Below are 57,671 nucleotides of genomic sequence, written 5' to 3'. Positions count from 1 at the left end.
ACTGACGTAGTCGCCAGTGATCAGCGTACCGGTATGCTCCGGCTCGAAGGTATTCATCACCCGCAGCGGAATCTCGTTCTGACGCAGACCTTTACCGGCCCGCGGGTGAATCGCTTCCATCCCCAGGTTAGCCAGTTGGTCGGCTACGTCGTAGTTGGTGCGCCCCAACGGAACCACCTTGTCTTCACCCACGATGTTCGGATCGGCAGAACTCAGATGGTATTCCTTATGGATGATTGCTTCCCGGGCATTGGTGATCACCGCCGTGCGGCTGAACGTCATCTCGCTGTAGCCCCGGTCAAAGGTACGCATCAGGCCTTCCTTGCACTGGGCATAACCGGTCACGATGGGCAGTTCCCGGCTCAGGTCGATGGCGTCGAAGGCCTGCTTGAGCTTTTCATCCAGCGGCAGTAATTCACTGTCGCGCCAGCCGGTCAGATCGACAAAGCGGGCGTTGATGCCTTCCTGCTGCAGCTTCAGGGCAGTATTGAATGCACTGTGGGCTTCACCGATCCCTGCCAGCATCTCCCGCACGGTGAGCAGGTGTTCTTCCAGCTGGAACTGGCCGTAGGAGCACAGCCGCTGCAGGTCGATCAGGCAGCCCCGGACACCCTCGATGCGATCAGTAATAAACTGGTCCGCCTGCTGCTTGAGCATCGGATCGGCAAACAGCTCACCGTTGATGTCCGTCAGCAGTTGAATCAGTTTGGTGAGGTCGTCGCCCCAGGCCCAGTCGGATTCGGCATCGGCAAACAGGGCATAGACCCCCGGCTCGCCGGTTTTCTTGTGTTCCAGCAGCTCGTTGGTCACGCCGCCGTAGGCAGAGACCACAAAAATCCGCTGGTAGAGGTCGCTCTTCTTGCGCTTGCCAATAATGATATTGTCGCGCACGGCCTCATAGTTACTCATGGAAGTACCGCCGATTTTCTCGACGGTATGTTGTGCCGTTGTCATGTCGTTGCCTTTGCTATCCTGCGGAATGTAAGTGTGGGATGGCGGGCGTCTTACGACGCCTCGCTAACACCTTCCTGCATGATCTCATCGACACTCTCGGCCAGGATTTTCACACCCAGGCGCAGATCATCTTCGCTGGTGGTCAGCGGCATCAGGCACTTGATCACCTCATCGTTCGGACCACTGGTCTCGATGATCAGACCGTGCTCAAACGCACGCTTGGTAATCGGCCCGGTCAGATCTGCATGCTTGGCCTCGATACCGCGCATCAGGCCCCGGCCTTTCATCTTGAACTCACCCGGATACTTGTCGCAGATGGCCTGCAGGGCATCACCCAGCACCTTGGTCTTGGCCTTCACTTCGTTGGCAAAGGTGTCGTCCTTCCAGTAGGTTTCAATGGCCGCACGGGCAGTGACAAACGCCATGTTGTTACCACGGAAGGTACCGTTGTGCTCACCGGATTCCCACACGTCCAGTTCCGGCTTGAACAGCACCAGTGCCATCGGCAGACCATAGCCGCTCAGGGACTTGGATACGGTCACAATGTCCGGCTTGATGCCGGCGAACTCAAAGCTGAAGAACTCGCCGGTACGGCCGTTGCCCGCCTGGATATCATCCACAATCAGCAGAATATCGTGCTTCTGGCACAGCTCGGACAGACCTTTGAGCCACTCGGCACGGGCGGCGTTCAGACCACCCTCACCCTGTACGGCTTCAACAATGACAGCGGCCGGCAGCTCAACACCGGAAGAGCTGTCTGACAACACCTTGTCCATGATGGCCAGAGTATCAACGTCTTCACCCAGGTAACCGTCGTAGAACATGAAGTCGACATGCCCCAGGGGTACGCCCACGCCACCACGGTGATGCTCGTTACCGGTGGCCGCTACCGCACCGGTAGTGACACCGTGGAAACCGTTGGTGAAGGAAATGATGTTGGTACGGCCTTTCACCTTACGGGCCAGCTTCATGGCCGCTTCCACACAGTTGGTACCGGTGGGGCCAGTGAACTGCATCTTGTAGTCCAGACCACGGGGATCAAGGATGTGCTTTTTGTAAGACTCCATGAAGTCGTGCTTGGCGGTGGTGAACAGGTCCAGGCCCTGGCTCACGCCGTCCGCTTCGATGTATTCAAGCAGCGCTTTCTTCAGGATGTCGTTGTTGTGGCCGTAGTTCAGGGAACCAGCACCGGCCAGAAAGTCCAGGTATTCCTTGCCATCTTCGGTGTAGAGGTGCGCGTTCTTGGCGCGGTTGAAAATCACCGGAAAAGCACGGGAATAAACGCGAACTTCAGATTCAGTAGACTTGAAAATTTCCATTGTCTTGCCTCTTAGCATGTCAGGTTCGAGGTAAATGCGCGGTGGCCTGCTGGTAAAACGTGTCGGTCGCAACAGACCCGCCGAGCGTTGCTTTAAGCCGAATGGCAGGCCCACCCCGGGCGGCCTGCCGGCTACTACAATCTCGTCAGTGGTTCACGCCTGAAGGCGTGAACACAGGCTCTCAGACAGGGTTCGTGAAAGGCCCGATGCGCAGCAGGAATTCGGAATCGTGCTTGCCGCCAAAATGGGTCTCTTTCTCGAAATGCTCGTGGTAGGTGAGCTCGGCTCCCAGATCACGGGCGAAAGAGCGGAACAGCGCCCAGGAGGCCTCGTTGTCTTCGGTAATCGTGGTTTCCAGGTGCGTGACATTGCTGCACGCGTCCCGGCCAACGATTTCCTTCAGCATCCGCTTGGCGAGGCCCTGTCCACGACCTTTCTCGTGAACCGCCACCTGCCAGACAAACACGGTCTCGGGCTGTTGGGGAGGGATGTATCCGGAGATAAAGCCGACCAGATCGCCTTCCTTCTCCGCGGCCACGCCGGTCTCGGCAAAGTGGCTGCACTGCAACAGGTTGCAGTAAATCGAGTTGGGGTCCAGCGGTGGGCATTCCGCAACCAGCTGGTGAAGCCTGTAGCCATCATCCTTCGTGGGTTTGCGCAGGGTGATGGCGGTGGTATTCGATCCTTCTGATGTCATAACGTGATCAATTCGCTGCCAAAAGTTAGTGTTGAATTATATAGACCACAAAATATATTTCAAGTCGATGGAAAACCGCCCCAGAAGCGCCCGCATCGACAACTCTGAAAATAATAGACCTGATTGAAACATCTGCCAGTGACAATGGCATTAAATCTTGGAAGGGAATACAAGCCACGCATGACGCCATACTGGCTGCGACACAGAGGGCTTCAAGGGCATCTGTGTATCCTCGCCCCTACCGTAAAAAACACGTAGACCAACCTTCAACACCGCCAACAACTACTTTCAACACTAAAAACCTAGCCCTCAACAACGCCGTTTTAACCAGCAGGCAACCACCTTGTCAGAGCGGAATCTTTAGGCCTCCAAACATACGAACTCACCGACAAGAGACGGTATCATCGCCATACTCGTAATGAACAAAGGCTATCAGCAAAGGCGATTGCTCCATCACCTCGTGCAGGATGAACCCCGCCGTTGTCTTTATTGCGCAAACAGGGCAATCATTCAGGTGCGGAACAACTCGCCCCAAAGCGGTAACAGGAAAAACACCGGTGATGCCGCAACATAATGCGCTCATCCATACTCTCCGCCAGCGTGCCCCCGAGGTCATACTGAGGGTCATCGTCCACCAGCGTGCACGCAAACACCCGAACCTGATCACCTTTCTTCACCAGCATGCGCGTGTATGTGCACATGAAGTGCGCCCGGGATTCCCGGGTGGGGTACTTTTCCATACAGGCTTCGGTAATCTCCGGGCTGCCATCTTCCGAACCGGGCGTACCCAGATTCGGAAAGGCGGTAAACGCCAGGTTCTCCGGAATGCCCCTCTCCCGGAAGATCTCACGGAATGCGGCTTCCACCTCGGACGGGATTTCCTCCGGATCCGTCTGGCGGGCAATGGACACCTTGAAGCCCTGTTCGATCAGCCAACGGATGCCCTGCAAGGCCTCATCAAAGCTGCCCTCGCCGCGGTCCTTGTCGTGCCGGACGCGGTCGGGAAAATCCAGGCTCACCCGGAAGTGGATCGGATAGGGGTTATCCAATAAGGGCAGCACCTGGTGCTGGCGCCTGTGCAGCGGCTCAGTGGCGTTGGTGAGCACAAAGCAGGGGCGGTACTGGCTCGCGTAGTCCAGGATATTGACGAAATCCCGGATCACGAAGGGCTCACCACCGGTGAAGGAAAACTGCTCCACGCCCATGTCAATGGCTTCGTGGATAAACGGCTTCACGTCAATGAGCTTCATGCCCGGGATGCGGCCATCACCGGGGTGGGAACCCTCCAGGCAAAACGGGCAGGCCAGGTTGCAGGCGGTACCGGTGTGGATCCACAGCTCTTTTAGTCTGTCGGCATCGATGTATCCCCGGGGATCACCGTTGCGGGTGTGGGTCCAGCTATCACGGGCGCGGGGTTCCAGGACTTCCACGGCCGGAATGCGTTTTCCGCGGGCCGGTCTGGTTTCAGTCAGGGGCATAGATGCTCCTCGATGTATTCGTGTTTTTCCCACGGCGCCAGCCGTGCAGTTTCTCCAGCAGCTTCAGGATGCCCTCGGGGGCATGAGCGCGCTTCCATTCACCGGCTGCGTATTTGGCCGACTCATTCCAGGTCGGGTACGGGTGAATGGTGCCCAGGATCTTGTTCAGCCCCAGGCCGTGTTTCATGGCCAGGGTGAATTCGGCCAGGATTTCCCCGGCGTGGCTGCCAACCACAACGGCGCCCAGGATCTTGTCCTTGCCCGGCGGGGTAAGCACCTTGATAAAGCCATGATCCTCACTCTCGGCAATGGCCCGGTCCAGGTCGTCCAGGCCGTAACGAGTAACCTCGTAGGCCACGCCCTTTGCCTTTGCCTCAGCCTCACTCAACCCAACTCTGGCCACTTCCGGCGAGGTAAAGGTGACCCAAGGCATTACCCGGTAATCCACCTTGAAGCGCCTGAACTGCCCGAACAGTCCGTTAACAGCCGCGTACCAGGCCTGGTGGGCCGCAGCGTGAGTGAACTGGTACGGGCCGGCCACATCGCCACAGGCAAATACATTCGGGTACCTCAGGCTCATGTCCTCTTCCACCGGTACCGTTCCATTTGGCAGGGTTTCCACACCAATACGCTCCAGATTCAGGCCGGCGGTGTTGGCTGCGCGGCCAACCGCCACGAGAACCTGATCGAAAGGAATGCGTACCCGCTCACCTTCATGCTTACAGTAGGCAACCTTCTCTCCTTCCTCTATACGAAACTCGGCGGCAGAATGTTTCAACCGAACGTCCACGCCGTCTGCCCGAAACTGCTTCAGCACCAGTTCAGAGACATCGGCATCCTCTTTCGCCAGCAGGCGCTCACCCATTTCCACCTGCGTCACCTGACTACCCAACCGCGCAAACGCATGAGCCAGTTCCGAGCCAATCGGGCCACCACCGAGCACCAGCAGCCGCTCGGGTAGCTCCTCCAGCTGCCACAGGTTGTCCGAGGTCAGCGGCTCCATGTCTTCCAGACCAGGAATTGTAGGTACCGCCGGCTTGCCACCGGTGGCAACGACGATGCTGCGGGCGGTGAGGCGCTCGGAGCGGCCATCGTTGTGCCTTACTTCCAGTTCCCAGGGCGACACAAAGCTGGCTTCACCGGCAATGCAGTCAACACCCAGTTTTCGATAACGCTCGGGAGAATCGTGGGGCTCAACTTTCGCAATCACCTCCCTGACCCGGTTCATGATGTTTTTGAACGAGCCTTTGACCGGCACCGATTCCAGCCCGTACCGATTGGCATGGCGCAGCGTATCCGCCGCCCTGGCGCTACGAATCAAGGCTTTGGAGGGGACACAGCCGGTATTGAGGCAATCGCCGCCCATCTTGTGCTTCTCAATCAGCGCCACCTTGGCTTTCACGGCGGCGGCGATATAGGCCGACACCAACCCGGCAGAACCGCCACCGATGACCAGCAGGTTGTAGTCAAAATGCTCAGGCTTCTGCCAGCCGGCATACACCTTGCGCCGGCGAATTAAGCCCACTACAAACTTGGCAATCAGCGGGAACGTCGCCAGTAGTGCGAAAGACAGCACCAGGTTAGCCGAGAATATGTCATCGGTAGATTGGATCTGACCCAGTTGGGTACCCGCATTCACATAGACAAAGGTCCCGGGCAACATGGCAATCCAGCTCACCAGCGCATAGGTACGCAGCTTCATGGCCGTGAGGCCCATGGCCAGGTTAATCAGGAAGAACGGGAACACCGGCACCAGGCGCAGAGTTGCCAGGTAGAACGCCCCATCTTTTTCAATGCCCCGGTCCATTTTCGCTACGATTTCCCCGTAGCGCTTGCGCAGCGTGTCCCGCATGAGAAACCGGGCCACCAGGAAGGCCAGAGAGGCACCGATGGTTGAAGCAATGGAGACGGCAGCCAGGCCATAAAGATTTCCGAAGAAAGCGCCGCCCGCTAGGGTCATGATCGTAGCGCCGGGCAGGGACAGGGCTGTTACTGCCACATAGATCAATGCATAGCCCGTTACGGCTAGCACCAGGTTGCGGTCAATCCACTGTTCGATTGCACCCTGATGGGACTGCAGATTTTCCAGGGTAAGCAGTTTATGCCCGTCGAAACCCAGGAAGATCCCTACGAGAGCGGCGATGGCCAGAAGAAGTAATAACTTGCTGCGATTCATATCCATGCCTGTGTGTGGTGTATAAACCATACGCTGTTATAGCAAAGACACGAACACACGCCGGATGTTGCAGCGTTAATAGATATTTTTTGCGCGACTGCTTCAGGGGACGATCTTTAGGCTCCGCTCCATGGCCTGGCGTAACCTGTCAGCCATGGAACTTAAACCGTTGGGCCAGGAGATGACGACCATTCTGGACGCGTATCGAGTCCGGAATTGAGGGTCACCTGGCCGGGCCGTTGATTTGCTCCAGAAACGCAGCCGGCAACGCATCGATCACAGGGCGGGCGTCACCGGCCAGCTCCGGGTTCGGCGCCTCCGGTTCCCGGCTCAGGGTAACCGGCGATTCAGACCAGTGCAGCAGCTCCAGCCGACCACTCTCCTGCTCCACCAGCGCAGTGCAATGCTCCACCCAGTCACCATCATTGCAATACAACCCATCCTCACTGCGCAGAAAGCCCGCCGAGTGGATATGGCCGCAGATAAAGCCGTGATAGTGGCCTTTCTCCGCCGCGGTCAGCGCCGCCAACTCGAAACGGCGGATAAAGGTTCTGGCCTTGCCAATCCGGCTTTTGATCCAGGCCGCCAGCGACCAGTAGGGCTTGCCCTGCAGCCTTCGCAGGGCGTTGAACCAGCGGTTCAGACGCAACAACAACCCATGGGCGCGGTCGCCGACCAGCAGCATCAAAGGGCTGCAGCGCACCACCTGGTCAAACTGGTCGCCGTGGCAGACCAGAAACTGACGACCATCGGCGGTGGTATGCACAGCCTTGTACTGCAATTCGATGCCGGAAAAGGTCTGGCCACAGAAACGCCGGAAAAATTCATCGTGATTGCCCGGGATGTACACCACCCGGGTTCCCGTTGCGGCCAGCTCCAGCAGCTTGTGGATAACCTGCCGGTGGCTGTCGGGAAAATGAGCCCGTCGCTGCATGGCAATCAGGTCGACGATGTCGCCCACCAGGTAAAGGGTCTGGCACTGAATGTTATTCAGGAAATCCAGCAGATAGTCCGCCTGGCAATCGGCGGTACCCAGATGGACGTCGGATATGAATACACTTCGATACTGTCGCATGGTGCCTCCGGTGAGAACAGGCCTGCTTTCAGGATCCTGACATCACCTTGGCAACACCCGGTGACACCGGGGTGACAGCACCAAGACAATTTGATGAAAGCGGAGCCGATGTGGCCGGCTCCGCTGGCTGCAACTACTTGCGAAGGGCGGGATTAAGCGTGTAGGTGCCGGTTACCCGGGCACTGGCCAGCACATGTCCGGCCATGGCCTGACGCACGTCGTTGCCGTCAAATTCACCCTCCAGGCCCAGGGTGTCTACATCCAGAGCATGCACTTCAAAGTGGTAGTGATGGATGATTTCATCATTCCAGGGCGGGCAGGGGCCGTCATAACCGGCATAGGTGCCGGCCATGTCCGGATTGCCGGCCAGAAACTGGGTGTAATTGTTCACACCACGGACACCAATCGGGCCAGGTCCATAATCCTTGCCCTTGGGACTGACACCGTCGCTGTCTTCACCTTCCGGGATCCGCTTTGTGCCAGCGGGAATATCCACCAGCAGCCAATGGAAGAAATCGACGCGTGGCAGGTCGGCCGGTACGGTCTTGCCTTCCTGATTGACGTCGTCGGCGACGCTGGGCACATCCGGGTCAAACATCATTACCACAAAGCTTTTGGTGCCCTCCGGTGCACCATCCCAGACCAGCTCCGGATTCCGGTTGGGACCAAAACTCATGTGGTCCTGCTCACTGAACACACCGAAGGCAAACTTTTCCGGTACCGGCTGGCCTTCCTCAACACCTCGAACCTGCAGTTTCACGTCGCTTTCTCCTGTCTGTTCTTCAAGTGGATGAGAAGTTTGTAGCAGCGCCAACGGCTCTGTGTCCAGCCCGACAATACCAACGATGGAGCCAATAGGTACTTGGGCTCAATTGTCTCGCTCCAACATCGGCGGTAGTATACGCCCCTGTATTAGCTCCCTAATCATAGACATTCAGGCCAGTGACGACAGCCAAGCGCTTTCATCCGAGAGCGTTTGGCTCTCATCACTTAAAGGTCTGAAACGTTATGGAAAACCTTCATCACATAGTCGTGGTCGGCGGCGGAGCCGGCGGTCTGGAACTGGTCACCAGTCTGGGCAACAAGCTTGGCAAAAAACGCAGAGCCCGTATTTCCCTGGTCGACGCCGGTCTTACCCATGTGTGGAAACCCCTGCTGCATGAGGTGGCCTCCGGCTCGCTGGACGCCAGCGCCAACGAAATCAATTACCGCGCCCATGCCCGCAAGCACCATTACGAGTTTCAGCTCGGCCGCATGAGCGGTCTGGACCGGGCCAATAAAGCGATCGTGATTGCCCCGTTCCGGGATGAAGAAGGCCAAGAAGTAGTGCCGGAACGGCGCCTTCATTACGACACCCTGGTGATTGCCGTTGGCAGCACCGCGAACGACTTCGGCACCCCCGGCGCACAGGACCACTGCCTGTTCCTGGACAGTCTGAAGCAGGCCCGCCGCTTTCATAACCTGATGCTCAACGCCTTCCTGCGCAAAAACCACGAAGCCCTTCAGGGCCAGCCCCATGCCCTGAACATCAGCATCATTGGTGCCGGAGCCACGGGCGTGGAACTGGCCGCCGAACTGAGACTGGCATCCCGCGAATTGCCCATCTACGGCATGAACCACCTCAAATCTTCCGATGTTTCCATCAGCGTGATCGAGGCGGCCGACCGCATATTGCCTGCGCTGCCCGGGCGCCTTTCCGCCGCAGCCACCCGGGAACTGGAACGCCAGAAGGTCAAGGTATTGACCGGACAACCTGTAAGCGAGGTGCGCGAGAACAGTCTGATCATGAAGGACGGCACTGAACTGCCCTCGGAAATGACCATCTGGGCCGCTGGCATCAAAGCACCGCCGTTCCTGGCGGAACTGGACGGCCTGGAGACCAATCGCGGCAATCAGCTGCTGGTGGAACAGACCCTGAAAACCACCAAAGATGCGGATATCTTCGCGTTTGGTGACTGCGCCGCCTGCCCGCAGCCGGAATCCGACCGGCCGGTGCCACCACGTGCCCAGGCCGCACACCAGCAGGCCGATGCCCTGTTCAAAACCCTCTGCAACCGGCTGGAAGGCAAAGAAGCCGTTCCCTTCGTGTACAACGACCATGGCTCACTGATCAACTTCAGCAAATACACCACCGTCGGCAACCTGATGGGTAACCTGTCCGGCCGCAGTATGTATATCGAAGGGAAAGTGGCCAGGCTGTTCTACGTGTCGCTGTACCGAATGCACCAGGTGGCCTTGCACGGTTTCCTGCGAACCGGCGTGATCTGGCTGATGGACAAGATCAGTCGGGCCATGCAGCCACGGTTGAAGCTGCACTGATTCAGCCCCAGTAAAACATCCCCGACTGTTTCCCGAGGATGGTTGCGGCAATGTGCCGGTCGCTGGCTTTGTTGGCGAGGCCATAGCACACGTGCAAGGGCAGGAGGTGCTCTTCCCGGGGGTGACAGAACCGGGCATGGGGCGCTTGCTCCCAATCTGTCAGGCGCTTCGCCCGCTCCCGCTCCGACAGGGAGCTGTCGCCGCAGGTCTGCTCTAGCCAGTCCTCAAAGGCCAGATTACGGGCCTGGATTTCCGGCGTCTGTGCAGCAAAGAAGGCCCGCATGTTGTGGAACGAGAAGCCGGAGCCAAGCACCAGCAGGTTATCGTAATCCAGTGCCCGCAATGCCCGGCCAATCGCAAGGTGCGTGCTGGCATCCAGAGTGTTGACCAGTGAGAGCTGAATGCAGGGAATCGTTGCCTCCGGATACATCAGTTTAAGCGGCACAAACAAGCCGTGATCAAAACCCCGCTGGTCATCCAGGCGGGCCTGGATACCAGCCTGATCCAGCGCCTGGGCGACCTGCTGCGCCAGCACCGGCTCACCCGGGCAGGGGTATTCGATCTTGTAGGCTTCCGAAGGAAAACCGTAATAATCGTAAATCAGCGACGGCGTAGTACCTGAGGTAATGGTCGGGATCGCCTCCTCCCAGTGGGCACTGATCACCAGTATCGCAGAGGGTTTGCGCAGGTCAGCCGCGAGCTCTGTTAACCGGTCCACCATATCCTGGTGCCCGGGATCTCCCAGCAGCGGCATGGGGCCGCCACCGTGGGAAACAAACAGTACATCGGTCGCTTTACTCATGGCGTTCTCCCCGGTTCAGCATTCTTTCTGTAACAGGTTATCGACAGCGAACCGGCCTGCGCCCTGAATCGCCAGAGCGACGGTGGCGGCAAACAGCGTGAGTGCATACTCGTAACCATTATTGGCCATAAACAAGCCATTACCGATATGCACCGCGAAAATGGCCACCAACATGGTGAAAGCCGCAACCACCGCCGCCGGACGTGTCAGTAGCCCGAGCACCAGTGCCAGACCGCCAAAGAATTCGGCACCACCTGCCAGCAAGGCCATCAGGTAGCCAGGCTCCAGGCCAATACTGGCCAGCCATTGTCCGGTACCTTCCAGCCCGTATCCGCCAAACCAGCCGAACAGTTTCTGGGCACCATGCGCGGCCAGGATCAGACCCACCGGAACCCTCAGTGCCAGTGCAGCAAAGCCACCATTGGATTGGAGTAATGCCTTTGTGAATTGAGCGTTCATAATCATCACCTCAAGTCTTTCTCTGATTGGTTTGTCCCGAAGCCCCGGCTTCAGGCTATGGGTTCACTTTACTATCACCAATCTCAAAGACTAAGATGACTCTTGTTGCTATATTATCGTCATTTTATTGATAATCATCAGCACAACTCCGATCAGGACACCGCTATGGATCGTATTGAAGCCATGCGCACCTTCGTGACAGTGGTCAACGAAGGCAGCTTCACCCGAGCCGCTGACCGCCTGGACACCTCGCCACAACTGGTCAGCAAATACGTGTCTCAACTGGAGACACACCTGGGCGTTCGGTTGCTGAACCGCACCACGCGCAGGCTCCACCTGACCGAAGCAGGCAGGCAATATTACCCGCGGGCCCAGCAGGTGCTCAGCGATATTGATGATCTGGAAAACCAGCTCGGCGACCTGCAAACCGAGGCCCAGGGCCTGCTGCGCATCAGTGCCCCGGTTTCTTTCGCCATTCGCCACATGCCGGCCCTGCTGACCGAGTTCCAGCGAATGCACCCCGCCGTGGGTATTGATCTGCAACTCAATGACCGGAAAGTCGACATAGTCGAGGAAGGCTTCGATATCGCGCTGCGCATCGGCCGCCTGCAAAGCTCTTCCCTGATCGCCAAGCGGGTGGCGCCGGTGCGGCTGGTGCTGTGTGCCTCTCCAGCTTATCTGGCACGATACGGCAGCCCCGGCAAACCGGAAGACCTCCGGGACCATCAGTACCTGCGCTACAGCTACATGGACCCGGATTCCAACCATCCCCCGCAGAAGTGGCTCCAGGACAACCGCAGTGACAACCTGCAGGGAATGGTCAGCAACAACGGCGACGTGCTTGTCGAGGCAGCCATTGCCGGGGCCGGGATTGCCCTGCAACCGACCTTTATCGCGGGCCCCGCCATTCAGGAAGGCAAGTTAATGATCGTCCTGCCGGAACATGAACCGGAGCCGCTGGGGCTATACGCCGTCTACGCTCACCGCCAGTTACTGGCAAGCAAGGTCCGCAGCTTCATCGACTTCATCGACGGCTATTTTGGTGATCCGCCCTATTGGGACAGGTTTGAGTAGTCGTGCTCAGGCATACGGTCAACATCAATCCTTCAAAGCTCTCTGCTTCCATAGATAAAACAGCACAGGAATCACCAGCAACGCCAGAATAACGGCAGATATCATGCCGCCAACCATCGGTGCCGCAATGCGCCCCATCACTTCCGAGCCAGTGCCGGTACCCACCATGATGGGCACCAGCCCCCCGATAATGGCTGCCGCTGTCATCATGATCGGCCGTACCCGCAAACCGGCACCGTGGAGCACCGAATGGCGAAGGGTTTCGCGCCTCGGAGTCAGGCCCTTCTCCTCGCAGGTTTCCAGCATGGCGGCATAGGACTGGTTCAGGTACACCAGCATGATCACGCCGATTTCCACGGCGACACCCGCCAGTGCAATGAACCCGACCCCTACAGCCACCGAGAAGTTGTAACCCAGCAGATACATCAGCCAGATGGCACCGATCATGGCAAAGGGCAGCGTGCCCATGATGATCCCGACCTCCGCGAAACGCCGGAAGTTCAGGAACAGCAATATCACAATGATCGCCAGGGTTAGGGGCACCACATAGGTGAGTTTTTCCTTGGCTCGCAGCATGTACTCGTACTGCCCGGACCAGGTCACCGAGTAGCCCGCGGGCAGGTCAAGCGCTTCGTTCACGGTGGCCATGGCCTGTTCGACGTAGCTACCGACATCAACCCCCTCAATATCGACAAAGGTCCAGCCGTTCAGCCGGGCGTTCTCACTCTTGATCGCCGGCGGACCGTCCTCCACACGGATATCAGCCACATCCGCCAGCGCAATCCGCTGGCCAGAGGCGGTCACAATCGGTAATTGCTCCAGCTTTTCCGGGGAATCCCGGTAATCCTCGGGGTAACGAAGATTCACGGGGTAACGCTCAAGCCCTTCGATAGTCCGGGAAACATTGATACCGCCAATTGCCGATGCCACCACCTGCTGAACATCTGCAATGTTCAGTCCGTAGCGTGCGGCGCGCTCGCGATCAATATCGACCTTGATGTAGCGGCCCCCGGCGACCCGCTCGGAGTAAACCGACGCTGTGCCGGGTATGTCCACCATGATTTCCTCAAGGCGTTTGCCAATACCCTGAATGGTAGCCAGGTCCGGCCCCGCCACCTTGATGCCGACCGGCGTCTTGATCCCCGTTGCCAGCATATCGATGCGGGTGATGATCGGCATCACCCAGGCATTGGTCAGGCCGGGGAACCGAATCAGATTGTTAAGCTCCTGCTTCAGTTTTTCCGTGGTCATGCCTTCCCGCCATTCGTCCCTTGGCTTGAGCTGGATAAAGGTCTCGATCATCGTCAACGGCGCCGGATCGGTTGCGGTATCGGCCCGGCCCACTTTACCGAAGACAGTTTCAACCTCGGGTACCGTGGCAATCAGCTTGTCCGTCTGCTGCAGCAGCTCCCGCGCCTTACCGATCGAGATGCCCGGATAGGTGGTGGGCATGTACATCAGATCGCCTTCATCCAGCGGCGGAATGAATTCACTGCCGATTCTGGTGGCAGGCCAGACACCAACAACCAGAGCCAGAACTGCCGCCAGCACAGTTGTTTTCGGGAAGCGAAGTACCAGCTTCAGAACCGGCATATAGGCACTGACCAGCAAACGGTTCACCGGATTCTTGTGCTCCGGCAGCACTTTGCCCCGGATGAAATATCCCATGAGCACCGGCACCAGGGTCACCGCCAGAGCGGCACTGGCTGCCATGGCATAGGTCTTGGTAAAGGCCAGGGGCGCAAACATCCGGCCTTCCTGTGCTTCCAGTGCGAAAACGGGCACAAAACTGACGGTAATGATCAGCAGGGAGAAAAACAGGGCAGGCCCGACCTCGGAAGCGGATCGGGTTACCACTTCCCACCGGTTTTCCGGCGTTAACGGCGTCCGCTCCATGTGTTTGTGCATGTTCTCGATCATAACAATGGCACCATCGATCATCGCCCCGATCGCAATGGCAATACCGCCCAGTGACATGATGTTGGCATTGATGCCCTGCCAGTGCATGACAATAAAGGCCGCCAGGATGCCCACCGGCAGGCTGAGAATCGCGACCAGCGAAGACCGCACGTGGAACAGGAAGACAATGCACACCAGACCCACCACCAGGAACTCTTCCAGCAGCTTGAAACCCAGGTTATTGACGGCCCGTTCGATCAGACCGGAGCGATCATAGACCGTTACCACCTCAACCCCCTCGGGCAGGCTGGATTTGAGGTCCTTTAGTTTGTCCTTGACGCCATTGATGGTCGCCTGGGCGTTCTCACCGAAGCGCATGACCACCACTCCGCCAACGGTCTCGCCCTCACCGTTCAGCTCAGCAACGCCGCGGCGCATCTGGGGGCCAACCTCAACAGTCGCCACGTCTTTAAGCAAAAGGGGCGTGCCATTGTCGTCCAGCCCCAGAGGGATCGAGAGCAGATCATCACGGGACTGGATGTAACCTGAGGTGCGCACCATATATTCCGCTTCAGCCATCTCGATCACGGACGCACCCACTTCCTGATTACCCCGTTTTATGGCGTTCTGGATATGGGCCAGCGGGATCCCCAGGGCGCGGAGTTTTTCCGGGCTGACCTTGACCTGATACTGTTTCACCATGCCGCCCAGGGCGGCCACCTCAGAAACACCGGGCACCGTTTGCAGCTCGTATTTCAGGAACCAGTCCTGCAGACTGCGCAGTTCGCTCAGGTCGTGATTTCCGGTGCGATCCACCAGGGCATAGAGATACACCCAGCCCACGCCAGTGGCATCGGGCCCAAGCTGGGGACGAGCCGAGTCCGGCAGGCTGGGCGCCACCTGGGAGAGATACTCCAGCACCCGCGAGCGCGCCCAGTACATGTCGGTGTCTTCATCGAAGATCACGTAGACGTAGGAATCCCCGAAGAACGAGTATCCCCTGACCGTTTTCGCACCTGGTACCGAGAGCATGGCGGTGGTCATCGGGTAGGTCACCTGATCTTCCACCACCTGCGGGGCCTGCCCCGGAAAGCTGGTTTTGATAATAACCTGGACATCCGACAGATCCGGTAAGGCATCCACCGGCGTTTGTTTCAGGGAATACAGGCCGAGCCCCGTGATCAGCAACGTGGCCAGCAACACCAGGAAGCGGTTACCAACCGACCAGCGAATAATGGCTGCAATCATCACTCGCCTCCGCCATGGTTCATGGTGCTGTGATCCATGGTGTCGTGCTCCATGGCATCCTGACTCATCGGGCTCTGGTCCATAGCGCCATGGTTCATAGCGCCGTGATCCATGCCTTCGTGATTCATGCCGCCGTCATCCCGGGTCTGAGGTGCCGACATCCGTTGGAAATCAGAGCTTTTGCTGGATTCTGAATCGATCAGGAACTGGGCCGATGTAACGACAGTATCACCAGGCATCAGGCCATCGAGTATTTCCGCATACTTTTCCCCCACGCGCCCAACGCTGACGTTTACCGACTTGAAAGCTCCCTCCTCCAGGGCCAGAACGAGGCGATCACTCTGGCCGGTGCGGATAACCGACTCCCGGGGCACCAGAAACTGCCGTTTTCCCCGCTCGCCCTGGACCTCCAGCCGGGCAAACATGCCCGGCATCAGGGCACCATCCTCGTTATCAAACCGCATCCGGACCCGGGCCGTCCGGGTTTTGGGGTTCACTTCCGGATAGACGTAATCCACACTGCCACGCCACTCACGGCCGGGCATGTAATCCAGGGTCATCTGCACCCGGTTGCCTGCCTCCACAGCCGAAAGCTGGCTTTCAAACACTTCACCGATCACCCAGACTTCATCGAGCGCAGCGATCGACAGAACCCGGTCTCCCGGTTTGATGAACATACCCTCGCGCACATTCAGGTTCTCAATCACACCCGAGCGGGGCGCGTAAACCGTCATCGTCCTCTGAATGTCCCGGCTCTGGTGTAACCGGCTGATCAGACTGGCCGGCACATTCAGCGCCGCCAGCCGCTCTGTAGCAGCCTCCACCAGTTTCTGGTTGCCACGGTTCATCGCCAACAGCAGCTCCTCCTGGGCATTCACCAGGGTGGGCGAATATAAGGTGTACAGCGGCTTGCCCTGTTCAACAGGCTCTCCCTCGGCTTTGACAAACAGCGTTTCAATCCAGCCATCAACCCGGGGATGAACGTGAACCATCTGGTCTTCATCGTAGGCCACATAGCCCACAGTGGTGATGTTATTGGGCAGCCGCCCCTGAATCACCGGCTCCGTGCGAACCCCCAGATTATTGACAACCGTCGGTGAGATACGGACCGTGCCCGCCGTATCGTCTGCCGATCCGCCGTCGTCATACACCGGAATCAGATCCATACCCATGGGTGATTTTCCCGGTTTGTCACTTTTGAAATTGGGGTCCATGGGAGCGACCCAGTACAGCGGTTTTTTTGAATCGGAGCTGGTCTGTTCTGCAGAAGATAGCGCGTGGGTGTCCGTTGCAAACCAGTAGGTGGCCACCGCACCGGCGAGACCGCCGAGCAACACAAAGCCCAGAGGGCGAACCAAGTTAGCCATGATGATCAGTCCTGATAACGGGTCATTGAAAAGGTAGGGATCTCGGAAGATTCAGCCGTCAGGTAGCGGAAGTTCGCCATATTCCCGGCCCGCTCGGCTTTCATCTGAATCAGTTCCACCTGGGCATTGAGCTCGGCAATTCGCGCGCGCACTGCCTCGGCGAAGTCGCCGTCGTCGTTGTTGTAGGCCGTCAGTGCCGCACTTGCCTGCGCTTCCATTTGTGGCAGAAGGGTCTTTTCATACAGCGCTATGCGCTCATCCAGGCGCTGAATTCTGACAACGGCAGCCCTGGCTTTGGCGCGAAGCCCACGGAGCTGCAGGATACGCTCGGTTTTCGCCGCCTCCAGTAGAGCCACATACGCGTTGAGTTTTCGGTCCTGACGGTTGCCGGTGAAAAGGGGCAGATCAAAGCCAATCCCCACGGAAAACAGATCGGCCCGGTCCTCGCCGTTCGGAGCCCGGTCCCGATATCCGTATTGGGCCGATATCGACCATTCCGGTTTGTAGGACTGGCGGGCCAGATCAACGTCAACACTCTGGGCTTCAATCAACTGATCGGTGGCGCGCACGGCAGGATGTCGGGGCAGTGAATCAGTAGCGGTTTCAGCCCAGGCAGAAGGGAGTTCTGCCAGCAGTTCGCGGGGGACATGGTCGGTGACGGCCAGCTGTGCCTGATTCAGACCAATCCACTCGGCCAACGCTTCCCGATTCGATGCCTGTTGCACCTGCAGTGCTGTCAGCCGGTCCTCAAGCCTCGTCAGCTCCAGCGAAGCCCGGATAACATCCTGCTGCCTGGACCCCATGGAGGCAGAGGTGTAGCCCGCCTCAGCAACATCTTCCAATTGCTCAAACAAGCCTCTGTTGCTTTCAATCAATCGGATACTCTGCTCGGAGCGCCAGACCCCCAGCCAGAGTTGCGTGACGGTTTCCGCCACCTGTGCCCGACGATTCTCGCGCATGAACGGGTGAACCCCGGCCATCTCCTCTTTTCTGGCACTTGCCAGCTGACGGCTGTTGCCACGTGGAATTCGCTGGGTAAGACCGACGGTAGCCTGAGTCATGGCCTCCTGGCCCATATCAAAAGTATCTGTGGGCAGATTCGCGGCACCGATGGTCATTCTCGGATCCGGCAGGGCGCCATCGGCAATCGATTCTTCCAGAAGCGCATCCTGAATCTGGACACTCTGGCGAAGCCAGGGATCGTTCTCGGTAGCAACATCAATAGCATCAGATAACTCAAGCCTGAGCTCGGCGAAGCTGGGCAGACTGGAAAAAATCAAAGCACCTAGAACAACGGGTTTTACGAGGTGGGGAAGAAAGGACAACGCGACATCTCCATCAATTGTTTTCCTCCCGCGATCTTATTTTATTTATCTGAAACCAAACTGAATAAATGAAAAAACCAAAAAATTGACTTTTATCAATACCGACCATCCTGATTAAAAATTATTTTTTCAAACAAAATTTTATTTCAGGATAAATTCAGGAATCAATGTTTTCATAAACTCACCAACTAACCTGGAGGTGTATTTATGAAACGCATGATCGCGTTAATCGCAGCATTCACTATTTCCACATCCCTCTTTGCAGGCAACATATCAGATGAAAAAGACATGAAGAGCATGGATGGAAAAAACATAAATAATTCATCGTTTGAAGACGTACTTAAGAATGAAGACATGCAACGTCTGCATAGAGAAATGACACGCTATTCCATGTCGGAGTCGGGTTTTGAAGCTCGCAAAAAAATGATGAACAAACAAGGGCGTGCCTACCACGAGGCTCTGAAAGAAAAGCGAAAAAATACCGCAGGGTGACCCTGCGGCAAAACTTACTAGTGGAGACGCAAACTCTTTCTGGCTCGATTTCCTGAGCCAGCCAACACCGAGCTCAAGAGCAAGTACATCATAGAAAACTGAAACGTAACTGAATCATCAGATAACTTTAAACTACAGGATATTATTATGAATAAATCAGTCTTGGCAGTTTCAATCACCTTATTCTTTTCCACTATAGCGACGGCTAATACTGGCTTGGCAGACAGGATAAATGAAACTCGCAGTTACCCTGATATAACTGGAAGCAGACTTACCCATGACGCATCACCTGGTGGCAATAATCCGGATATGATAGGAGAAGAGATGAAAGGCATGATCAGTCCGGATATGAAAAAGATGATGACGATGATGTCGTCTATGTCCGAGCGTGAGTTGAATATGATGCATGAGGCTCACATACAGATGATCAGGGAACGGGCTAACGCGCGCCACTCCGACCACCACAGCCGGGATCAGTAAGCGGTATTATCAACGGCCTCAGAGATAGCACTCTGAGGCCGATCACCTATTTACTGTTGAGGCCCGAGCTTGATCACCCGCAGCCGCAGCGCATTCACAATCACGCTGACCGAGGACAGGGACATGGCCGCCGCTGCAAAGATCGGCGACAGCAGTATGCCGAAAAACGGATACAAGACCCCGGCCGCTATCGGAACGCCAGCGGAGTTGTAGACGAAGGCGAAGAACAGATTCTGCCGGATATTGCGCATGGTCGCCATCGACAAATGGCGAGCTTCCACAATACCCATCAAGTCACCGCGAAGCAGGGTAATGCCAGCACTTTCAATAGCCACATCGGTGCCGGTGCCCATGGCGACACCCACATCCGCCGTGGCCAGCGCAGGCGCGTCGTTCACGCCGTCGCCCGCCATCACGACAACCCGACCTTCGCCCTTCAGGCGCTGAACAATCTTACCCTTGTCTTCCGGCAGCACTTCCGCTTCCACTTCGTCGATATGCAGCTTGCGGGCAACAGCCTCGGCTGACGTGCGGTTATCGCCGGTCAGCATGACTACCCGTATGCCGTCCTTCTGCAGGGCGGTGATGGCGGCTTCGGTGGTTTCCTTGACCGGATCGGCTATCGCGAGCAAGCCTGCGACGTTGCCGTCGACGGCCGCAAAAATCACCGTAGCGCCGTCTTTCCGGAGCTGGTCGGCCTCGCCGTCATATTTTCCGGTGTCGACATTCTCGGACTCCATCAGGAGTCGATTGCCGAGGAGTACCCGCTTGCCATCGATTCGACCGGTGACCCCTTTTCCGTTAGGCGAATCAAAGTCCTCTGCATCCGGGAGCTCCAGATCCATACCCTTGGCTTTATCGAGGATGGCGTGGGCCAATGGATGCTCGCTGCCCTTTTCCAGACCTCCGGCATAGCGCATCAGATCGTTGTCACTGAATCCGTTTGCCGCGACAAGTCGGGTAACCTGCGGCTTGCCCTCTGTCAGCGTACCGGTTTTATCCACCACCACGGTGTCTACCTTTTCCATGCGTTCCAGCGCTTCGGCATCCCGGATCAGCACACCACTCTGGGCACCGCGTCCAACCCCAACCATGATAGACATGGGTGTTGCCAGCCCGAGTGCGCATGGGCAGGCAATGATCAGAACGCTAACGGCAGCAATCAGGCCGAAGGCCATGGGCGGCGTGGGACCAAAAACAGACCATGCGATGAAGGCGATGATCGCAATCAAGATGACTGCCGGCACGAAGTAAGCGGCAACCTTGTCTGCAAGCCCCTGAATCGGCGCCCGGCTGCGTTGCGCACTGGCCACCATCTGAACGATCTGGGACAGCATGGTATCGCGGCCAACCTTGTCGGCGCGCATGATGAAACTGCCCTGCTGGTTAATACTGCCGCCGATCACCTGGTCGCCGGATTTCTTGCTGACGGCCAGAGGCTCCCCGGTCACCATGGACTCATCCACGTTGGAACTGCCTTCGAGCACTTCGCCGTCCAACGGCACCTTGTCGCCGGGGCGCACCCGCAGACGGTCACCAACCTTGACCTGATCCAACGACACATCGGATTCGCTGCCATCGTCATCCAACTTCCTGGCTGTCGCAGGCGCCAGATCCAACAAAGCCTTGATGGCGCCGGAGGTTTTCTCTCTGGCACGCAGTTCCAGCACCTGACCAAGCAATACCAGCACAACGATGACGGCCGCCGCCTCAAAATACACCGCCACCGAGCCGTCTTCCTGCCGAAAGGCACCCGGGAATATCTGTGGCGCTAACGTGGCCACCAGGCTGTAGATCAGCGCCACGCCAGTACCAATGGCGATAAGAGTAAACATGTTCAGGTTACAGCTAACGACGGATTTCCAACCCCGGACGAAGAAGGGCCAACCGCACCAGAGCACCACCGGCGTTGCCAGCACCATCTGAATCCAGTTGGACGTCTGAGGAGCAACAATGTGATCAAGCCCGGTCAGGTGCCCGCCCATTTCCAGGAGAAAGACCGGTAACGTCAGTACCAGGCCAATCCAGAAGCGGCGAGTCATGTCCCTGAGTTCTTCCGAAGGCCCGTCATCCAGGCTCACCTGCTCGGGCTCCAGGGCCATTCCACAGATGGGACAGTCCCCCAGCCCTTGCTGGCGAATCTCCGGATGCATGGGGCAGGTGTACATGGTGCCCGGCGCTACTGGCTCTTGCGGCTTCTTTTCCTCACCGAGATACTGTTCTGGGTCCTCATCAAACTTGGTCTGGCAGCGTGACGAGCAGAAGTACCAGGTTTTACCACCGTGCTGGCTGCGATGTTCCGCGGTATGCGGATCTACCGTCATCCCGCAGACCGGATCCTTGACGGTGTGTTCGCCGGCTTCTTTATCGCTGTGATGATCGTGGTGATGGGCGTGATGATGCTCAGCCATTTTGGTCTCCTGTTTTATCGGCGGGCCAGTCTGCAAATGCAATGAAATACAACAGAACCAGATTGACGATAGGGATCAGTATCAGCACACCCATCCATCCCGGATACCCCGTGCGCTGGCAAATACGCCAGGCCGGAATGACGACCACAATGGCAATCACCAGCATCCACAGCCAGTGGCCTGCCCACATGGTGTTCCCGAACATGTTATCTCCCATCATGGCAATAGCCCCTCTTCCTGATTCTGGTTAATGGTGATGATGCGCATGACTCTCTTCCTGTTTCGCTTGCGCGGATTCTGGCGATCTTTTCAGGAAAATCTGCTCGGAAACTGCAATCACAATCATGGTGACCACTGCCACGCCAATGACGAACGGGTCCGTATTCAGTTTTACCCAAACAAAGCCGCCCAGAGCCAAAAGATCCAACACGATGGCTGTGGCTGGCACCCAGGTGTTGGCTTTGATGTCTTTGCGTAGATAGCGCAGCACACCCCAGTGAATGGCAATATCCATAATCAGGTAAAACACGATACCCAACGCGGCAATTCGTGACAGGTCGAAGAAGGCGGTGAGGATCAGCCCCAGGACAACGGTATACACCAGTGTGTGTTTCTGAATGCTGCCGGGCATGCCGAAATGCCGGTGAGGGACCAGTTTCATCTCCGTCAGCATCGCCAACATGCGGGACACAGCGAAAATGCTGGCCAGAATACCGCCCGCCGTGGCCATCATGGCAATAGCGACGGTAAACCAGACGCCGTATTCTCCCAGAGCGGGACGCGCAGCCGCCGCGAGGGAGTAATCCTGCGTTTCGATGATCTCAGCAAGTGACAGATTGCTGGCGACGGCGAATCCTACCAACGTGTAGATCACGACGCAGGCAGCAATGGAGATAACGATGGCGCGCCCGACATTTCGCTTTGGGTTGATTACTTCCGAACCACTGTTGGTAATGGTCGTAAAGCCTTTGAACGCCAAAATGCCCAACGCGGTCGCACCCAGGAAGTTGCCCAGCGCTCCGGCTTCACCAGGCTCCGAAAAATCAACCGAGATTGAGTCGGCAATCCAGACCCCGACCAAACCGAAAATCAGTATGCCGCCGATTTTCAGAATCCCGATAAAGGAAGCCACCCCCTGAATCATTCGATTGCCCAGCAGGTTGATCAGAAAGGCCGTCAGAATCAGCCCCACGCCGAGAATGGGCACTATGCGGCCACTGTCATCCCCGCCGAATAGTTGCATGGTGTAAGAGCCAAAGGTCCGGGCCAGGAAACTCTGAGCGATCACCATGGAGAAGTACATCAAGAGAGCATTGAAAGCCGTTGGCAGTCGGTTTCCGTATGCCTTGTGCAGGTACATGCCGATACCGCCGGCGGACGAGTAAGCATTGGAGATCTTGATGTAGGAATAGGCGCTGAAGCTCACAATCACCGCCGCAGCGAGAAAGGCCAGCGGGAAAAGCACACCGGTCATCTGGGCCATCTGCCCGGTCAGCGCGAAAATACCGGCGCCAATCATGACGCCGGTACCCAGCATGACCGTCCCTGGTAAAGTGAGACTGCCTTCCTGGTAGCGAGTGGTCCGGTCTTCCTCCCTGCTCATTGAACCTCCTGTTATTTTTTCATGGGTGGAATCTTGGAACAGCAGAACGGCTCATGCTTGGCATTGGCCCGCACGTTATCGTCGGTAAACCGGTACCAGGCCAGCTTGCGCCGGGCCCACCATCCGGACTTCAATCGACCACCGTAGGCCTGGATTACTTCCAGTAGTTCATCGACGGTCCAGTGGCTTCCGTCGTACGCCACCTGTAACAGACCATTCTTCTTACGTTCCGCGAAATCAACACACGGGTGGTGGTTAAGATCGTGAATGAGATCCTCCCACCGGGTTTCTTCAAGCCCCTCGATAGCCACTTTCCGGCGCAACAAAAACTGCTCCTGATTGGTTGCTTTGTGTGCTTTGGTCATCAGTGACATCTCCCCTTCAGGTCGTTTCACCTCCCAGCAGAACACGTAAAACTGAACTCTTACTGAAAAAACAGCGGGCTTTAGCAAGATTTAAGTTGCATCAAATACCGCACTAAAAAGGCCATGAGTTGTCCCATGGCCCATCAACATCAGAAAGCGATCCGGGCGCCGATCACGGCAAACCAGTCTTCCGTACTTCCAGCAGCGGTCTCAGCCAGATCAGCGGTATCACCGTATTTCCGCTCATGCACCACGCCGAAATAGGGTGAGATGGCACGGTCAATAAGGTCATAGCTCAGCCGCAGGCCTGTTTCCGTAGAAACCAGTCCTTTGCCGATACCGATCTCCTCGTCCTCGCTGAATGCCACGGTTGCATCCAGTGTTGCTGTCAGAATCCAGTGGTTGGTGAACAGCAGTTCGTACTCTGCATCCAGCGCGGCCGAGGTATCACCCTCTTTGCTTACATACAGGCTGGCATCGATCTCGAACCACTGCGGCGCCAGTCCAGTAACACCGAAAACAGCGTAGGTGCGGTCCGGGCCCTCCGGCGTATCGAAACGAACACCTGCTTTGGCATCAAAGAACCTGGAAACGGGGATCTGACCTACCAGCTGATGTTCCAGCGTTTCATAGGCCTGCTCCTCAATCTCGTATTCGCCCGCCGAGAGCAGCCGCACTTTGAAATCATCCGTACCGTAGAAGGCATCGGCGTTCCAGACGCCCAGTTCCTCATCGTCATCACTGTATCGGTATTCAAGTTCTTCAAACTGAATACCCCAGGTTGTCAGCGGTTGCTTGCGGCCAGAGGTATCTGCAATCATTCCCTGTGCCGCGGCCATCGCCGGCAATACAAGGAAGACCAACAAACTGACGGCCCCAGAGAATCGCACCCCACTCATGCCTCACCTCCATCTTCAACCATCGCCCCTGTTTTCGCCTGCTGCGAATCTGGGCCCCCCTCGACGATGACTTTTCGGAACATACCGGCAGCTGCGTGATAGGACAGATGGCAGTGGAATGCCCACTGGCCCGGTTCATCGACCTCCGTTTCCATATACACCGTGGTACCCGGGTTCACGTTAATGGTGTGTTTGATCGGGTTCCACTGACCGGCGCCCACGTCAAGAATCGACCACATGCCGTGCAGATGCATGGGGTGCGTCATCATGGTTTCATTGACGAACTTGAACCGGACGCGCTCCCCGTATTTGAGACGAATCGGATCAGCCTCTTCATACTTAACGCCATTAATGCTCCAGCTGTAACGTTCCATATTGCCGGTCAGGCGGAGCTCAATTTCCCGGGTCGGTTCACGCTCCTCGTATAACGGATTCTGCGCCCTCAGATCGGCATAGGAGAGGAACTTACCGCCATTGGCCGCGGTCGGCACAAGGCCACTGCCTCTGGCGTAAAACGGATCATTTTGAGCCTGGTTATCCATCATCATGGAGCCATGATCCATGCCAGACATGCCGGAGTGATCCATCCCCGACATCGACGAGTGGTCCATGCCGGCCATATCGTCCGAGCTGCCCATATCCATATTTCCATGATCCATACCATGCATATTCCCCATATCCGCCATGGTCAGGCGGGCAGGTTCTCGCAGTGGCGGCACGGCCGCTTCCATTCCCGCTTCAGGAGCCAGTGTTGCCCGGGCGTATCCGGAACGCCCCATGGATTCGGCGAAGATGGTGTAGGCCAGTTCATCTCTCGGGCGCACGATCACGTCATAGGTTTCCGCGACGCCGATGCGGAATTCGTCCACCGTCACCGGTTGCACGTTATTGCCATCCGCCTGCACCACCGTCATATCCAGGCCCGGAATCCGGACATCGAAATAGGTCATGGCGGAGGAATTAATGAACCGCAGCCGAATGCGTTCACCCGGCTCAAACAACCCCGTCCAGTTCTGCTCCGGGCCTTTGCCGTTAATCAGGCCCGTAAACCCCTGGAGATCCTCTACATCCGCTTTCATCATGCGCATATCACCCCAGGCCAGGCGATCCCGGACGGTGTTCCAGAACCCCTGTTCGGAGCTATCGGAGAAAAACTCACCAACGGTCTGCTGTTTACGGTTGTAGTAGTCCGGCATCATTTTCAGGTTGCGCATGATTCGATCGCCGGAATGCGGATGCTTGTCCGTTAGTTGGACCACGTATTCCCGGTCGTACCGGAAGGGTTCCCGGCCTTCAGGTTCGATCACGATCGCACCGTAGGCACCATCCGGCTCCTGAAAGCCGGAGTGGCTGTGAAACCAGTAGGTCCCAGCCTGCTGAATGGGAAACTCGTAGGTAAAGGTCTCACCCGGTTTGATACCCGGGAAACTGATACCTGGCACGCCATCCTGTTGATAGGGCAGGATAAGCCCGTGCCAGTGGATGGAGGTCATTTCATCAAGGTTATTCTTCACATTGATCCGGACAGTCTCACCTTCCTTGAATCTCAGTACCGGCCCGGGAGACTTGCCGTTGTAGCCGATGCCCTGCTTTACAAAATCACCGGTATCTATCTCTACGCGATCAACCGTCAGGTCGTACTCGCCAGCCAACGCCAGTGCGGGCATCAGCAGGCACAGCACTACTGCACCCAAGCGAATGTTCATGTGTTTTACTCCAAACGCACTTTATCGGGGCTGACAGGAGGGTGTAGCGTCAGCCCATAACGTCATGGTTAAAGCCATCTACCGGCTTATTCGAAATTCACGTCACCGTACATGCCAGACTGGTAGTGCCCTGGTACGTTACATGCGAATTCGATATTGCCCTGGTTGGCAAACGTCCAGACCACTTCCCGGCTCTGGCCCGGCTCCAGCAGGACGCTGTTGGGATCCTCATGTTTCATCGAGTGGCCGTTGCCCATGTCCATGTTCATCATGTCATGATTCAACTTGTTACCCTGGATCACGCCATGCTCGACCATCATTCTCATTTCTTTCTGGTGGGCCTCATGCATACCCGGAGTCCCGATGTTGAACTCGTGCACAAGGTTGCCCTTGTTCTGCACCACAAACCGAACGGTTTCGCCCGGCTTCACACGGATTTCTTCGGGTTCGTAGTAGTTGTCGTGCATTTCAACCGTTATGATCCGGCTGGCTTCTGAGGCTTTTCCCGGTTCGCCAATGGAAGCACCATGGCCGTGACCACCGCCATGGGTGCCAGCCGCAAACGCCGATACCGACATCGAAAAAGCCAGGCCGGCCACAATCAGGTTTGATGCATTCATCCGTTTGTCTCCTGTGGAATAATGGTTTTGAGAACACGGCTGATTCGTACCGAATCTTGAGCAATGTCCAGAATCAGTCGACACTTTCTCTCACCAACCTGAATTCTTTCTGAAAAACGGGCACTTTCTTGCGTTCAGGCACAATTCAGGTTGATCGACGACACTAGCGGCTGAAACAAGCACCGTTAAGGACGGATACATGCGTTTATTGCTCGTTGAAGACGACCGTTTGCTGGCCGAGGGGCTGGTCAGACAGCTGGAAAAAGCGGGGTTTAGCATCGACCACACGTCCAGTGCCCGTGAGGCCCAGATTCTGGGGGAGCAGGAGGATTATCGCGCCGCTGTTCTCGATCTCGGCCTGCCGGATGGCAACGGGCTGGAGGTTTTGAAACGATGGCGATCGAAGCTCGTCGAGTGCCCGGTATTGGTCCTCACCGCCAGAGGCGACTGGCAGGACAAGGTCAATGGACTGAAAGCCGGGGCGGATGACTATCTGGCAAAACCGTTCCAGACGGAAGAACTGATCGCCCGCATCAATGCACTCATACGCCGCAGCGAAGGACGAGTGCACGCCCAGGTTAAAGCCGGTGGCTTCGAACTGGACGAAAATCGCCAGAGCCTGCGGACAGACGAAGGAGCAGAACACGCCCTGACGGGTACTGAGTTCCGCCTGCTACGATGCCTGATGAGCCGTCCGGGCCACATTTTTTCCAAGGAACAGCTCATGGAGCAGCTATACAACCTGGATGAGAACCCCAGCGAAAACGTGATTGAGGCGTATATTCGGCGCTTGAGAAAGCTGGTCGGCAACGAAACGATCACCACACGCCGTGGCCAGGGATACATGTTCAATGCCCAACGTTAAAAGGCCAGCATCCGTCAAAGGCATGCTGCTGGTGTTATTGCTGCCCGCCGGCATTGCTCTGATGGGCGTAGCCTGGTTTGTCCACGGCCTGCTGCTGGATCGAATGTCCCGGGAATTCCTGGAAAGCCGCCTTAAAGACGAAGCCGCCTTTCTGGAGCACCAGATTCGCGAGGTCGGCGGTCAAGTCGAAACCCTGCAGACCGGTGATTACTTCCAGGATGTCTTCCATCATGCCTTCGCCATACGCACGCCCGATCGAGTCATCGTATCGCCAAAGGCCTGGGAATCCTTGCTGACGCCACTGATCCACCGTGAGCAGAATGGCTTGCTTCGTTTTGAGGGCCATCAGACGCCAAATCATCCGTCCGATATCCTGGCATTCCGTCACGCTTTTCAGGTGAACGGGGCACCGATCGTGGTGGTTGTATCCGAGGATCTGGCGGCCCTGGAGCGCAGTCAGGCGGAATTGCACGCCTGGACAGCCGTGGTGTCGGTGTTGTTGATCGCACTTCTGGTTGCCGTCATCTGGTTTGGCATCACGCTCGCCCTGCGGCCAGTGGTGACACTGAAAGCGGCGTTAAAACGATTGCAGGATGGCGAGATTTCCCGGATCAATGCTCCGTCACCCGAAGAATTTCAGCCGCTTGTGATGCAGCTGAACCAGTTGCTTGACTCCCTCGACAAGCGGCTGGAGCGTTCCCGGGATGCGCTCGCAAATCTGTCACACAGCGTCAAAACGCCCATCGCAGCGGTCCGGCAGATACTGGAGGATATGGATCGCCCATTATCAGGTGACTTAAGGCGGCAAATGGCAGCCCGCCTGAGTGATATCGACAAGCAATTGGAAGCGGAAATGCGCCGCAGTCGCTTTGCCGGGCCCCAGGTCGGGAAAAGCGCTTATCCCGTCAAACAGGCGCGGGATCTTTTGTGGATGCTGGGGCGGCTGTATCCGGAAAAATCCTTCGAACTATCAAGCTCACTGCCGGAAGACACCCGCTGGCCGATAGAGGAGCATGACTTGAATGAAGTGCTAGGCAACCTGCTCGATAATGCCGGCAAATGGTCGTCGCGGTGCGTAGAACTCTCGCTGAAACAAGACAACAACAGCAGACAAATCGTTGTTTCTGATGATGGTCCTGGAGTCAATGGCGACGACTTGTCCAGTCTGGGTCAACGAGGGCTGCGACTTGACGAGCAGACCCCTGGCCACGGTCTGGGCCTCGCGATTGTCCGGGAGATCGTCGCTCGCTATGAGGGCAACATTAGTTTTTCGACGGGTCCCGGCAGCGGCTTGCGCGTAACCATCGAGTTTTAAGGGACACTCGCCTGTGTGCGGGTATCGGTTTGGAGCGGGCGATGGGAATCGAACCCACGTCGTAGGCTTGGGAAGCCTCTGCTCTACCATTGAGCTACACCCGCATAGGCTCTAGCCCTTGCAGCACAAGGCTTAGAGGTAGCTATGGCTGTCTAATAAAAACCGGCAAAGCGTCTCGTAAGTGCCTGTTTTTACGTTGTCAGTGACAATTATATTAGACACGTTTTCGGGCCTTGCGCAAGCCAGATTCAAGTCCTCCAGTTAGCTCACTCTCTCTTCCCCCACAGGCGCTTTCACCACCGCTTAACTTCACGCAGGGGAGGCATTTCGGAGATGGCCCTAGAAGTAGGCGTACCTCTGCAGTAAGGGGAACGTTCAATGGCATTCCCGCCACAAGCGCCGTGGCAAAGCATAGAGCACAATCACGGCCCATGACTCATCCTTGCTCACCAACCACGACCAGCATGAGCATCACTCAAAGCCCCGGAGATGCCGCCTAGCAGGCCTTACTCGAAACACCTAGGCGAACCCATAGCCTTACCCAAATTGGCCACCAAGGACGCCTGAAGGCCCGAATCCGACAAGACAAGCTTGCCCCCTTAAACTCGTGCCACTGATGCCCCCCACCCAGCGCTAGACATGACATGTGCGCTGAGTGTTATACACTCTCAGCCGCACTAATCGATTCGCCCCACCCCAGAGGGACAGTATGAACAACACGGAACAGCAATTCCTTGACGACCTTGACGATAAGCTCTGGAAAGCCGCTGACAAACTGCGCTCCAATCTCGACGCGGCCAATTACAAGCACGTAGTGCTGGGTCTAATCTTCCTCAAGTACGTTTCCGATGCCTTCGAGGAACGTCAGGAAGCCCTTCTGGAGCTGTTCCAGAGCGATGACGAAGAGAACATCTACTACCTGCCTCGCGACGACTTCGACAGCGATGATGATTACCAGCAGGCGCTACAAGACGAGCTGGAGGTGCTCGACTATTACCGGGAAGCAAACGTCTTTTGGGTACCCAAGGCGGCTCGGTGGAACACGCTGAAAGAAAAGGCCGTACTGCCCGTGGGCACGGTGCTTTGGCAGGATGACGCTGGCAATGACGTAAAGCTGCGCTCCGTGTCGTGGCTCATCGACAACGCGCTTGAGGAGATCGAGCGCAGCAACAAGAAGCTCAAGGGCATCCTGAATCGCATCAGCCAGTACCAGCTGGATAACGACAAGTTGCTCGGCCTAATCAATACGTTCTCAGACACCTCCTTCACTAAGCCGTTGTACAACGGTGAGCGCCTGAACCTGCACAGCAAGGACATCCTCGGCCATGTTTACGAATACTTCCTTGGCGAATTTGCACTGGCTGAAGGCAAACAGGGTGGCCAATACTACACACCGAAAAGCATCGTCACTCTGATCGTAGAAATGCTTGAGCCCTATAGCGGTCGAGTCTATGACCCCGCCATGGGGTCCGGGGGGTTCTTCGTCTCCAGCGACAAGTTCATTGAGGAGCACGCCAAAGAGCAACACTACGACCCCGCTGAACAGAAAAAGCACATCTCTGTATACGGTCAGGAGTCCAACCCGACCACTTGGCGTTTGGCTGCCATGAACATGGCGATCCGGGGCATCGACTTCAACTTCGGCGAGATTCCCGCCGACACGTTCCTAAACGATAGGCACCCTGACTTGCGGGCTGACTTTGTCATGGCCAACCCCCCCTTTAACATCAAAGACTGGTGGAACGAGTCACTAGCTAATGACGCTCGCTGGAAGTACGGCACACCTCCTAAAAGCAACGCTAACTTCGCATGGATGCAGCACATGCTATACCACCTTGCTCCGACAGGGAGCATGGCACTGCTGTTAGCCAACGGGTCTATGAGTTCCAACACCAACAACGAGGGTGAGATTCGCAAACGGCTCATCAAGGAGGATTTGGTGGAGTGTATGGTCGCTCTTCCGGGCCAGCTGTTCACCAACACCCAGATCCCGGCCTGTATATGGTTCATGACCAAGGATAAGTCTGGGAAGGACGGAAAGAAGCGTGACCGCCGCGATGAGATTTTGTTCATCGACGCACGCAGCCTTGGTTTCATGAAGGACCGCGTACTGCGTGACTTCACCGTTGGCGACGTTCAAAGGGTCGCAGACACTTTCCACGCTTGGCAGTTGGGCGATGGGTATGAGGATCTGGCAGGGTTCTGCGCGTCTGTTGACATCCAGCAGATTGAAAAGCATGACTTCGTGCTAACGCCGGGCCGCTACGTCGGCGCAATGGATCAGAAAGATGATGGCGAGCCTTTTGTTGAAAAGATGATGCGACTAACCGATCAGCTACGAGAGCAGTTTGCCGAGAGCGACCGGCTGGAGACCGAAATTAAGCGGAATTTTCGGAGGCTAGGGTATGAGCTCTGAGTGGCGGCAGGTATCTCTAAAGGATGTGTTAGCGACGATAATAGACTACCGAGGCAAAACCCCCCCAAAATCGAAGGGCGGAGTTCCCGTATTAACTGCCGCAAACGTAAAAGGTGGTCGTGTGATCACGGAAAAGGTTTCGTTTATATCGCAAGAAACCTACGACAAAGTGACAACCAGAGGATTGCCCCAAGAAGGAGATATCCTCATAACAACTGAGGCCCCGGTAGGCGAGGTCGCCCCGTTTCCCAATGACCGAACCTATCATATTACACGTCGCATCATGGCGCTTCGATGCGACACGAAAATCGCCGATCCCAACTTCTTACTTTACACCCTACTTGGCGAAGGGTGCCAACAGCAATTGAGAAATCGCACTCGCGGGTCAACCGTACCCCGAGTCCTTAAAACCGATATAACAAACCTCAATTTTCTTTTACCACCTCTAGCCACCCAAAAGGTCATCGGCGGTTTTTTGTCCTCTTTAGACAAAAAAATACAGCTTAACCAACAGATCAACCAAACCCTCGAAAAGATGGCGCATGCGATCTTCAAGAGCTGGTTTGTGGACTTCGACCCAGTCAAAGCGAAGATTGAAGCACTAGATGCAGGTTGCACTGATGGTGATGTCCAGCTAGCTGCCATACGAGCAATCACGGGCAAGGACGCGGAGCAGCTGTCCCAGATGGAGGACGAGCACCCCGAGCAGTACGCTGAGTTACTTGCCACTGCCGAACTGTTCCCCTCGGCCATGCGTGACAGCGAGCTCGGTGAAATACCGGAAGAGTGGGATGCGCAGGCTCTGTCGCGCATGGTCGACCTAATCGGGGGCGGCACGCCAAAGAAATCAGAGCCCAACTATTGGGGTGGCGATATCTGTTGGTTTTCAGTTAAAGACGCTCCGCGTGGAGGTAACGTGTTTGTCGTCGATACAGAGGACAAGATTACTGAAGCAGGGCTGAGCGGTAGCTCTGCCAAGCTATTGCCTCTTGGCACAACGATTATCACAGCGAGAGGAACTGTCGGAAAGCTTGCCCTCACCGGTATCGCTACTGCCATGAACCAGTCGTGTTACGGCGTAGTCGGGAGTGACGGTACCGGCCCATACTTAAACTATCTGAGACTATATCGCGCTGTAGACACGCTGAAGCGAAACACTCACGGGGCGGTATTCGATACGATAACTCGGACCACCTTTGAGACCGTCATACAAGCTCAAGCCCCTCTTGAATTAAGACGGCGGTTCGAGGAGAGGATCACGCCAGTTTTTGAGATGATCAAAAAAAACCTCTATCAGATCAAAACTCTAACTGATTTGCGCGACGCACTCCTACCCAGATTGCTCTCAGGTGAACTCACCCCGCTGAACACCGATGAGCCACCGCTCCAGCCACAACGAGGAGTGGCTCATGTATAGCTCCAACCGATACCCCCAATGTTTTCAGCACCGGAGGTCGCATGAACAAGGATCTAACTAGTTCACAGGTCGCCCGGAAAAATGTTCTCAACAATCCCTATGCGCTTTCTCAGCTGGAAACTCACCTTGAGCTTGGGGGATTGCAGTTTGAGGGAGAGACCGTGTTCACCAAGCTGCAGGCTGCCGAGATACTGGCTGTTGACGAGCGCACGGTAGATCGATATCTGACCAACCACAGCGATGAGTTACAAGAAAGCGGCTACCGGGTTCTTCGGGGTAAGGCTCTTAAAAACATTAAGTTAGCTTATGTCAACGACACGAATGTCGTCGACATAAGTTCGAAAACACCCTCGCTTGGGGTGTTCAACTTTCGAGCAATACTGAACTTGGCGATGCTAGTAACCGAAAGCGACCGAGCGAGGGCCATTCGTAGTCGAATGCTGGACGTTGTTATAGACGTTATTGCTGAGAAGGCAGGCGGGCACACCAAGTACATTAATCAACGCGATCAAGACTATCTCCCCGCCGCCTATATAGAGGACAGTTACCGTAAACAGTTTACTGATGCGCTCAGGGACTGCCTGTCTATGGGACATTTCAAGTACGCCGTATACACCGACAAAATCTACAAAGCAGTCTTCTGCGAGAACGCAGCGGAGTACAAAAAGGTCCTTCGTCTGGCGACCAAAGATAAAACTCGAGAAACCATGTATGCCGAGGTCCTCAAGGCTATTGCCAGTTTTGAGCACGGCCTAGCGGTGCAGATGCGGAAGGAGTCTGAACGGCTCGGCAGGATGCTCAGACCCTCAGAACTTGACGCAATGTTAGCAGAAGCAGAGAACAACCCTTTTCTAAAGCCCGCGATTGAAGATGCGCGAGTCCGCATGGCCAGCCGTGATCTGGGCTTCCGGGACGCTCTACACGACAAGCTAGAGCATTACATCCAGTCTGTGCCAGAAGGTGATTTTGATAGGTTCCTTGGCGAAAAGAGTCGAGCGCTTGAAGAACAGCTTGCTGACGCTGAATCTCTCGAGGTACTCAAACGACTGAAGGATCGCTGACATGGACGTCACGGTTCTCTACTTCGATGTAGACCACGCGATACGCGAACATGACTGGATAATTGAGCATTCCGGGGGACTACCCGGCCTAAAAGACGCGGACGCTGGCCAACTTTCCAGCGTGCTGGAACACATACAGAATGACCTGTACTACCCCAGCTTCGAAGAAAAGCTCTGCCATTTGGTTTTCGCCGTCAACAAGTTTCATGCCTTCAATGACGGGAATAAACGTTCCAGCTTGGTCTTAGGGGCTTACTTCCTCGAGCTCAACGGCTACGACTACTGCGTGAAGAAATTCGTGCTTGAGATGGAAAACATTGTAGTCTGGCTCGCAAAGGGGCAGATCTCTAAGGAGCTGTTACTCCGGCTTATCACGTCACTGATTATGGATGACGACTACCCCGAAGAGCTCAAACTTGAGCTGATAGAGGCTGTGGGATAGGAATAGAACGGATGAACGAGGATCAACTGGAACAGGCCTGTCTTGGGTGGTTCGCCGATAACGGATGGGAAGTAGCCCATGGGCCAGACATCGCCTGTGACGGCCCGACACCTGAACGCGCAAATTACCGGCAGGTGCTGTTACTGGGGGATCTTGAAGCGGCTTTACGCAGGATTAACCCGCACCTTCCGGACCCCGCCATCGAACAGGCGATGGCACGAATCGCCAATCCCGACAGTCTGGATCTGGTCACCAATAACCGCACCTTTCACCACCTCTTGCTGGAAGGGATACCGGTCGAATACAAGCGCGAAGAAAAGGTCATCCACGACCACGCGTTCTTGATCGACTTTGAAGGCCTCGACTCCAACCGTTTCCGCACCATTAACCAGTTTACGATCGAGGGCACTAAACAGCTCCGGCGCCCAGACGTACTCTGCTTCATCAATGGTGTCCCCATTGCTGTGCTTGAGCTCAAAAGCCCGAGCAGCGAGAACGCGGATATCTGGGACGCTTTCAACCAGATCCAGACATACAAGGATGAGGTGCCGGAGCTGTTTGCGTTCAACGAGGCCTTGGTGGTTAGTGATGGCTGGAACGCTCGCCTCGGCTCTCTGACGGCCTCTCAGGAGCGTTATCTGCCATGGCGCACCTTGAGGCATGAAGATGACAAGCCCGCGCTTGATTGGCAGTTAGAGACGCTCGTGAGAGGCTTCTTCGACCGCGAGCTTCTGCTGGACTACATTCGCTATTTTGTTCTGTTCGAGAACGACGCCGACCGGCTGATCAAGAAGATTGCCGGTTACCACCAGTTCCACGCTGTCCGAGAGGCGGTCAAGGCAACTGTGATCGCCGCAGAACACACAAATGGAGTAGGTGAGCGCCGAGCCACCTATGGAGAGCGAGTGGTTCCGGGCAGCAAAAAGGCCGGGGTTGTCTGGCACACGCAGGGTTCCGGCAAGAGCATCTCCATGTGCTGCTACGCTGGTAAGCTGCTCCAGCAACCCCAGATGAACAATCCGACCCTGATCGTGGTCACGGACCGTAACGATCTCGACGGTCAGCTGTTCGCCACCTTCAGCGCCGCGAAAGACCTCCTCAAACAGACGCCCGTGCAAGCCGAAGATCGCGACATCTTGCGCAAGCTGCTAGCGGAGCGAGAATCCGGTGGGATCATCTTCACCACTGTGCAGAAATTCGCCCTCTCCGAGGATGAGTCTGGTCATCCGATCCTGAACGATCGCCATAACATTGTTGTAATATCTGACGAAGCCCACCGCAGTCAGTACGGCCTCAAGGCCACCCTGAAGCAGGACGGGAGCTACAAGTTCGGCTACGCCAAGCACATGCGTGATGCCTTGCCGAACGCCTCCTTCATTGGCTTCACCGGCACCCCAATCTCCAGCGACGACAAGGATACCCGAGCTGTTTTCGGTGACTATGTGTCGATCTACGACATTCAAGATGCCGTGGACGATGGTGCCACCGTTCCCATCTACTACGAATCACGACTGGCCAAGCTGGACATCAACCGGGAGCTAATCGCAGAGCTATCCGATCAGGTCGACGAAGTCGTCGAAGATGAAGACGACGTTGGCGCCCGAGAGCGAACTAAAGGCGAGTGGAGCCGACTGGAGAAGCTGGTGGGCTCAGGCCCGAGACTCCAGCAGGTCGCTGAGGATCTGGTTAACCACTTTGAGGCGCGAACAGCGACCATCGACGGCAAGGCGATGATCGTTGCCATGAGCCGGGACATCTGTGTGCAGTTGTACAACTCAATTGTACAACTGCGGCCCGAGTGGCATGACTCTGACCCGGAGAAAGGGGCCATCAAGGTTGTGATGACTGGCTCCGCCTCGGATAAACCCGAGTTGCAACCCCACATCTACAACAAGCAAACCAAGAAGCGCTTCGAGAAGCGCTTCAAAGACGCAAGCGACCCCCTGAAGCTGGTCATCGTCCGTGACATGTGGCTGACCGGTTTCGACGCTCCCTGCTGCCATACTATGTATGTAGATAAGCCCATGAAGGGGCATAACCTCATGCAGGCTATCGCTCGCGTGAACCGGGTATTCAAGGACAAGCCCGGCGGGTTGGTGGTCGACTATATCGGCATCGCCAACGAGCTCAAGCAGGCGCTAAAAACCTACACAGACTCCAAGGGCAAGGGCGCCCCAACCCACAGTGCTGAGGAGGCCTACGCGGTACTTCTGGAGAAACTGGACATCATCCACGGCATGTTCGCCAATGGCCCGCACGGTGATGGGTTCGATTACAGTGAATTCGAGACTAACCCGCAGAAGCTCCTTGTCGGAGCCGCCAACTACGTCCTCGGCCTTCCAGACGGAAAGAAGCGTTTCCTGAACACCGTATTGGCCATCACCAAGGCTTACTCTTTGTGCGGCACCCTCGACGAGGCTCGGGCCCTGCAGAAAGAGATAGCGTTTCTGTCTGCCGTGAAGGCGGCCATCACCAAGAGCACCAGTGTTGACCGCAAGCTGACACAAGCCGAGAAGAGCTCAGCCTTGAAGCAGATACTGGACAACGCCATTGTCGCTGAGGGCGTGGATGACGTCTTCGCACTCTGCGGCCTCGACAAGCCGAACATTGGGTTATTGTCCGACGAGTTCTTAGAGGACGTACGGCAAATGCCGTACAAGAATCTTGCCGTTGAGTTGTTGGAGAAGTTGCTGAAAGACGACATCAGGGCGAAGACCGGCAAAAACGTTGTACAAGAGAAAAAGTACGCAGACCGGCTTCAGGAGACCCTGCGAAAGTACAACAACAGGGCCATCGAGACCGCTCAGGTAATCGAAGAGCTCATCGCCATGGCCAAGCAGTTCCAAGAGGAAATGGCCCATGAGGCCGCGCTTGGTCTTAACCCCGACGAGATCGCCTTCTACGACGCATTGGCCAATAACGAGAGTGCTGTACGGGAGCTTGGCGACGAGATCCTGAAGAAGATCGCCATTGAGATTACGGACAAACTGCGGAAATCGACAACCGTTGACTGGCAGGTGCGGGAGAGCGTGCGGGCTCGACTCCGTGTCCTTGTCCGGCGAACGCTGCAACGATATAAGTACCCGCCAGACCAAGCCCCAGAGGCAATAGATCTGGTGATGAAGCAGGCAGAGGTTTTATCGAATGGGTGGAGCCGGTAGGAGTTGTACAACTCTCCCGAGTTCGGCTGGGAGGTCGAAACTTAAGCATGAGAGCCTCATCTGGACGAGTTGTACAACTCGAATACTCGCTGGCGAAGTGCGTGTTTGAAGATTCACGTCAGAAGTAGCGAGTTGTACAACTGTCTCGGTATGGACTTTCCTTCGAGAAAACAAGCATCGGCCTACGGCAAGGTCCCGAAAAGAATAGTGGCAGGTAGGAGCTGCTATTTTCCGAAATTATACCAATCAACTTCGGTAGCCAGCGCCACTATCGCATCGGCAGCGTCGTCACTCATATAATCCGAAAGGTCTACGTCAATCTTCTCGGCTTGGCGGTGAAAGTGTAGTAAGTCGTTCTTCATTTGATTAAAACTCACCCGAGACCGAAAGAGAAATTCTGCGCGCTCGTCATCAGATGCGTCGATCACCGCCTCCTTGAACTCGATTACAGTTTCCTCGAAGCTGTAACCAGCCTTCTCGTATATTTCGATTTGTGCGTTGATCATTCCTGAGAGGTTTTCTTCAGGCAAGTGGCTGGAGTTTCCAAGCAACACATTGAGCTCCACGTCACTTGCAGCAGCCGCGAGCTTAGCGCGGGCTTCATCGGTATAAGGGAATGGATCAGAAGAACCACAAGCCGATAGTGAGACCATCAAAAAACTTGCCAAAAACACCTTTTTCATAGTTGCATCTCAAGCTGATGTTAAACAGAGGACGGCTGACCTAACCTATTGAATTAAGTCGAATTCGGAATAGTAGCGGACTAACCATCAAAGAGCTGTAAAAGGAATGCAGGTTTTGCCGTATTTTACAGTTGCCCATCAGAGCTGTGTGGTGAAAGCATCCCCCGGTCAGGTCGCACAGAGTTAGCGACTTTCAACACACGTGGCACTGAGCTGACGCAGAGGCTGGCAGGGTCGTTTACTGGGGAGGGGGTAGGAACTAGTTGTACAACTAGTCCCTACGTCTGGGGTGTACCTTTTCAAAGGACCACTTGTGCTCAGCTTGACTCCACGGTAGCAGATACCTGAACAATAGCTCGCTCACCCTTGGCCACGCTGGAGATCAGCTTGCGGGAGCACTTCAGAGTGCCTTGGATGTCGTTATAGCTGAAACCACTTTCGAGCATTTTCGCAATCCGCTCACGCTTCTCAATGTCCGGGGCACGACCACGGTATCTGCCCTTAGCTTTTGCACTCGCAATTCCCTGCTCCTGCCGGCGGCGCCTGTCCTCATAATCTTTGCGGGCCATAACCGCAAGAATATCAAGCAGCATGGAGTTCACAGTCTGCAATATCGATGTCGTGAATTCATCCGATATGGAGTCCTGCTTCAATGCGCAGTATGAAGTAGGAACATCCTTAGACACTATGGAAAGGCGCTTCTCAGAAAGCCTGTTCTTTAAAGTGTCCCAGTCGCGCTGATTCAAGCGCGCGAGACGGTCGATTTGCTCCACCACTATAACGTCCCCGGGATGCGCATCTTCCATCAGTCGCATCAATTCAGGACGATCGAGTTTGGCACCGGATTCGTTTTCCATATAGGTGTTTACAATCCTATGCCCATACTCCTCAACAAACTGCTCCAATTCCGCTTTCGCGCGGCTAGCGTCTTGTTCCGCCGTCGAAGCACGGAGGTATGCTCTGATCATCATGCTTACACACTCTCAGTCTCAATCTCGTCTCATACTCAATGGCCGCCGAGCCATTAGTTCATTTTATATGGTTTCTTAATTATGGTTCATTTTGGATGGTTCCGCAACCGCTAAAACCCGAATAACAGGCCCCTTTCGGTTGGTTTCTTTGAGGTATACCCTAACTGAACCAAGCAGACATGCAGGCAACGGAGCGGCGGAAGGAGACTGCGTCAACTGCCCCGCAAGGCATTACGCACATACAACCGTGAAAGGGGCGCGGTCACCAGCGAATAGGCCGTGACAGCAGTGGCACGGTACTGCCTTGTGCCACAGGGGTATCAAAAGTTCCGTTGTACAACTTCGGTTTGCAGGCATACCGCCGGATAATCTCTGTCGCAACGGAATAGAAGGTCGCACCCGTAGCCCCGGGGGCCGAGAACTCAACCACTCCAAACCCCGATAACGACACAACCAGCTCCAACGCAGCACAACACGTTGCTGGTGCTCCGGAGACACGGTAGTCTGCTGCCAGCCCCTACGATCACATAGGGTGGGGTAGTCCCGCTTAAACATGAAGGGAGAAGGGCCTCGAAGTATCGGCCTTTCTGTGTGACAGGTGATTGCCTGTGTCACTGACTGTACGCGGACAATCCGAACCGCTGTCAGGGACACCTGAGGTTCCACTTGGGAAGAGCACAATGAAAGCAAAGTTACCAGTTGCTCCCACCACGGAGCCGACAAATGGAAAAACCGCAACGCTACAAGAGAACCCTCCGGAGTCCTGCACCGCGATACACCGACTGATCGAGCTCGGCTACGATGCCGAGTATGCACGGCGACTTGTGCACCTTGACTACACTATCGACGCTGCGGCGCAGCGATGCCGAAACTCGAAAGACACTCAGCCGGGCGAAGAGTTCGTTGAGCTTTGAAGGCCATGTTGAATGGCTGATGCGGCGACAACACCTCTGCAACAGCAGTTGTACAACTATCAGATCGTGTGCGGGCGACAACACGTTGTACAACTCTAACAACCAGAGTTGTACAACTTAAACGATCAAGTCGTTGCCCACCACGCGAAGCATACCTAATACTTTATGCGGCTAACGCTATGGCGGGTGGCTTGATTCTGCTCGTTGAATAATCGTTGACCGTCGGCTTACGCCCCCCTTTACTGTGCTCTTTTGCGATGTATGACAGCCGGTAGAAGCATTTCTCATACTCGGTAAGGTTGGCACGACGGATACAGTGGAAGGGGCGCGGACAATGCCCCAGCGACATCCCTAGTTTCGCGGCTTGTTCGGTCAGGTGTACCTGTAGCTTTGCAGGATGGTGGATCTTGTTACCGTCCAAGATCAGAGCAACGTGGTAATGCTGGCCAGCAGCACTCGCCTGCTCCCGACCCCACAAGAACCCCATACGGCTGATTGGGTACTTACGTTTGACCATTTTCCTTACGGCGCGGATGAAGTCCGACATGATCTTGTTGTCTTCCGTGTACTCCTTGAGGCGCAGATCAAACCTGTAGACGAACAGGCGGCTATGCCAAGCCCCCATCGCATCCAGCTGACCCTTGCATGCCTCCAGTATCTCAACGTAACAGCCGGAACTCTTTGTGGTATTGATTGGGAGACAGACACCATCCAGCGTGATCTGTTCTTCGTGCGTTACGGTCTTCACCTTTTCTCATCTCATGCTCTGATTAATGGTCACCCCCTCGCTATAGATATTATTAATATCCGTCTCCTGAGGCTGCAGGCACCCAAATGCTAGTAGTCTGCGGCGTACTGGAATTGCCAATCTGAGAGTGTCGGTTTCTGTGGGAACAATTTCGGTTCCCAGCGCGGCTAAAGTGCACAACCGCTCAAATGGTGTCAAGAAAAAATTCTCTCAAGATACTGATTATAAAGCACTTTTAGTTGTACAATAAATCCTAAGCGCCTGCAGCGCAGGTGTTTATGAACGGGCATTTTTTTGTGTCTGGTGAATGTAGATACGTTAGGGCATCTGGCCACCCCGTCAGTGCTTCGTGCGAAAAAGTTTTGCGAAAGGAGGTTGCGTCCGCTCCGTTTTCGCATTAAATTCCGTTCCGCAGCTCGCCCTTCAGCCAACATTCAAAGGCTCGAACCGCGATCTCCCGGGACGAATTACGACATACGCACGCCGACCGCCCTAGCCGCATCCGCACGCCGCACTCTGCACTTGTATACGCAACTTCTGGACGACAGCCCGTACGCGCACTGAAACCGAAGAGCCGACTCCTCTCGACCTCAGTTTTGCGCAGGCACCCGAATACCAAGCTTCCAGCTTCCAACACTGGCAGCTTGTTAACTTGGGGAGTCGAGAATGAGACGAGACAGTGTTTACCAAAATTTACTCACCAGCGGACCTTCGTAAGGGGCGTCCTCTCGCTGAAGTTGTTACTCAGCCATCCCTTCGTGCAACTCATCCGGCAAGGGGAGCAATGGCATGCTGATCCTTGATCAAGAGGAGCTCGTTAAGCTCACCGGAAAAGCCAAGAAGCTCGCGCAGCGTAAGGCGCTGCGTAGTATGGGTGTGAAATTCGGAGAGCGCTTGGACGGCACTCCAGTAGTAACCATCGATGCGGTGCGCGAATTCATCGGAATTGGTTCAGCCCACGGCAAGATCGAGTCTGTAACGTTCAACTGGGGGGGCATGCAGCATGGGCCGTAAACGTAAAGCACCCAACTCCCAACTGCCTCCTCGCTGGCAATACAAGAACGGTGCCTTCTACTACCTTCCTCGGGCCGAGGAGCGTGCTGAGTTCGATGGTAAGAGCTGGTTTCGGCTTGGCACGAGGCTGCCAGAGGCCCTGAGAGCCTATGCCAACCGGAAAGAGATCGCCACTGGAGAAACTGTCGCCTCCGTTGCTGACAAATACGTCACTGAAAAGGTAGCAACGTACAAGCCAAACACTCAGCGCAATTACTTGCGGGCTGTAAAACGGCTTCGGGCAGTACTTGGCCACAACAAGGTTGCCCTCATCACCCCTCAAAGTACCTACCAATACTTGGAGCGTGTGCGCTCAGAATATGGCATGAATGAGGCAAATAACGACCTCAAAGTTCTCAACCTGATCCTCGATTGTGCTGTTCGCTGGGGCGTCATTAATCGCCATCCGATAAAAGGGCATGTGAAGTACTTCGGCAAACGCGATGGGCTCAGGAAGGAGCGTAACCGGTACGTTGAAGACTGGGAACTGGAGGAGTGGACAAAAGTTGCCCCTCTGAAACTGCGAGCGTTCGCCGCGTTAGTCATGTTGACGGGTGCGAGGAAGAACGAGATCTTACGGCTAGAACATGGTGGAGTAACCGAGAAATACTTGGTCGTCCCCGGCAAGAAGACAGAGAGCATTCCGGAACAGGTTTACACGATGACTCCTGCGCTTAGTAAAGCGATCGAAATGGCTATACAGAGCCAAGTTGTTCCGTCTAGGTTTCTTCTGGCTAACAAGAACGGAGACTGTTTCTATAACAGCGAGGACAAAAGCCCCACTTTTGATAGGTCGTGGCGGCGCTCGATGGTACAAGCCATTAAGCAGACCAAGCTGGAAGAGTCCTTCACTATGCATGATTTGCGAGCTAAGGTCGGCTCAGATGCCGAAACAGAAACTCGTGCGCAAGAACTCCTTGGACACACTACCCCTGACATGACACGCAGGCATTACAGGAGGAAGAAACGCACGATCCTACCGACCAGCTAAGATGCGAATTTATTAGACAATTCGTCTTTTATTAGACGGGAGAGCAGAGAAAAATCTTACAAATCATTTGGTTAAAATTAGGGAGAAGCTCTACCATTGAGCTACGCCCGCCTGCATAATGATTGCCACAGCAATATAAGCCCGGGCCCTGCGTTCGGGCAAGCCCCTTTGGTCTGGAGTCTGATGGATCCCACACTTACCCTGATTGGCGCCTTGATGCTGGTGATCAGCATCGTTCTCAGCCCGCTTTCCAGCCGCGTTGGCATGCCCGTGCTGCTGATCTTCCTGGTCGTGGGCATGATGATGGGGGAAGACGGCCCGGGTGGTATCGAATTCGACAACTTCGAGCTGGCCTTCCTGATCGCCAATCTGGCGCTGGGTGTGATTCTGCTGGATGGCGGCATGCGTACCCGGGTGGAAACGTTCCGGGTGGGGCTGCGGCCGGCACTGGTACTGGCCACCCTTGGCGTTGGCCTGACCGCCGGTGGCGCCGCACTGGTTGCCTGGTGGGTGTTCGACCTGCACTGGCTGATGGCGTTGCTGGTCGGCGCCATTATTTCCTCCACCGATGCCGCCGCCGTCTTCTCGCTGCTCCAGGGCCGGGGCCTGCATCTGAACGAGCGGGTCAGCGCCACGCTGGAAATCGAATCCGGCAGTAACGACCCCATGGCCATTTTCCTGACTCTGCTGCTGGTTACCCTGATTGGCAGTTACGAAGAGGGGGCATTGGCCAAAGGCCTGATGATGCTGGTACAGCAGTTCGGCATCGGCACGGTGGCCGGCCTCCTTGGTGGCTTTGCCGTGGTTCAGCTGGTCAACCGGATACGACTGACCCCGTCGCTTTACCCGTTGCTGGTAGCCGCTGCCGGCATCGCCGTGTTCTCCGCAACCAACGCCATCGGCGGCAGCGGCTTTCTGGCGATTTACCTCACCGGGGTGGTGATTGGTAACCGGCATGTTCGGATGATGCCGATGATTCTTCAGGTGCATGATGGCCTGGCCTGGCTGGCACAGCTTTGCCTGTTCCTGATGCTGGGCCTGCTGGTTAATCCATCGGATCTGGTGCCGCTGGCCGGTGGCGGTCTGATTCTGGCACTGGCGCTGATTTTCGTGATCCGGCCGGCCACCGTGCTACTCACGCTTTGGCCTTTCGCGTTCAATCGGCGGGAGTTGGGGTTTATCAGTTGGGTGGGCCTGCGTGGCGCAGTGCCGATCGTGCTCGCCCTGTTTCCGATTATTGCAGACCTTCCGGATGCCCAACTGGTGTTCCATGCCGCCTTCTTTATTGTGCTGGTATCGCTGCTGGTACAGGGCACCACCATGGCACCACTGGCCCGCAAACTGAAACTGGAAGTGCCTTCAGGGGAGGATCCATACCGCCGGCTGCCACTGGACGTGCCCGCCGCCGGTGACCACGAACTGATGCTGTTTCCGCTGCGCGGCAAAAACTGGGAAAGCCCCCGGGCCCTCGGCCAACTACGGCTTCCCGACAACACCGCCGTTGCCGGTATTTTCCGGGATCGAAAATGCCTGCAACCGACCCGGGAACTGGAAGTCTCGTCTGGCGATGTGGTGGCCATGTTTGCAACGCCGGCGTTGTTACCGGATCTGGGTAAAGCCCTGAGCGGTCGCCAGGCGCCGAAGCATCTGGCTGAGCGGGCATTCTTCGGGGACTTTGTGCTCAATGGTGATGCCCTGCTCGGGGATGTTGAACAGGTGTACGGCATCGAATTTGATGAGCTGCCGCCCGAACTCTCCCTGGCTGAGTGTTTTGCCAGGCGCACCAAGGGCCACCCGGTGGTTGGTGACAAGGTTGTGCTGGGGCCCGTTACCCTGGTCGCCAGGGCCACCGACGCTGACCGGGTGACCAAAGTAGGCATGAAAATGGATTCCTGAATGGGATCCCGGTCAAGAAAAGCCAAACTCTGTAACAGAACCCCTTATCACCCCGTTACCAGGCTATGGTATAAACAGCATGAACAAAGTTTAACCATTTACCGATTTGTGCGAGTTTCATGATTGTTCGAGTTCTACTGACCATCGCCCTGATTGCCTCTCCTCTGCTGGCGTCAGCCTCTGAGCTTCTGGCCCGGGCCGACACCCGCATGATGCCGAGCGCACCGGAACCGGCGTTAATGGAAGGCCTGCTGGAGATTACCCAGGTACTGGTCAACAAAGGAGAACGTCGCCTTTACCTGCTCAGCGGTGATGAAACCATACGCCAGTACCGGATTTCCCTCGGAGACAATCCCGTCGGCCACAAGCTGTACGAGGGGGATGAGCGCACACCGGAGGGTGATTATGTGCTGGACTGGCGCAATGCCAGCAGCGACTTCTATAAATCCATCCACATTTCCTACCCTAGCCCCCGCGACCGGGAACTGGCTGAAGCCTGGGGTCTTGATCCAGGCGGCAGCATCATGATCCATGGCCTGCCCAACAATGCCGGCGACATGGCCTTTGCCTACACCGGGCTGGACTGGACCAATGGCTGCATTGCAGTGAGCAACGAAGCCATGGATGAAATCTGGCAACTGGTCCAGAACGGAACCCCCATCCGCATCGTTCCGTGATTCTTTCTGCTTGGTGACAACGCCATGAAAGCCGGATTAAGTTGTTGTCATAAGCTAAGAAAATTTACGTATCCTTAGTTAACATTTTGTCTCCGAGTGTTTTACACTGTTTAACGACTCCGGTAGTCACTGCCTATCGGGCCTAGCAGAAGGGAGCTGTCTGACCGGCTTCCGGATCACAGGAAATAAAACGACCAATAAGGGGATTTACAATGCGTAAACTGACGATCGCCGGGTTTGCACTGGCTACTGCTCTGACTGCAGGTTGTGCCACCACTGAACAAGCTGCTATCGACGAAGCAAATGCAACTGCCAGCTCCGCTGAGCAGACTGCCAACAACGCCCTGAACACTGCTAACAGCGCCGCCAGCAGTGCACGCACTGCCCAGCAGACTGCTGAAGAAGCTCTGGCTGCAGCCCGTGCTGCCCAGAAAGCTGCTGACGAAGCAAACGAGCGCGCCAAGCGTATGCTCGAGCGTGCCAGCCAGAAGTAAGGCTGTCAGCTAGCAAAAAAGGCCGGTTAATCCGGCCTTTTTTTATGTCTGCAGAACCCTTTGGTATTAGGGTTTCGGCTCTTCCTGCCCAGCCTTGTCCGGCCCCTGGTTCTGAATGAAGGTCTTGACCAGATCCATCGGCAACGGGAACACAATGGTCGAGGAGTTGTTGTTGCTCATGTCCGCCAGCGTTTGCAGATAACGCAATTGCATGGCACCGGAGTTCACAGACATCACCTCAGCCGCTTCCACCAGTTTCTTCGACGCCTGAAGCTCGCCTTCAGCGTGAATGACCTTGGCCCGGCGCTCCCGCTCGGCTTCCGCCTGACGGGCGATGGCGCGGATCATGGATTCGTTCAGATCCACATGCTTGATTTCCACATTCGCCACCTTGATACCCCAATCTTCGGTCTGGGCATCGATGATCTCCTGAATGTCGGCGTTCAGTTTGTCCCGCTCCGACAGCATCTCGTCCAGATCGTGCTTGCCCAGTACAGACCGCAGTGTCGTCTGGGCCAGCTGGCTGGTAGCGGCACCGTAATCTTCAACCCGGATGATGGCTTTTTCCGGATCCACCACCCGGAAGTACAGCACCGCATTTACCCGCACGGTAACGTTGTCTTTGGAGATCACGTCCTGGCTGGGGACATCCAGGGTGATCACCCGAAGGTCAACTCGCACTATCTGCTGGATACCAGGAATGACGATGATCAGGCCCGGGCCTTTCACGCCCTGGAACCGACCCAGAAAGAAGACCACGCCACGCTCGTATTCCGGCAGGATCTTGATTGCTGACCCCAGGATCAGCAGCAGCACCACCGTCGGTGCAATATAGGGAATAATGTCACCGAGATTCATACGGCCTCCTTGATTTGCCGTTGATGTTTAATCTGTGCGCTCTGCCGGTTCGTCGGTGCCGGGCTCCACCAGCAGGGTCAGGCCGTCCATACCATTTACCCGCACTTGCGATCTGGCGGCAATGGCCTCCTGACTCCGGGCGTTCCAGCGTTCGCCGCTGACCCGCACATGGCCCGCGTAGGCATCATACGTGGGGACAAAATCATCCAGTGCCACACCGTGTTCGTGGACCAGCTGCTCACTACCCGAGACCGGGTGGCGCCGCCGAAGGCCGATGAACCGGGTAACCGTCCAGAGAATAAAGCCCCCAGCCACCACCGCCGTGCCACCAATCGTCGGCAGCGAAATCTCCTGATGCCTGCCGTCCATCAGGATGACCGAGCCGGTGACAAACGCCACAATGCCACCGATGCCGAGGATGCCGAAACTGGGCACGAACGCCTCGCCGACAATGAAGGCCAGCCCCAACAGGATCAGCGCCAGGCCCGCGTAGTTCACCGACAAGACCTGGAAGGCGAACAGGGCCAGAATCAGGCTGATGGCGCCAATGACACCCGGCACCACCGCGCCAGGGTTGGCCAGTTCGAAAAGAATGCCGTAAAAGCCGATGATCATCAGGAAATAGGCCACATTCGGGTCAGTAATCACCAACAGCAATTTGGTGCGCCAGTCCGGCTCGGCCCGCACCAATTCCAGTTGCGCGGTTTCCAGCACCCGATCACCGGCGGCCAAGCGCACAGTGCGACCATCAATCTCGCTTAACAACGCCCGGAGGTTTGGCACCACCACGTCCACCACGTTACGCTCCAGGGCTTCGGTAGCCCCGAGATTGACCGCCTCCCGAACCGCCTCTTCCGCCCAGTCGGCATTACGGCCATGGCGCTCGGCCAGGCCGCGGATGTAGCTCACGGCATCTTCCAGTACCTTGCGCTCCATAGCAGTGTCGCCACGACGTTTGTCGGCCGATTCGCTCTGGTCGGTGTCCTCCGAAGATTCTTCAGGGGCGGATTCAGAAGGGGACTCAGGTTCTGTGGAGCCGGGCAGGCCACCCATTTGCACGGGTGTGGCTGAGCCAAGGTTGGTGGCCGGAGCCATGGCGGCAATGTGGCTGCCGTAGAGGATATAGGTACCAGCACTGGCCGCCCGGGCACCCTGGGGTGAAACGTAGGTCGCCACCGGCACATCGGAAGCAAGGATGGTCTTGATGATTTCCCGCATGGAATCCATCAAACCGCCCGGGGTGTCCATTTCAATCACCACCAGGCCGGCGCTTTCCCGCTCCGCCCGGCGAATACCGCTGGTCACATAATCCATGGTGGCCGGGCCAATCGCTCCTTCAACCGAAAGCACCAGGGCCTGACGGGGCGATTCCTGTTGCGCAAAGACTTTCAGGGAAAGACTGAACAGGGCCAGCAAGGCTCCGGCTACAAACACCAGCGCCCAGAGCTTTACTCTGGGGGTGAGTGTCGGTGTCCTGAATTGGCTTGCACGCATCTCAACCTCCCACGGGAGTGATCAGAACAGCTTCGCCAGAACCGACTCCGGTAACCGCCTGAGCACAAAACCGATCGGGGCCCAGGGCCAGGCAGGCACAAAATGCTCGGCTTTTCCGGCTTCTATGGCTTTCACCATAGCACGACAGCCGGTTTGTGCGTCGACGATGAACGGTGTGTTTTTTAACTTCTCATTGATTTCAGTACGAATATAGCCCGGATACAGGGTAGTCACACGGATCGGGGACCGGCGTTTTTTCAACTCGATGCGCAGTCCTTCACAGAGTGCTGCCAACCCGGCCTTGGTGGCGGCATAGGTGGTAACGTTGCCCGGCATACCGCGCACTGCCGTTACCGATGATACGGCCACCAGGTGGCCCCGGTTCTGTTCTCTGAAAATTTCCATCGCCGCTTCAATCTGGGCGAGGGCGGCGACAAAGTTGGTTTCTGCCGTCTGCCGGTTAGCGTCAAAGCGCCCGGTTCCGAGTGGCTGGCCCTTACCGATACCGGCATTCACGATAATCCGGTCCAGTGCTCCAAAATGAGCCTGAAAAGCCCGGAACACATCCTGCACCTGAGCATGATCATTCACGTCGAGTGCCATCACATGAATCCGGATACCCGGGTACTGCTGTTCAAGCTCCGCTTTCAGCACCTCGAGCCGCTCAGTTCTTCGGGCGCAGAGCGCCAGGTTATCTCCGCGGGCGGCAAACTCTCGGGCCACGCCCTCGCCAAGGCCAGAACTGGCGCCGGTGATCAGAATACTCCTGCTCATTGCGGTGTTCCTTTACCAAGGGGACTAGAAATACAGGGTCTGTTCCGGCTTGCCCTGTTTCTCGGATTCTGCGGGTTCAACCGAGTCCTCGGATGCCATCCGGGTCAGCTTCTCGCCGACCATGGTGGGCAGACCATCGGCCTGATCCACCGCCAGCTCAATGGAACGGCGGCGAAGATCCACATCCGGATGCTGCTGGCGGAAGCTCTCTACTTTTTCAAACACCTGAGCCCACAGGCGCTCCCGGTCGCGGGCCGAATAGTCCTCATGGGGCCGATGCACTTCCAGCCACACCTCACCACCGGACATGCCGATCTTGACCGGCTCACGAATCACCTGTACCGGCGTGCCTTTCTCCACCTGATAGACAAACCGTGAAATATCTTCGTTGTACATGCGGAAACAGCCGTGACTGACCGGCATACCGACACCGAACTGTTTGTTGGTGCCGTGAATGAGGTAGCCTTTCTCGCTCAGCATGAGGGCATGGGTACCCAGGGGATTGCCCGGGCCTGGCGGGATCATTTTCGGCAGATAGTCTCCCGACGCCTCATATTCGGCACGAATGCTCGCTGGCGGGTACCAGGCCGGGGACTCCAGTGGCATGGTTACTTTGGCATTGGTCAGCGGCGACGGGTTTTCCTCAGTGCCCACACCAACCGGGTACACCTGCACCCCGCCATCCGGTGTGAAGTAATACAGCCGGTATTCAGCCAGATTAATCACGATGCCCTCGCGCTCAACATCGGGCAACACATACATGCGGGGCAGGGTGATCATGGTGCCTTCGCCCGGCAGCCAGGGATCAATACCGGGATTGGCCTTCACCAACTCCAGGTACCCCAGGGCCAACTTGTTACCAATGCCGGCAAAGGTGTCCTCATAGACGGTATTGAACACCTGCAGTTCTCCGGCCAGGTCACCGTCGGGCTGAAAGGTAGGAACCCGCGGGGAGCGGTCCGGCGCCTGTTCTGATGCCTCCGGCCCGTTTGTGTCCCGGGCGGCCTGTACTGAGGAAAACGGCCACAGCAGACTGACACCAAAAACAACAAGCAACCAGCTTTTCCACCGCATAAGATTGGGTTCCCGTAACAACATTTCTCACTCTCAGTGACCGGCGTCCGGCTCAGGAGTTCATTACCGTGGCCCACACCGTCACCACGGCCAGGGCCACAAACAGAATACTTGCACTGATTCGCGCCATGGCCAGCGGCAGGCGTTCCATCAGCCAGCGACCCGCCATGATAACCGGCACATTGGCCAACAGCATACCCACTGTTGTACCCATGATAACCCAGAATGTCTCGGTATACCGTGCGGCCAGAACCACCGTAGCAATCTGGGTTTTGTCGCCAATTTCCGCCAGGAAGAACATGATGGTGGTGGCCATAAAGGCACCCATACCCAGGAATTTCGAGTCCTCCGAATCATCCTTGTCTGGAATCAACAGCCACAGGGCAATGGCGACAAAGCTGACCGCCAGGATCCAGGGCAGCCAGGCTTCCGGAATCCATTGCGCAACCCAGGCGCCCAGCCAGGCAGACAGGGCATGGTTGAGTACGGTAGCAATCAGAATCCCGAGGATGATAGGGGTACGCTTGGCGTATCTGGCAACCAGAAAGAGAGACAACAGCTGGGTTTTATCGCCAATTTCAGCGATGGCAACGGCAAGCGTCGAAGCGAGAAAAGCATCCATTCAGCAGAACCTCAGGGCGGAGACAATTCAGACATGAGACAGCCCACCTTCCGCCCATTGGAGGTGATCTGCCTCAGGTCTTGCCAATTCCTGTTCAGGAACACAGTGGCCATGCAGATTGAGCTGCAAGTATGTTGACCACCATCTGCCCGGATCACCGGTGCAGAGGCTACTCCCCCGAAGGTGCGGCCATAGTAATGAATAGCGGCAAACAAGGCAACTCCCGGCCTCAGGCCCGCATTTTCCAGATCGGCACCGCCGCCAGCGCCACGCATACCGCAACCAGCCACCAGGCCGAGGCAAAGGCCGAAACGGTTGGCAGCCCGCCTTCGTGTTCGCCGAACTCGATGGTGAGGGCAACGATATTCACCCCGAGCGCACCACCCAGCTGACGGGCGAAATTGATCGTACTGGAACCTGCACCCAGCTGTTCCGGCGCCAGCGGGTTCAGAGCTCCCGTCGACAGCGCCGGCAGCATAAAGCCAATGCCAATTCGCCCGACAACTGCCCACAGTGCCAGCCAGACAAACCCGACCAGCGCCCCGGTGGCGGCGAACAACACGGCCGAGCAGGCAAACATGGCAATACCAAACAGCACCAGCCCCCGGGCACTGCGTTTGTCGGCAAGCCTGCCAGCCACGGGGAACACCATCCCCAGCACAATACCTGCCGGTAACATCAGCACGCCCGCTTCCGTGGCTGAGAAGCCGAGGGAAGTCTGGACAAATAACGGGATCAGATAGGTAGAGCCGAAAAGCGCCAGACCCAGTGCCATGGCGCCCAGGGTTGCGTACAGAAACACCGGCTCTCGCAGCAAAGCCAACCGGATAAGCGGGTGGGCGGCACGACGTTCACGTACGATAAATCCAGTAATCAGAATCGCAGCCAACGCGCCCTGCCAGGCAATACGCACAGAGTCGCCGGGCCAGTCCTGCAGACGGTTAAGCGTCTCCAGGGTAACAGCAACTGCGGCCCCCAGCAGAACCATACCGGGCAGATCGAACGCATAGGGAGCAGGACGGGACCGTGGTGATGGCAGAAAGCGCAAGGCCATCCACACACCCAGCAGGGTGACCGGCGCCGGCGCAAACATCACCCAGCGCCAGTGGAACTGATCCACCAGAAAACCACCGAGGACCGGACCCAGAGCCGGCGCAAGAATCACACCCATACCATAGATGCCCATGGCGCGGCCGCGCTGGTCAGCCGGAAAAATCCGGAACACCAGATACATGCCCATGGGCTGCATCAACCCGGCCATGGCCCCTTGCCCAATCCGGGCGGCAATCAACAATTCCGGCGTGGGCGCGAAGCCACCGGCAAGGGAAATCAGCGTGAACATGGCCATGGCGGCACTGAGGGTCTTGCGGACACCGAAGCGGTCCAGCAGCCACGCCGAAGCCAGCATGGTGGTGGTCATGGCGGCAATGAAACCGGTCGCCAGCCAGTGAACCTGGCCCTGGCGGATACCGAACTCCACCATGATATCGTGCAGGGCAACGTTGACCACCGTGGCACTGAGCACCGTGGCCATGGTGCCGAGCACCACGGTAAGCACCGCCAGCCAGCGCCAGCGGTCACCATATCGGGCCCGCAGGCCCTCTACGGATTGATCAGCCAAGGCTCACTTCTGCTTCTCGGCGTTTTCCATGATCTTGTGGAAAACCTTGAGCGATGCCTCAATGTCTTTGTCGGAAATGCCGTCAAGCATCTCCTCGCGGAGCGTGGCCGCTCGCTCTGACAACTCATCCATGAACTCGACACCGGCCTTGGTCAGGTGAAGGCGACGGGCGCGACGATCGTTGGGGCATGGACGGCGCTCAATCAGCCCCTGTTGCTCCAGACTATCCAGCAAACGTACCAGAGTCGGGTTTTCAATGGCCATCAGGCTGGCCAGCTCGCGCTGGGTCAGGCCTTCACCACCTTGCTGCAGATACACCATGGTGCTCCAGCGAGCCTGGGTAACGCCCAGATCTTTAAGGCGTTCATCGAGCATTTTGCGCCAGCGGCGGGTTACCCGGGCAACGGCAAACGGAAACTGATCTCTCATGGTTCATTACTCCTGATGGTGATCCGGCATGGGACAAGCAAACGCCACCCCGAAAACCGACAAAAGACTTACCTTATTGGAAATTCACCAATAGTAAGCTAACCATTGAGATAAAAACAGATGTGAAGACAAAAATATAATTGGGGAAAACCGAAAGCTGCGTCAACCGGCCTGACGCAGCTCCTCCTGCATTTCTTCCACTTCCGGTGATTCGTGAAACTCGGTGTTCCGGGGATCCATCTCGGTCAGCACCGGTGAGGTTTCCGGCATGGCCGGAACGAAATGCTCCTGCTCGTCCACCGGAACATCCTCGGTGTGGCTGATGCGGTAGCTGGTAATCACCCCCAATACCAGCAGGAAACCGGCATTGCCATAGAACAGACCGGCCGGACCCAACAGGCTGATCAGCTTGGCCATGGCAATTGGGCCGATGACACTGCCAATACCATAGCTCAGCAGCAAGGTCGCGCTGGCGGAGACTATCCGGTTGCTGTCCATACGGTCGTTGGTGATCGCCACTGCGATTGGATAGATGGTGGCCGAAAGGCCGGTAAACAACCCCACCAACAAGGTCAACAACGCCAGATTGCTCGCACCGAACACCGCGACACCGCCCGCGGAAGCCGCGGCGGCCATCGCCACCCAGAACATGACCCTGCGCCGGTCAAAGCGGTCGCACAGCCGTCCCAGCGGCCAGGCCAGAAGCATGGCCGCCACAATCGCGCTGGCCATGAAGGTAGAGGTGCGCGCCACATCCAGGCCAACCAGCGTGGCGTATACCGGCCCAAGGGCATAAAAGCCACCGATCAGCACCCCACAGATCAGGGCCCCGGCAACGCCGGAAAAGGATTCTCGCGCCAGTTTGAACACCGACATACGGCTGGCCTGTTCGATAACCGGGGCTTCCATCCGGGTTAGCGACAGCGGAATCAAGGCCAGGGTCAACAACATGGCCGCCAGCGAAAACGGCAGGAAGTTGGCGGGGTCACCGACATTGACAATCAACTGGCCGCCGGCGGCCGAAAGATAGAAGACAATCTGATAGACCGCGAAGAGCGCGCCGCGATTGGCGTTGGTGGCCCGACTGGAAAACCAGCTCTCAATGACCACCAGCACCCCGGCAATGCTGAAGCCGGACAGCACCCGCAGTACTGCCCAGAACACCATGGAAACGGCCATCGGATACATCAAGGCAGTGACCGCCGCCATGGCTGCGAACACCGCAAAGGCCCGGATATGGCCAACCCGGCCGATAATCTTGTGCACATACAGGGTGCCAAGCACAAACCCGATGGAGTAACACACCAGCACCCAGCCGATCACATCTGGCGAAATCTCTTCAATACTCAGGCGAATGCCCAACAGAGTCATCAGAAAAGCGTTGCCACTGACCAGAAGGACAATACTGAGTATCAGCGCTGATAAAGACGCAACCATTCGGGTCATCGGGACTCTGCCTGCCGCAATTACAGTGGGTAACAAAAAGAAAAGATAGCAACATTATAGATTGTCTGCTGGCGAGCATTTAACCAACCTCTTCATGGCCGCGCCACTAGGGAGTTGCCGAGACCCGGAACCCGCACTGGCAGGCCATTTGACAATGTTTTACATTAATGGGTCGTAACAGACCCGATTGGCGGGAGCAGGTAACATATTTGCCATGCAATCTACTGGACCGTGAGCGCCTGGTTATGAAGAAAACGGACTGGCCCATTCGTTGGGATTTACTGCTTCGCTATCGCCTGATCGAGATTATCGCCCTGTGGGAGGGTCGACTGACCACCAACCATATCTGTCACAGCTTTGGTATCGGTCGACAGCAGGCTTCCAAGGACATCAACACCTATCTGCGTGAACTGGCTCCGGGCAACCTGGTCTACGACCGGCACCTGAAAGGCTATGTCCCGTCTGCCAATTTCAAGCCGGTGGTTACCCGGGGCGCCGTCTCCGAGTATCAGGATCTTCTGGCCCGCCAGCAGAACCTGAGCGATACCTTCTCCGATCTCGAGCTGGGCCTGCCCGGCAACGCCGTCATCCCCGAGGCAGCCCGCCATATAGACCCGGAAGTCATGCGGGCCGTGGTTACCGCCACCCGTTATCATCGCCAGCTGAAGGCGAGCTACGTGTCACTGAGTCGCCCGGAGGCCGCCGAAAGTGTGCTGGAACCCCACGCTCTGGTCTGTGCCGGCAACAACTGGCACATTCGGGCCTGGTGCAGCGCCAACCGGGAATTCCGGGATTTTGCCCTGAGCCGCTTCCACGGCCGTATTGAAGCCCTGCGCCAGAAAGCCAGGCATAACGCCCAGCAGGATGACGACTGGCAGCGGCAGGTGACACTGGAGATCACCCCGGACCAGCGCCTGACCGAAGCCCAGCAGAAGATCATCGCCCGCGACTACGGCATGACCAATGGCCTGCTGCACATCGAAACCCGAGCAGCCCTGGCACCCTATGTGCTGTCCCGACTGGGCATCACCTACGAAAACAGCCACCCAGACCCATTGGTTCAGCAGCTAGAACTGGCCAACCCGGACCAGCTCGGTTTTGGCAGCAAACGCGAACGGGCACTCAAGGCGGTGGCCGGTCTCTGCTAGACTGGCCCCGTGACCAGACCGCTCCAGACCTTTACTGCCCTTTTTTACCTGGGGCTCGTGTTATCGGCGACGCCACTCCAGGCGCATGCCGATAACCGCTGCGGAGCTTCCGCCACGCCCATCCATCAGGTACAGGGCACCGGTAACCAGTCCCCACTGATCGGCCAAACCGTTACCGTAGAAGGCATCCTTACCCTGGATGCCCGAAAACCTGGCGGCTTTTCCGGCTTCTATCTGCAGCAGGCCGATCACCAGACCGATGACAATCCAGCCACCTCCGAAGCACTGTTTGTCTATACCCGCAAAGCCGGTGGCACCGTAGGCCAGCGGGTGCGGGTTACCGGCACCGTCAAGGAGTATCACGGCCTGACCGAACTGGCTCCGGTACACAGCCTTTCGGTCTGCGGCCAGGCAACCCTGCCAGCGCCGATCAACGTATCGCTACCCTGGTCGCAACCACCGGAAAGCCTCGAAAACATGCGGGTGCGTTTCGCTGAGCCTCTGACCGTCATCGATAATTACAACCTGCCCCAATACGGCGAGCTGGCATTGGCGGCCAACGATCAGGTGATGGCCACGGAACAGCTTTCACCGGGCCCCGCCGCCCGCAGGCGTGAACAGCAAAACCTGGCGCAACGCGTCACCCTGGACGACGGCCTGGGCAAGCAAAACCCGACGCCGGTGCCCTGGCTCTCAGAACGCGATACCGTTCGGGCCGGCGATATCGTGCCAGAACTGGAGGGCGTACTGGATTACCGCTTTGGCCAGTGGCGGGTTCAACCGGGCGCTGTACCACGTTTCCAGGCCGGTAACCCCAGACCACAAGCGCCGACCAAATCAACGGACAGTATCCGGATCATGACACTGAACCTGCAGAACTACTTCAATGGCGACGGGCAGGGCAAGGGCTTTCCCACGCCACGGGGCGCATCATCGCTCGAGCAGTTTCAGACCCAGAACCGTAAACTCGCCCGAACCATCCAGGACGCGCACCCTGACATCCTTGCCGTGACCGAACTGGAAAATGACGGCTACGGCCCAGACAGTGCGGCGGCTGGCCTGGCCCGGACGCTCGGCGCTGATTGGGCAGTCGTACAGACGCCGGGCCGGGACGGCAACGATGCCATCCGCACTGCCTTGCTCTATCGGGAATCCCGGATCCGCCCCACTGGCCCGGCTTACAGGCCCGGACCAGGCGAACTTCCAGGCGCGTCCCGCCCGCCACTCGCCCAAGCATTCCGTGCCCGGGGAAGCGAGCTGACGTTCTGGGTGGTAGTACCACATCTGAAATCAAAATCCTGCCGGCATGCAGCGGCCCGAGAACAGGATCAGGGCGACGGGCAGGGCTGCTACAACCGGCAGCGGACCCTCGGCGCCAACGCTATCGTGATCTGGCTCCAGGCACTGGCCGGAGATCCCGAAACCACACCCGTACTGATCACTGGCGATCTCAACAGCTATGCCCGCGAGGCGCCGGTCGAACAGTTCCAGGAAGCCGGTTTCACCAGCCTGGTACACCAGTATCACCCTTGCCTGCCAATGCAGTGCGAGCACTATACCTACCGGTACCAGGGCCAGAAAGGTACCCTTGATTACGCGCTTGCCAGCCCTGCACTGATGCCTTGGGTTGAGCGGGCGCAAACCTGGAACATCAACGCTGATGAGCCCCGGGCGCTGAGCTACCATCAGACCCCGGATCAGTCGGGCCCGTGGCGATCGTCTGACCACAATCCCGTGCTGACCGATCTGAACCTCACCCCCACCCGCTGACTTGCTGCACCGCCTCCGGAGTCCGGCAGCCGGGCAATAGCGCACGGCCCGTGCCGCGTTAAACTGACAAGGCATTCACAGTAATGAGGTGTGCCCGTGGCATCGATCCCTGTACCCGATCTCTGGCCCATGGCCCGAACCGGACAACGCTGGCTGCTCAGAGCCAGACGCCGGGAAGCCGGTGTGGACGGTCATCGCATGGTTTTTCTGGAACGCGGCCGGCCCGGCCCCGGGCGTCCGACCCTGGTGCTTATCCATGGCTTTGCCTCCATGAAGGAGAACTGGGCGCTCTGGATGCAGAAGCTGCCTTCGGACTGGCATCTGCTGATTCCGGACCTGCCGGGGCTGGGCGAAAGCCAGTATCAGCCGGCGGCCAGCTATCGCTACGAACGCCAGGCAGAGCGTCTGAGGGACTGGCTGTCTGAATACCCGGGCGACAACCTGCATCTGGCTGGCAGCTCCATGGGCGGTGCCATTGCCGCGATCCTCGCCCATAAGCTGAACCAGCCACCCCGCTCGGTCACACTGCTCAATAGCGCCGGCATTCCGGAACACCCGGATGT

49 protein-coding genes and 1 tRNA gene (2 of these 50 only partly in view) are annotated in these 57,671 nt (G+C 56.7%); 19 read left to right on the top strand and 31 right to left on the bottom strand.

What is annotated here, in order from left to right; genetic code table 11:
• The 7 genes from ACF8YQ_RS00720 to ACF8YQ_RS00690 all read right to left on the bottom strand — a co-directional run.
• Nucleotides 1-954, bottom strand: partial view of an aspartate kinase gene (locus tag ACF8YQ_RS00720; protein WP_023011982.1) — the 5' portion only. The gene continues 504 nt to the left of window position 1, outside the view; only the first 954 of its 1,458 coding nucleotides appear in the window; the start codon lies at nt 952-954; the stop codon falls past the left edge of the window.
• Nucleotides 955-1,004: 50 nt separating this feature from the next.
• Nucleotides 1,005-2,273: a diaminobutyrate--2-oxoglutarate transaminase gene (gene ectB / locus ACF8YQ_RS00715; RefSeq protein ID WP_396622309.1), complete on the bottom strand. Its 1,269-nt coding sequence runs from the start codon at nt 2,271-2,273 to the stop codon at nt 1,005-1,007.
• A gap of 181 nt (nt 2,274-2,454) precedes the next feature.
• Nucleotides 2,455-2,970: a diaminobutyrate acetyltransferase gene (gene ectA, locus ACF8YQ_RS00710; protein WP_011783727.1), complete on the bottom strand. Its 516-nt coding sequence runs from the start codon at nt 2,968-2,970 to the stop codon at nt 2,455-2,457.
• 506 nt (nt 2,971-3,476) lie between these two features.
• Nucleotides 3,477-4,448, bottom strand: a complete 972-nt coding sequence (locus tag ACF8YQ_RS00705; RefSeq protein ID WP_396622308.1) for a radical SAM protein — start codon at nt 4,446-4,448, stop codon at nt 3,477-3,479.
• Complete coding sequence (locus ACF8YQ_RS00700) at nt 4,435-6,624, bottom strand: FAD-dependent oxidoreductase (RefSeq protein ID WP_396622307.1); 2,190 nt, start codon at nt 6,622-6,624, stop codon at nt 4,435-4,437. The genes ACF8YQ_RS00705 and ACF8YQ_RS00700 overlap by 14 nt, the downstream gene beginning before the upstream one ends.
• A 223-nt stretch (nt 6,625-6,847) precedes the next feature.
• Nucleotides 6,848-7,699, bottom strand: a complete 852-nt coding sequence (locus ACF8YQ_RS00695; protein ID WP_396622306.1) for a UDP-2,3-diacylglucosamine diphosphatase — start codon at nt 7,697-7,699, stop codon at nt 6,848-6,850.
• Between the two features lie 133 nt (nt 7,700-7,832).
• A complete protein-coding gene (locus tag ACF8YQ_RS00690; RefSeq protein ID WP_396622305.1) occupies nt 7,833-8,459 on the bottom strand; it encodes a YbhB/YbcL family Raf kinase inhibitor-like protein in 627 nt (208 codons plus the stop codon).
• Between the two features lie 248 nt (nt 8,460-8,707).
• Here ACF8YQ_RS00690 and ACF8YQ_RS00685 point away from each other — a divergent pair, with 248 nt between their 5' ends.
• Entirely contained in the window at nt 8,708-10,018 is a 1,311-nt protein-coding gene (locus ACF8YQ_RS00685; protein WP_396622304.1) for an NAD(P)/FAD-dependent oxidoreductase, read from the top strand.
• A 1-nt stretch (nt 10,019) separates the two neighbouring features.
• On the opposite strand, the gene ACF8YQ_RS00680 is transcribed toward ACF8YQ_RS00685, so the two are convergent.
• Nucleotides 10,020-10,820, bottom strand: a complete 801-nt coding sequence (locus ACF8YQ_RS00680) for a DODA-type extradiol aromatic ring-opening family dioxygenase (protein WP_396622303.1) — start codon at nt 10,818-10,820, stop codon at nt 10,020-10,022.
• A gap of 15 nt (nt 10,821-10,835) precedes the next feature.
• Nucleotides 10,836-11,279 (bottom strand): DoxX family protein, encoded by a 444-nt coding sequence (locus ACF8YQ_RS00675; RefSeq protein ID WP_396622302.1) that lies wholly within the window; start codon nt 11,277-11,279, stop codon nt 10,836-10,838.
• Nucleotides 11,280-11,444: 165 nt separating this feature from the next.
• On the opposite strand from ACF8YQ_RS00675, the gene ACF8YQ_RS00670 reads away from it, so the two are divergent.
• Nucleotides 11,445-12,353: a LysR family transcriptional regulator gene (locus ACF8YQ_RS00670; protein ID WP_114434384.1), complete on the top strand. Its 909-nt coding sequence runs from the start codon at nt 11,445-11,447 to the stop codon at nt 12,351-12,353.
• Nucleotides 12,354-12,377: 24 nt separating this feature from the next.
• Here ACF8YQ_RS00670 and ACF8YQ_RS00665 read toward each other — a convergent pair whose 3' ends face one another.
• Genes ACF8YQ_RS00665 through ACF8YQ_RS00655 form a run of 3 tightly spaced genes read right to left on the bottom strand, consistent with a single transcriptional unit; the run spans nt 12,378 to nt 18,147 of the window.
• Nucleotides 12,378-15,500 (bottom strand): efflux RND transporter permease subunit, encoded by a 3,123-nt coding sequence (locus tag ACF8YQ_RS00665; RefSeq protein WP_278802198.1) that lies wholly within the window; start codon nt 15,498-15,500, stop codon nt 12,378-12,380.
• Nucleotides 15,500-16,867 (bottom strand): efflux RND transporter periplasmic adaptor subunit, encoded by a 1,368-nt coding sequence (locus ACF8YQ_RS00660; protein ID WP_396622301.1) that lies wholly within the window; start codon nt 16,865-16,867, stop codon nt 15,500-15,502. The genes ACF8YQ_RS00665 and ACF8YQ_RS00660 overlap by 1 nt, the downstream gene beginning before the upstream one ends.
• Before the next feature lie 5 nt (nt 16,868-16,872).
• Nucleotides 16,873-18,147 (bottom strand): TolC family protein, encoded by a 1,275-nt coding sequence (locus ACF8YQ_RS00655; RefSeq protein WP_396622300.1) that lies wholly within the window; start codon nt 18,145-18,147, stop codon nt 16,873-16,875.
• Between the two features lie 252 nt (nt 18,148-18,399).
• Between ACF8YQ_RS00655 and ACF8YQ_RS00650 the strand changes: the two genes are divergently transcribed.
• Both ACF8YQ_RS00650 and ACF8YQ_RS00645 read left to right on the top strand, forming a co-directional pair.
• A complete protein-coding gene (locus ACF8YQ_RS00650; protein WP_224850651.1) occupies nt 18,400-18,684 on the top strand; it encodes a hypothetical protein in 285 nt (94 codons plus the stop codon).
• Nucleotides 18,685-19,008: 324 nt separating this feature from the next.
• Nucleotides 19,009-19,164, top strand: a complete 156-nt coding sequence (locus ACF8YQ_RS00645) for a hypothetical protein (protein ID WP_014420109.1) — start codon at nt 19,009-19,011, stop codon at nt 19,162-19,164.
• Nucleotides 19,165-19,214: 50 nt separating this feature from the next.
• On the opposite strand, the gene ACF8YQ_RS00640 is transcribed toward ACF8YQ_RS00645, so the two are convergent.
• From ACF8YQ_RS00640 to ACF8YQ_RS00610, 7 genes are all read right to left on the bottom strand, one after another.
• On the bottom strand, nt 19,215-21,575 hold the full coding sequence (locus ACF8YQ_RS00640; RefSeq protein WP_396622299.1) for a heavy metal translocating P-type ATPase: 2,361 nt from the start codon (nt 21,573-21,575) through the stop codon (nt 19,215-19,217).
• Nucleotides 21,568-21,795, bottom strand: a complete 228-nt coding sequence (locus ACF8YQ_RS00635) for a hypothetical protein (RefSeq protein ID WP_022990675.1) — start codon at nt 21,793-21,795, stop codon at nt 21,568-21,570. The genes ACF8YQ_RS00640 and ACF8YQ_RS00635 overlap by 8 nt, the downstream gene beginning before the upstream one ends.
• Before the next feature lie 27 nt (nt 21,796-21,822).
• Nucleotides 21,823-23,178, bottom strand: coding sequence for an APC family permease (locus tag ACF8YQ_RS00630; RefSeq protein ID WP_396622298.1), 1,356 nt, complete (start codon nt 23,176-23,178; stop codon nt 21,823-21,825).
• Nucleotides 23,179-23,189: 11 nt separating this feature from the next.
• Nucleotides 23,190-23,543: a hypothetical protein gene (locus tag ACF8YQ_RS00625; RefSeq protein ID WP_219193901.1), complete on the bottom strand. Its 354-nt coding sequence runs from the start codon at nt 23,541-23,543 to the stop codon at nt 23,190-23,192.
• Between the two features lie 149 nt (nt 23,544-23,692).
• Nucleotides 23,693-24,442 carry a copper resistance protein B gene (locus tag ACF8YQ_RS00620; RefSeq protein ID WP_396622297.1) on the bottom strand — a complete coding sequence of 250 codons (750 nt, stop codon included), beginning with the start codon at nt 24,440-24,442 and terminating at the stop codon, nt 23,693-23,695.
• Nucleotides 24,439-26,148, bottom strand: a complete 1,710-nt coding sequence (locus ACF8YQ_RS00615) for a copper resistance system multicopper oxidase (RefSeq protein ID WP_396622296.1) — start codon at nt 26,146-26,148, stop codon at nt 24,439-24,441. Before ACF8YQ_RS00615 ends, ACF8YQ_RS00620 begins: the two co-directional genes overlap by 4 nt.
• A gap of 86 nt (nt 26,149-26,234) precedes the next feature.
• Nucleotides 26,235-26,768 (bottom strand): cupredoxin domain-containing protein, encoded by a 534-nt coding sequence (locus ACF8YQ_RS00610; protein ID WP_396622295.1) that lies wholly within the window; start codon nt 26,766-26,768, stop codon nt 26,235-26,237.
• Nucleotides 26,769-26,967: 199 nt separating this feature from the next.
• Here ACF8YQ_RS00610 and ACF8YQ_RS00605 point away from each other — a divergent pair, with 199 nt between their 5' ends.
• The gene (locus ACF8YQ_RS00605; RefSeq protein ID WP_396622294.1) at nt 26,968-27,633 is read left to right on the top strand and encodes a response regulator transcription factor; all 666 of its coding nucleotides are present in this window, start codon (nt 26,968-26,970) and stop codon (nt 27,631-27,633) included.
• Nucleotides 27,620-28,948, top strand: a complete 1,329-nt coding sequence (locus tag ACF8YQ_RS00600) for an ATP-binding protein (RefSeq protein WP_396622293.1) — start codon at nt 27,620-27,622, stop codon at nt 28,946-28,948. The genes ACF8YQ_RS00605 and ACF8YQ_RS00600 overlap by 14 nt, the downstream gene beginning before the upstream one ends.
• Before the next feature lie 30 nt (nt 28,949-28,978).
• Here ACF8YQ_RS00600 and ACF8YQ_RS00595 read toward each other — a convergent pair.
• Nucleotides 28,979-29,052, bottom strand: a tRNA-Gly gene (locus tag ACF8YQ_RS00595).
• A gap of 605 nt (nt 29,053-29,657) precedes the next feature.
• Here ACF8YQ_RS00595 and ACF8YQ_RS00590 point away from each other — a divergent pair.
• The 5 genes from ACF8YQ_RS00590 to ACF8YQ_RS00570 are packed head-to-tail and all read left to right on the top strand — an operon-like array spanning nt 29,658 to nt 37,445.
• Complete coding sequence (locus tag ACF8YQ_RS00590; RefSeq protein ID WP_396622292.1) at nt 29,658-31,364, top strand: type I restriction-modification system subunit M; 1,707 nt, start codon at nt 29,658-29,660, stop codon at nt 31,362-31,364.
• The gene (locus tag ACF8YQ_RS00585) at nt 31,354-32,781 is read left to right on the top strand and encodes a restriction endonuclease subunit S (protein ID WP_396622291.1); all 1,428 of its coding nucleotides are present in this window, start codon (nt 31,354-31,356) and stop codon (nt 32,779-32,781) included. The genes ACF8YQ_RS00590 and ACF8YQ_RS00585 overlap by 11 nt, the downstream gene beginning before the upstream one ends.
• 41 nt (nt 32,782-32,822) lie before the next feature.
• Entirely contained in the window at nt 32,823-33,842 is a 1,020-nt protein-coding gene (locus tag ACF8YQ_RS00580) for a DNA-binding protein (RefSeq protein WP_396622290.1), read from the top strand.
• A gap of 1 nt (nt 33,843) precedes the next feature.
• Nucleotides 33,844-34,284, top strand: a complete 441-nt coding sequence (locus ACF8YQ_RS00575; protein ID WP_396622289.1) for a type II toxin-antitoxin system death-on-curing family toxin — start codon at nt 33,844-33,846, stop codon at nt 34,282-34,284.
• A gap of 11 nt (nt 34,285-34,295) precedes the next feature.
• Nucleotides 34,296-37,445: a type I restriction endonuclease subunit R gene (locus ACF8YQ_RS00570; RefSeq protein ID WP_396622288.1), complete on the top strand. Its 3,150-nt coding sequence runs from the start codon at nt 34,296-34,298 to the stop codon at nt 37,443-37,445.
• 224 nt (nt 37,446-37,669) lie between these two features.
• On the opposite strand, the gene ACF8YQ_RS00565 is transcribed toward ACF8YQ_RS00570, so the two are convergent.
• From ACF8YQ_RS00565 to ACF8YQ_RS00555, 3 genes are all read right to left on the bottom strand, one after another.
• A complete protein-coding gene (locus ACF8YQ_RS00565; protein WP_396622287.1) occupies nt 37,670-38,128 on the bottom strand; it encodes a hypothetical protein in 459 nt (152 codons plus the stop codon).
• A gap of 317 nt (nt 38,129-38,445) precedes the next feature.
• Nucleotides 38,446-39,099: a recombinase family protein gene (locus tag ACF8YQ_RS00560; RefSeq protein ID WP_396622286.1), complete on the bottom strand. Its 654-nt coding sequence runs from the start codon at nt 39,097-39,099 to the stop codon at nt 38,446-38,448.
• A gap of 1,077 nt (nt 39,100-40,176) precedes the next feature.
• Entirely contained in the window at nt 40,177-40,761 is a 585-nt protein-coding gene (locus ACF8YQ_RS00555; RefSeq protein WP_396622285.1) for an inovirus-type Gp2 protein, read from the bottom strand.
• A 789-nt stretch (nt 40,762-41,550) separates the two neighbouring features.
• On the opposite strand from ACF8YQ_RS00555, the gene ACF8YQ_RS00550 reads away from it, so the two are divergent.
• The 5 genes from ACF8YQ_RS00550 (at nt 41,551) to ACF8YQ_RS00530 (ending at nt 45,872) form a co-directional block, all read left to right on the top strand.
• Entirely contained in the window at nt 41,551-41,775 is a 225-nt protein-coding gene (locus tag ACF8YQ_RS00550) for a DUF4224 domain-containing protein (RefSeq protein ID WP_396622284.1), read from the top strand.
• Nucleotides 41,765-42,805 carry a tyrosine recombinase XerC gene (xerC, locus tag ACF8YQ_RS00545; RefSeq protein WP_396622283.1) on the top strand — a complete coding sequence of 347 codons (1,041 nt, stop codon included), beginning with the start codon at nt 41,765-41,767 and terminating at the stop codon, nt 42,803-42,805. The genes ACF8YQ_RS00550 and xerC overlap by 11 nt, the downstream gene beginning before the upstream one ends.
• A 183-nt stretch (nt 42,806-42,988) precedes the next feature.
• Entirely contained in the window at nt 42,989-44,701 is a 1,713-nt protein-coding gene (locus ACF8YQ_RS00540) for a potassium/proton antiporter (protein WP_396622282.1), read from the top strand.
• Nucleotides 44,702-44,820: 119 nt separating this feature from the next.
• Entirely contained in the window at nt 44,821-45,378 is a 558-nt protein-coding gene (locus ACF8YQ_RS00535) for a murein L,D-transpeptidase family protein (RefSeq protein WP_396622281.1), read from the top strand.
• A 212-nt stretch (nt 45,379-45,590) separates the two neighbouring features.
• Nucleotides 45,591-45,872 (top strand): Lpp/OprI family alanine-zipper lipoprotein, encoded by a 282-nt coding sequence (locus ACF8YQ_RS00530; protein WP_011783700.1) that lies wholly within the window; start codon nt 45,591-45,593, stop codon nt 45,870-45,872.
• A 66-nt stretch (nt 45,873-45,938) separates the two neighbouring features.
• Here the strand turns inward: ACF8YQ_RS00530 and ACF8YQ_RS00525 are convergent, their stop codons facing one another.
• From ACF8YQ_RS00525 to ACF8YQ_RS00490, 8 genes are all read right to left on the bottom strand, one after another.
• On the bottom strand, nt 45,939-46,730 hold the full coding sequence (locus ACF8YQ_RS00525; RefSeq protein WP_224850660.1) for a slipin family protein: 792 nt from the start codon (nt 46,728-46,730) through the stop codon (nt 45,939-45,941).
• 27 nt (nt 46,731-46,757) lie between these two features.
• Entirely contained in the window at nt 46,758-48,224 is a 1,467-nt protein-coding gene (locus ACF8YQ_RS00520; protein WP_396622280.1) for a nodulation protein NfeD, read from the bottom strand.
• A gap of 21 nt (nt 48,225-48,245) precedes the next feature.
• A complete protein-coding gene (locus ACF8YQ_RS00515) occupies nt 48,246-48,998 on the bottom strand; it encodes an SDR family oxidoreductase (protein ID WP_396622279.1) in 753 nt (250 codons plus the stop codon).
• Between the two features lie 24 nt (nt 48,999-49,022).
• The gene (locus ACF8YQ_RS00510; protein WP_011783696.1) at nt 49,023-50,072 is read right to left on the bottom strand and encodes a L,D-transpeptidase family protein; all 1,050 of its coding nucleotides are present in this window, start codon (nt 50,070-50,072) and stop codon (nt 49,023-49,025) included.
• A 52-nt stretch (nt 50,073-50,124) separates the two neighbouring features.
• Nucleotides 50,125-50,694: a TMEM165/GDT1 family protein gene (locus ACF8YQ_RS00505; RefSeq protein ID WP_396622278.1), complete on the bottom strand. Its 570-nt coding sequence runs from the start codon at nt 50,692-50,694 to the stop codon at nt 50,125-50,127.
• Between the two features lie 229 nt (nt 50,695-50,923).
• Nucleotides 50,924-52,315 carry a DHA2 family efflux MFS transporter permease subunit gene (locus ACF8YQ_RS00500; RefSeq protein WP_396622277.1) on the bottom strand — a complete coding sequence of 464 codons (1,392 nt, stop codon included), beginning with the start codon at nt 52,313-52,315 and terminating at the stop codon, nt 50,924-50,926.
• 3 nt (nt 52,316-52,318) lie between these two features.
• On the bottom strand, nt 52,319-52,744 hold the full coding sequence (locus ACF8YQ_RS00495) for a MarR family transcriptional regulator (RefSeq protein ID WP_011783693.1): 426 nt from the start codon (nt 52,742-52,744) through the stop codon (nt 52,319-52,321).
• 162 nt (nt 52,745-52,906) lie between these two features.
• Nucleotides 52,907-54,190, bottom strand: a complete 1,284-nt coding sequence (locus ACF8YQ_RS00490) for an MFS transporter (RefSeq protein WP_226596866.1) — start codon at nt 54,188-54,190, stop codon at nt 52,907-52,909.
• 245 nt (nt 54,191-54,435) lie between these two features.
• Here ACF8YQ_RS00490 and ACF8YQ_RS00485 point away from each other — a divergent pair, with 245 nt between their 5' ends.
• The 3 genes from ACF8YQ_RS00485 to ACF8YQ_RS00475 form a co-directional block, all read left to right on the top strand.
• A complete protein-coding gene (locus tag ACF8YQ_RS00485; protein ID WP_396623334.1) occupies nt 54,436-55,338 on the top strand; it encodes a helix-turn-helix transcriptional regulator in 903 nt (300 codons plus the stop codon).
• 9 nt (nt 55,339-55,347) lie between these two features.
• On the top strand, nt 55,348-57,108 hold the full coding sequence (locus ACF8YQ_RS00480; RefSeq protein ID WP_396622276.1) for an ExeM/NucH family extracellular endonuclease: 1,761 nt from the start codon (nt 55,348-55,350) through the stop codon (nt 57,106-57,108).
• 129 nt (nt 57,109-57,237) lie between these two features.
• On the top strand, nt 57,238-57,671 hold the 5' portion of the coding sequence (locus ACF8YQ_RS00475) for an alpha/beta fold hydrolase (protein ID WP_396623333.1). The gene runs 421 nt beyond the window's last position; only the first 434 of its 855 coding nucleotides appear in the window; it begins with the start codon at nt 57,238-57,240; its stop codon lies off the right edge, out of view.

Origin of the sequence: Marinobacter sp. W-8 (assembly GCF_044342215.1) — a bacterium.
GTDB classification, from domain to species: domain Bacteria; phylum Pseudomonadota; class Gammaproteobacteria; order Pseudomonadales; family Oleiphilaceae; genus Marinobacter; species Marinobacter nauticus.
This window is presented reverse-complemented; position numbering and strand designations above follow the sequence as displayed.

What these genes read in the sequence shown, in the direction of transcription:
- ectB (WP_396622309.1), bottom strand. Translation starts at nt 2,273, where the DNA reads ATGGAAATTTTCAAGTCTACTGAATCTGAAGTTCGCGTTTATTCCCGT.
- ectA (WP_011783727.1), bottom strand. Translation starts at nt 2,970, where the DNA reads ATGACATCAGAAGGATCGAATACCACCGCCATCACCCTGCGCAAACCC.
- ACF8YQ_RS00705 (WP_396622308.1), bottom strand. Translation starts at nt 4,448, where the DNA reads ATGCCCCTGACTGAAACCAGACCGGCCCGCGGAAAACGCATTCCGGCC.
- ACF8YQ_RS00700 (WP_396622307.1), bottom strand. Translation starts at nt 6,624, where the DNA reads ATGAATCGCAGCAAGTTATTACTTCTTCTGGCCATCGCCGCTCTCGTA.
- ACF8YQ_RS00695 (WP_396622306.1), bottom strand. Translation starts at nt 7,699, where the DNA reads ATGCGACAGTATCGAAGTGTATTCATATCCGACGTCCATCTGGGTACC.
- ACF8YQ_RS00685 (WP_396622304.1), top strand. Translation starts at nt 8,708, where the DNA reads ATGGAAAACCTTCATCACATAGTCGTGGTCGGCGGCGGAGCCGGCGGT.
- ACF8YQ_RS00680 (WP_396622303.1), bottom strand. Translation starts at nt 10,820, where the DNA reads ATGAGTAAAGCGACCGATGTACTGTTTGTTTCCCACGGTGGCGGCCCC.
- ACF8YQ_RS00675 (WP_396622302.1), bottom strand. Translation starts at nt 11,279, where the DNA reads ATGAACGCTCAATTCACAAAGGCATTACTCCAATCCAATGGTGGCTTT.
- ACF8YQ_RS00670 (WP_114434384.1), top strand. Translation starts at nt 11,445, where the DNA reads ATGGATCGTATTGAAGCCATGCGCACCTTCGTGACAGTGGTCAACGAA.
- ACF8YQ_RS00665 (WP_278802198.1), bottom strand. Translation starts at nt 15,500, where the DNA reads ATGATTGCAGCCATTATTCGCTGGTCGGTTGGTAACCGCTTCCTGGTG.
- ACF8YQ_RS00660 (WP_396622301.1), bottom strand. Translation starts at nt 16,867, where the DNA reads ATGGCTAACTTGGTTCGCCCTCTGGGCTTTGTGTTGCTCGGCGGTCTC.
- ACF8YQ_RS00650 (WP_224850651.1), top strand. Translation starts at nt 18,400, where the DNA reads ATGAAACGCATGATCGCGTTAATCGCAGCATTCACTATTTCCACATCC.
- ACF8YQ_RS00645 (WP_014420109.1), top strand. Translation starts at nt 19,009, where the DNA reads ATGAAAGGCATGATCAGTCCGGATATGAAAAAGATGATGACGATGATG.
- ACF8YQ_RS00640 (WP_396622299.1), bottom strand. Translation starts at nt 21,575, where the DNA reads ATGGCTGAGCATCATCACGCCCATCACCACGATCATCACAGCGATAAA.
- ACF8YQ_RS00635 (WP_022990675.1), bottom strand. Translation starts at nt 21,795, where the DNA reads ATGATGGGAGATAACATGTTCGGGAACACCATGTGGGCAGGCCACTGG.
- ACF8YQ_RS00630 (WP_396622298.1), bottom strand. Translation starts at nt 23,178, where the DNA reads ATGAGCAGGGAGGAAGACCGGACCACTCGCTACCAGGAAGGCAGTCTC.
- ACF8YQ_RS00625 (WP_219193901.1), bottom strand. Translation starts at nt 23,543, where the DNA reads ATGACCAAAGCACACAAAGCAACCAATCAGGAGCAGTTTTTGTTGCGC.
- ACF8YQ_RS00620 (WP_396622297.1), bottom strand. Translation starts at nt 24,442, where the DNA reads ATGAGTGGGGTGCGATTCTCTGGGGCCGTCAGTTTGTTGGTCTTCCTT.
- ACF8YQ_RS00615 (WP_396622296.1), bottom strand. Translation starts at nt 26,148, where the DNA reads ATGAACATTCGCTTGGGTGCAGTAGTGCTGTGCCTGCTGATGCCCGCA.
- ACF8YQ_RS00610 (WP_396622295.1), bottom strand. Translation starts at nt 26,768, where the DNA reads ATGAATGCATCAAACCTGATTGTGGCCGGCCTGGCTTTTTCGATGTCG.
- ACF8YQ_RS00605 (WP_396622294.1), top strand. Translation starts at nt 26,968, where the DNA reads ATGCGTTTATTGCTCGTTGAAGACGACCGTTTGCTGGCCGAGGGGCTG.
- ACF8YQ_RS00600 (WP_396622293.1), top strand. Translation starts at nt 27,620, where the DNA reads ATGCCCAACGTTAAAAGGCCAGCATCCGTCAAAGGCATGCTGCTGGTG.
- ACF8YQ_RS00590 (WP_396622292.1), top strand. Translation starts at nt 29,658, where the DNA reads ATGAACAACACGGAACAGCAATTCCTTGACGACCTTGACGATAAGCTC.
- ACF8YQ_RS00585 (WP_396622291.1), top strand. Translation starts at nt 31,354, where the DNA reads ATGAGCTCTGAGTGGCGGCAGGTATCTCTAAAGGATGTGTTAGCGACG.
- ACF8YQ_RS00580 (WP_396622290.1), top strand. Translation starts at nt 32,823, where the DNA reads ATGAACAAGGATCTAACTAGTTCACAGGTCGCCCGGAAAAATGTTCTC.
- ACF8YQ_RS00575 (WP_396622289.1), top strand. Translation starts at nt 33,844, where the DNA reads ATGGACGTCACGGTTCTCTACTTCGATGTAGACCACGCGATACGCGAA.
- ACF8YQ_RS00570 (WP_396622288.1), top strand. Translation starts at nt 34,296, where the DNA reads ATGAACGAGGATCAACTGGAACAGGCCTGTCTTGGGTGGTTCGCCGAT.
- ACF8YQ_RS00565 (WP_396622287.1), bottom strand. Translation starts at nt 38,128, where the DNA reads ATGAAAAAGGTGTTTTTGGCAAGTTTTTTGATGGTCTCACTATCGGCT.
- ACF8YQ_RS00560 (WP_396622286.1), bottom strand. Translation starts at nt 39,099, where the DNA reads ATGATGATCAGAGCATACCTCCGTGCTTCGACGGCGGAACAAGACGCT.
- ACF8YQ_RS00550 (WP_396622284.1), top strand. Translation starts at nt 41,551, where the DNA reads ATGCTGATCCTTGATCAAGAGGAGCTCGTTAAGCTCACCGGAAAAGCC.
- xerC (WP_396622283.1), top strand. Translation starts at nt 41,765, where the DNA reads ATGGGCCGTAAACGTAAAGCACCCAACTCCCAACTGCCTCCTCGCTGG.
- ACF8YQ_RS00540 (WP_396622282.1), top strand. Translation starts at nt 42,989, where the DNA reads ATGGATCCCACACTTACCCTGATTGGCGCCTTGATGCTGGTGATCAGC.
- ACF8YQ_RS00535 (WP_396622281.1), top strand. Translation starts at nt 44,821, where the DNA reads ATGATTGTTCGAGTTCTACTGACCATCGCCCTGATTGCCTCTCCTCTG.
- ACF8YQ_RS00530 (WP_011783700.1), top strand. Translation starts at nt 45,591, where the DNA reads ATGCGTAAACTGACGATCGCCGGGTTTGCACTGGCTACTGCTCTGACT.
- ACF8YQ_RS00525 (WP_224850660.1), bottom strand. Translation starts at nt 46,730, where the DNA reads ATGAATCTCGGTGACATTATTCCCTATATTGCACCGACGGTGGTGCTG.
- ACF8YQ_RS00520 (WP_396622280.1), bottom strand. Translation starts at nt 48,224, where the DNA reads ATGCGTGCAAGCCAATTCAGGACACCGACACTCACCCCCAGAGTAAAG.
- ACF8YQ_RS00515 (WP_396622279.1), bottom strand. Translation starts at nt 48,998, where the DNA reads ATGAGCAGGAGTATTCTGATCACCGGCGCCAGTTCTGGCCTTGGCGAG.
- ACF8YQ_RS00510 (WP_011783696.1), bottom strand. Translation starts at nt 50,072, where the DNA reads ATGCGGTGGAAAAGCTGGTTGCTTGTTGTTTTTGGTGTCAGTCTGCTG.
- ACF8YQ_RS00505 (WP_396622278.1), bottom strand. Translation starts at nt 50,694, where the DNA reads ATGGATGCTTTTCTCGCTTCGACGCTTGCCGTTGCCATCGCTGAAATT.
- ACF8YQ_RS00495 (WP_011783693.1), bottom strand. Translation starts at nt 52,744, where the DNA reads ATGAGAGATCAGTTTCCGTTTGCCGTTGCCCGGGTAACCCGCCGCTGG.
- ACF8YQ_RS00490 (WP_226596866.1), bottom strand. Translation starts at nt 54,190, where the DNA reads ATGACCCGAATGGTTGCGTCTTTATCAGCGCTGATACTCAGTATTGTC.
- ACF8YQ_RS00485 (WP_396623334.1), top strand. Translation starts at nt 54,436, where the DNA reads ATGAAGAAAACGGACTGGCCCATTCGTTGGGATTTACTGCTTCGCTAT.